Annotated in this window: 48 protein-coding genes (2 of these 48 cut by a window edge); 14 read left to right on the top strand and 34 right to left on the bottom strand. The window is 62.3% G+C overall.

The genetic code is table 11. The features are described from left to right. The 5 genes from ugpA to LJD17_RS03525 form a co-directional block, all read left to right on the top strand. Window positions 1-363 carry the 3' end of a sn-glycerol-3-phosphate ABC transporter permease UgpA gene (gene ugpA / locus LJD17_RS03505; RefSeq protein ID WP_227382743.1) on the top strand. It extends 519 nt beyond the left edge of the window, so only the last 363 of its 882 coding nucleotides appear in the window; its start codon lies off the left edge, out of view; the stop codon is at window positions 361-363. Further along, window positions 363-1,208: a sn-glycerol-3-phosphate ABC transporter permease UgpE gene (ugpE, locus tag LJD17_RS03510; protein WP_227382744.1), complete on the top strand. Its 846-nt coding sequence runs from the start codon at window positions 363-365 to the stop codon at window positions 1,206-1,208. Before ugpA ends, ugpE begins: the two co-directional genes overlap by 1 nt. A gap of 102 nt (window positions 1,209-1,310) precedes the next feature. After that, the gene (locus LJD17_RS03515) at window positions 1,311-2,387 is read left to right on the top strand and encodes a sn-glycerol-3-phosphate import ATP-binding protein UgpC (protein ID WP_227382745.1); all 1,077 of its coding nucleotides are present in this window, start codon (window positions 1,311-1,313) and stop codon (window positions 2,385-2,387) included. A gap of 140 nt (window positions 2,388-2,527) precedes the next feature. Next, window positions 2,528-4,159: an HAL/PAL/TAL family ammonia-lyase gene (locus LJD17_RS03520; protein ID WP_227382746.1), complete on the top strand. Its 1,632-nt coding sequence runs from the start codon at window positions 2,528-2,530 to the stop codon at window positions 4,157-4,159. A 457-nt stretch (window positions 4,160-4,616) separates the two neighbouring features. After that, window positions 4,617-5,138, top strand: a complete 522-nt coding sequence (locus LJD17_RS03525; RefSeq protein WP_227382747.1) for a GNAT family N-acetyltransferase — start codon at window positions 4,617-4,619, stop codon at window positions 5,136-5,138. Here the strand turns inward: LJD17_RS03525 and LJD17_RS03530 are convergent. From LJD17_RS03530 to LJD17_RS03565, 8 genes are all read right to left on the bottom strand, one after another. Next, window positions 5,135-5,572, bottom strand: a complete 438-nt coding sequence (locus LJD17_RS03530) for a GNAT family N-acetyltransferase (RefSeq protein ID WP_227382748.1) — start codon at window positions 5,570-5,572, stop codon at window positions 5,135-5,137. The genes LJD17_RS03525 and LJD17_RS03530 overlap by 4 nt on opposite strands. Further along, entirely contained in the window at window positions 5,569-6,807 is a 1,239-nt protein-coding gene (locus LJD17_RS03535) for an allantoate amidohydrolase (protein ID WP_227382749.1), read from the bottom strand. The genes LJD17_RS03530 and LJD17_RS03535 overlap by 4 nt, the downstream gene beginning before the upstream one ends. 63 nt (window positions 6,808-6,870) lie before the next feature. Continuing rightward, window positions 6,871-7,914 carry an NAD(P)/FAD-dependent oxidoreductase gene (locus tag LJD17_RS03540; RefSeq protein ID WP_227382750.1) on the bottom strand — a complete coding sequence of 348 codons (1,044 nt, stop codon included), beginning with the start codon at window positions 7,912-7,914 and terminating at the stop codon, window positions 6,871-6,873. Window positions 7,915-7,997: 83 nt separating this feature from the next. Further along, the gene (locus LJD17_RS03545; RefSeq protein ID WP_227382751.1) at window positions 7,998-8,312 is read right to left on the bottom strand and encodes a 2Fe-2S iron-sulfur cluster-binding protein; all 315 of its coding nucleotides are present in this window, start codon (window positions 8,310-8,312) and stop codon (window positions 7,998-8,000) included. 147 nt (window positions 8,313-8,459) lie between these two features. Next, a complete protein-coding gene (locus tag LJD17_RS03550) occupies window positions 8,460-9,170 on the bottom strand; it encodes an ABC transporter ATP-binding protein (RefSeq protein WP_227382752.1) in 711 nt (236 codons plus the stop codon). Beyond that, window positions 9,167-9,940, bottom strand: coding sequence for an ABC transporter ATP-binding protein (locus LJD17_RS03555; protein WP_227382753.1), 774 nt, complete (start codon window positions 9,938-9,940; stop codon window positions 9,167-9,169). The genes LJD17_RS03550 and LJD17_RS03555 overlap by 4 nt, the downstream gene beginning before the upstream one ends. Continuing rightward, window positions 9,937-11,784 carry an ABC transporter permease gene (locus LJD17_RS03560; RefSeq protein WP_227382754.1) on the bottom strand — a complete coding sequence of 616 codons (1,848 nt, stop codon included), beginning with the start codon at window positions 11,782-11,784 and terminating at the stop codon, window positions 9,937-9,939. The genes LJD17_RS03555 and LJD17_RS03560 overlap by 4 nt, the downstream gene beginning before the upstream one ends. A gap of 55 nt (window positions 11,785-11,839) precedes the next feature. Beyond that, entirely contained in the window at window positions 11,840-13,045 is a 1,206-nt protein-coding gene (locus LJD17_RS03565) for an ABC transporter substrate-binding protein (RefSeq protein WP_227382755.1), read from the bottom strand. Between the two features lie 166 nt (window positions 13,046-13,211). On the opposite strand from LJD17_RS03565, the gene LJD17_RS03570 reads away from it, so the two are divergent. The 4 genes from LJD17_RS03570 (at window position 13,212) to LJD17_RS03585 (ending at window position 16,633) form a co-directional block, all read left to right on the top strand. Further along, complete coding sequence (locus LJD17_RS03570) at window positions 13,212-14,396, top strand: amidase (protein WP_227382756.1); 1,185 nt, start codon at window positions 13,212-13,214, stop codon at window positions 14,394-14,396. An 82-nt stretch (window positions 14,397-14,478) separates the two neighbouring features. Next, complete coding sequence (locus tag LJD17_RS03575) at window positions 14,479-15,357, top strand: SMP-30/gluconolactonase/LRE family protein (RefSeq protein ID WP_227382757.1); 879 nt, start codon at window positions 14,479-14,481, stop codon at window positions 15,355-15,357. 3 nt (window positions 15,358-15,360) lie between these two features. Beyond that, complete coding sequence (locus tag LJD17_RS03580; protein ID WP_227382758.1) at window positions 15,361-16,377, top strand: aldose epimerase family protein; 1,017 nt, start codon at window positions 15,361-15,363, stop codon at window positions 16,375-16,377. Between the two features lie 73 nt (window positions 16,378-16,450). Continuing rightward, window positions 16,451-16,633, top strand: coding sequence for a hypothetical protein (locus tag LJD17_RS03585; protein WP_227382759.1), 183 nt, complete (start codon window positions 16,451-16,453; stop codon window positions 16,631-16,633). A 3-nt stretch (window positions 16,634-16,636) separates the two neighbouring features. Here LJD17_RS03585 and LJD17_RS03590 read toward each other — a convergent pair whose 3' ends face one another. Both LJD17_RS03590 and LJD17_RS03595 read right to left on the bottom strand, forming a co-directional pair. Next, window positions 16,637-18,718, bottom strand: coding sequence for a M3 family metallopeptidase (locus LJD17_RS03590; RefSeq protein ID WP_227382760.1), 2,082 nt, complete (start codon window positions 18,716-18,718; stop codon window positions 16,637-16,639). Window positions 18,719-18,764: 46 nt separating this feature from the next. Continuing rightward, window positions 18,765-19,469, bottom strand: coding sequence for a dienelactone hydrolase family protein (locus LJD17_RS03595; RefSeq protein WP_227382761.1), 705 nt, complete (start codon window positions 19,467-19,469; stop codon window positions 18,765-18,767). 306 nt (window positions 19,470-19,775) lie between these two features. On the opposite strand from LJD17_RS03595, the gene LJD17_RS03600 reads away from it, so the two are divergent. Next, entirely contained in the window at window positions 19,776-21,815 is a 2,040-nt protein-coding gene (locus LJD17_RS03600) for an AI-2E family transporter (protein ID WP_227382762.1), read from the top strand. Window positions 21,816-21,822: 7 nt separating this feature from the next. Here LJD17_RS03600 and LJD17_RS03605 read toward each other — a convergent pair whose 3' ends face one another. The 16 genes from LJD17_RS03605 to LJD17_RS03680 form a co-directional block, all read right to left on the bottom strand. Further along, a complete protein-coding gene (locus LJD17_RS03605; RefSeq protein ID WP_227382763.1) occupies window positions 21,823-22,803 on the bottom strand; it encodes a peptide ABC transporter ATP-binding protein in 981 nt (326 codons plus the stop codon). Next, the gene (locus LJD17_RS03610; RefSeq protein ID WP_227382764.1) at window positions 22,800-23,816 is read right to left on the bottom strand and encodes an ABC transporter ATP-binding protein; all 1,017 of its coding nucleotides are present in this window, start codon (window positions 23,814-23,816) and stop codon (window positions 22,800-22,802) included. The genes LJD17_RS03605 and LJD17_RS03610 overlap by 4 nt, the downstream gene beginning before the upstream one ends. Window positions 23,817-23,818: 2 nt before the next feature. Continuing rightward, window positions 23,819-24,730 carry an ABC transporter permease subunit gene (locus LJD17_RS03615; RefSeq protein ID WP_227382765.1) on the bottom strand — a complete coding sequence of 304 codons (912 nt, stop codon included), beginning with the start codon at window positions 24,728-24,730 and terminating at the stop codon, window positions 23,819-23,821. Then, window positions 24,727-25,737: an ABC transporter permease subunit gene (locus LJD17_RS03620; RefSeq protein WP_227382766.1), complete on the bottom strand. Its 1,011-nt coding sequence runs from the start codon at window positions 25,735-25,737 to the stop codon at window positions 24,727-24,729. Before LJD17_RS03620 ends, LJD17_RS03615 begins: the two co-directional genes overlap by 4 nt. Before the next feature lie 63 nt (window positions 25,738-25,800). After that, the gene (locus LJD17_RS03625; RefSeq protein WP_227382767.1) at window positions 25,801-27,402 is read right to left on the bottom strand and encodes an ABC transporter substrate-binding protein; all 1,602 of its coding nucleotides are present in this window, start codon (window positions 27,400-27,402) and stop codon (window positions 25,801-25,803) included. 287 nt (window positions 27,403-27,689) lie between these two features. Next, window positions 27,690-29,603, bottom strand: coding sequence for a response regulator (locus LJD17_RS03630; protein WP_227382768.1), 1,914 nt, complete (start codon window positions 29,601-29,603; stop codon window positions 27,690-27,692). Next, window positions 29,600-31,339 (bottom strand): response regulator, encoded by a 1,740-nt coding sequence (locus tag LJD17_RS03635; protein ID WP_227382769.1) that lies wholly within the window; start codon window positions 31,337-31,339, stop codon window positions 29,600-29,602. The genes LJD17_RS03630 and LJD17_RS03635 overlap by 4 nt, the downstream gene beginning before the upstream one ends. Beyond that, a complete protein-coding gene (gene cheB, locus LJD17_RS03640) occupies window positions 31,336-32,412 on the bottom strand; it encodes a chemotaxis-specific protein-glutamate methyltransferase CheB (protein WP_227382770.1) in 1,077 nt (358 codons plus the stop codon). Before cheB ends, LJD17_RS03635 begins: the two co-directional genes overlap by 4 nt. Next, window positions 32,409-34,640, bottom strand: coding sequence for a hybrid sensor histidine kinase/response regulator (locus LJD17_RS03645; RefSeq protein ID WP_227382771.1), 2,232 nt, complete (start codon window positions 34,638-34,640; stop codon window positions 32,409-32,411). The genes cheB and LJD17_RS03645 overlap by 4 nt, the downstream gene beginning before the upstream one ends. Before the next feature lie 26 nt (window positions 34,641-34,666). Beyond that, the gene (locus LJD17_RS03650; RefSeq protein WP_227382772.1) at window positions 34,667-36,343 is read right to left on the bottom strand and encodes a methyl-accepting chemotaxis protein; all 1,677 of its coding nucleotides are present in this window, start codon (window positions 36,341-36,343) and stop codon (window positions 34,667-34,669) included. Between the two features lies 1 nt (window position 36,344). Then, window positions 36,345-36,938, bottom strand: coding sequence for a chemotaxis protein CheW (locus tag LJD17_RS03655; protein WP_227382773.1), 594 nt, complete (start codon window positions 36,936-36,938; stop codon window positions 36,345-36,347). 1 nt (window position 36,939) lies between these two features. After that, window positions 36,940-38,421 carry a CheR family methyltransferase gene (locus tag LJD17_RS03660; RefSeq protein ID WP_227382774.1) on the bottom strand — a complete coding sequence of 494 codons (1,482 nt, stop codon included), beginning with the start codon at window positions 38,419-38,421 and terminating at the stop codon, window positions 36,940-36,942. Then, window positions 38,421-38,939 (bottom strand): chemotaxis protein CheW, encoded by a 519-nt coding sequence (locus LJD17_RS03665; protein WP_227382775.1) that lies wholly within the window; start codon window positions 38,937-38,939, stop codon window positions 38,421-38,423. The genes LJD17_RS03660 and LJD17_RS03665 overlap by 1 nt, the downstream gene beginning before the upstream one ends. A gap of 125 nt (window positions 38,940-39,064) precedes the next feature. After that, window positions 39,065-41,215, bottom strand: a complete 2,151-nt coding sequence (locus LJD17_RS03670) for a hypothetical protein (RefSeq protein WP_227382776.1) — start codon at window positions 41,213-41,215, stop codon at window positions 39,065-39,067. Next, window positions 41,206-42,291, bottom strand: coding sequence for a glycosyl hydrolase family 8 (locus LJD17_RS03675; RefSeq protein ID WP_227382777.1), 1,086 nt, complete (start codon window positions 42,289-42,291; stop codon window positions 41,206-41,208). Before LJD17_RS03675 ends, LJD17_RS03670 begins: the two co-directional genes overlap by 10 nt. 6 nt (window positions 42,292-42,297) lie before the next feature. Continuing rightward, entirely contained in the window at window positions 42,298-44,502 is a 2,205-nt protein-coding gene (locus LJD17_RS03680) for a cellulose biosynthesis cyclic di-GMP-binding regulatory protein BcsB (protein WP_227382778.1), read from the bottom strand. Between LJD17_RS03680 and LJD17_RS03685 the strand changes: the two genes are divergently transcribed. Beyond that, the gene (locus LJD17_RS03685) at window positions 44,501-44,674 is read left to right on the top strand and encodes a hypothetical protein (RefSeq protein WP_227382779.1); all 174 of its coding nucleotides are present in this window, start codon (window positions 44,501-44,503) and stop codon (window positions 44,672-44,674) included. The genes LJD17_RS03680 and LJD17_RS03685 overlap by 2 nt on opposite strands. 259 nt (window positions 44,675-44,933) lie before the next feature. On the opposite strand, the gene bcsA is transcribed toward LJD17_RS03685, so the two are convergent. From bcsA to LJD17_RS03720, 5 genes are all read right to left on the bottom strand, one after another. After that, complete coding sequence (gene bcsA / locus LJD17_RS03690; protein WP_227382780.1) at window positions 44,934-47,141, bottom strand: UDP-forming cellulose synthase catalytic subunit; 2,208 nt, start codon at window positions 47,139-47,141, stop codon at window positions 44,934-44,936. 113 nt (window positions 47,142-47,254) lie between these two features. Next, window positions 47,255-48,091, bottom strand: coding sequence for a cellulose biosynthesis protein BcsN (gene bcsN, locus LJD17_RS03700; RefSeq protein ID WP_264478231.1), 837 nt, complete (start codon window positions 48,089-48,091; stop codon window positions 47,255-47,257). Window positions 48,092-48,488: 397 nt separating this feature from the next. Next, window positions 48,489-49,241, bottom strand: coding sequence for a creatininase family protein (locus tag LJD17_RS03705; RefSeq protein WP_227382781.1), 753 nt, complete (start codon window positions 49,239-49,241; stop codon window positions 48,489-48,491). Continuing rightward, window positions 49,238-50,113 carry a Rid family hydrolase gene (locus tag LJD17_RS24210; RefSeq protein ID WP_319799669.1) on the bottom strand — a complete coding sequence of 292 codons (876 nt, stop codon included), beginning with the start codon at window positions 50,111-50,113 and terminating at the stop codon, window positions 49,238-49,240. The genes LJD17_RS03705 and LJD17_RS24210 overlap by 4 nt, the downstream gene beginning before the upstream one ends. Window positions 50,114-50,123: 10 nt before the next feature. Then, on the bottom strand, window positions 50,124-51,269 hold the full coding sequence (locus LJD17_RS03720) for a mandelate racemase/muconate lactonizing enzyme family protein (RefSeq protein ID WP_227382782.1): 1,146 nt from the start codon (window positions 51,267-51,269) through the stop codon (window positions 50,124-50,126). A gap of 140 nt (window positions 51,270-51,409) precedes the next feature. On the opposite strand from LJD17_RS03720, the gene LJD17_RS03725 reads away from it, so the two are divergent. Next, entirely contained in the window at window positions 51,410-52,198 is a 789-nt protein-coding gene (locus LJD17_RS03725) for an SDR family oxidoreductase (RefSeq protein WP_227382783.1), read from the top strand. Here the strand turns inward: LJD17_RS03725 and LJD17_RS03730 are convergent. Genes LJD17_RS03730 through LJD17_RS03740 form a run of 3 tightly spaced genes read right to left on the bottom strand, consistent with a single transcriptional unit; the run spans window position 52,195 to window position 55,102 of the window. Next, window positions 52,195-53,079, bottom strand: coding sequence for a MurR/RpiR family transcriptional regulator (locus LJD17_RS03730; RefSeq protein WP_227382784.1), 885 nt, complete (start codon window positions 53,077-53,079; stop codon window positions 52,195-52,197). The genes LJD17_RS03725 and LJD17_RS03730 overlap by 4 nt on opposite strands. 25 nt (window positions 53,080-53,104) lie before the next feature. After that, window positions 53,105-54,097: a hypothetical protein gene (locus LJD17_RS03735; protein WP_227382785.1), complete on the bottom strand. Its 993-nt coding sequence runs from the start codon at window positions 54,095-54,097 to the stop codon at window positions 53,105-53,107. A 33-nt stretch (window positions 54,098-54,130) separates the two neighbouring features. Further along, window positions 54,131-55,102, bottom strand: a complete 972-nt coding sequence (locus tag LJD17_RS03740) for an extracellular solute-binding protein (RefSeq protein WP_227382786.1) — start codon at window positions 55,100-55,102, stop codon at window positions 54,131-54,133. A 109-nt stretch (window positions 55,103-55,211) separates the two neighbouring features. On the opposite strand from LJD17_RS03740, the gene LJD17_RS03745 reads away from it, so the two are divergent. Both LJD17_RS03745 and LJD17_RS03750 read left to right on the top strand, forming a co-directional pair. After that, window positions 55,212-56,294: an ABC transporter ATP-binding protein gene (locus tag LJD17_RS03745; RefSeq protein WP_227382787.1), complete on the top strand. Its 1,083-nt coding sequence runs from the start codon at window positions 55,212-55,214 to the stop codon at window positions 56,292-56,294. Continuing rightward, on the top strand, window positions 56,291-57,671 hold the 5' portion of the coding sequence (locus LJD17_RS03750) for an ABC transporter permease (protein WP_227382788.1). 272 nt of this gene lie beyond the right edge of the window; 1,381 of the gene's 1,653 nt are visible here — the first part of the coding sequence; its start codon is at window positions 56,291-56,293; its stop codon lies beyond the right edge, outside the window. The genes LJD17_RS03745 and LJD17_RS03750 overlap by 4 nt, the downstream gene beginning before the upstream one ends.

The following is a 57,671-nucleotide window of genomic DNA, read 5'->3' on the forward strand; positions in this document are numbered from 1 at the left end:
CTGTTCTTCCTTGCCGGACTGCAGGCGATCCCGAAAAGCGTCATCGAAGCGGCGGCCATTGACGGCTCCGGCCCGCTGCGTCGTTTCTGGACGATCATTTTCCCCCTCCTCTCGCCGACGACCTTCTTCTTGATCGTGGTGAACATCGTCTATGTGTTCTTCGACACCTTCGGCATCATCGACGCGGTGACCGGGGGCGGACCGGCAGGACAGACCACGACACTGGTTTACAAGGTTTATGCGGATGGACGCCTCGGCGGCGACCTCGGCGGCTCCGCAGCGCAGTCGGTGATCCTGATGATCATCGTGATCGCGCTGACCGCCATTCAATTCCGTTATGTTGAGCGCAAGGTGCAGTACTGATGGTCGAAAATCGGCGCTACAGGAATATTGCCGCGTATCTGGTGCTGACCATCGGCATCGTTATCGTCGCCTTCCCGGTCTATCTGGCGATTCTGGCCTCGACCTTCGACGTGGCAACCATCATCAACGGCAACATGCCGCTTGTTCCCGGCCCGCACGCGGCCGAGAACTACTACCAGACCTTGTTCTTCGGGGGAGCGACCTCCCGGGAGCCGGTCGGCATCATGATGTTCAACTCGATGATCATGGCGATGGGCATCGCGGTCGGAAAGATCGTGATCTCGATTCTATCCGCTTTCGCGGTCGTGTATTTCCGGTTTCCGCTTCGGATGACGGCCTTCTGGATCATCTTCATCACCCTGATGCTGCCGGTCGAGGTTCGCATTTATCCAACCTACAAGATCGTGGCGGATCTCGGACTTCTGGATACCTATACGGGACTTATCCTTCCGTTGATCGCCTCCGCGACCGGCACGCTCCTGTTCCGTCAGTTTTTCATGACGATTCCGGACGAGCTGCTGGAAGCATCCAAGATCGACGGAGCGGGTGCTTTCAGGTTCTTCAAGGATACGCTGATCCCATTGTCCATCACGACGATTGCCGCTCTGTTCGTCATCCAGTTCATCTATGGCTGGAATCAATACCTGTGGCCTCTGCTCATCACGACCAAATCGTCGATGCAGACGATCGTGATCGGCATCAAGAAGCTGACCTATTCGCAGGATGCGCTGGCTGAATGGAACATTGCCATGACGACAGCCGTGCTTGCCATGCTGCCGCCCGTTCTGGTGGTCGTGTTCATGCAGCGGCTGTTCGTGAAGGGCCTGGTCGAGACAGAGAAGTAATGGTGCGCCCCTTGGGCAGTCTCCCTCCTCGGGAGATCGGATTAGACGGAAATGACATCTCGTGCCCGATGAGCCGCACGAGCGACGTGAAGGATTGAGACGATGGCAGGCGTAACGCTCGATACGGTACGGAAGATTTATGCAGGGAACGTCGAAGCGGTGAAGGGCGTATCCCTGGGCATCAAGGACGGATCGTTCTGCGTGCTGGTGGGGCCGTCCGGTTGCGGCAAGTCGACACTTCTGCGGATGATCGCGGGTCTCGAGACGATTTCTGGCGGCGCCGTCAAGATCGGTGACCGTGTGGTGAACGAGGTCGAGCCGTCAGATCGCGATATCGCGATGGTGTTCCAGAACTATGCGCTTTATCCGCATATGAGCGTCTACGACAACATGGCCTACGGCCTGAAGAACCGGGGAACGCCGAAGCCCGAGATCGAAAAGCGCGTCAAGGAAGCCGCGCGGATCCTGGCAATCGAGAACTTCCTGGAGCGTAAACCCCGTCAACTTTCCGGTGGCCAGCGCCAGCGCGTCGCCATGGGACGCGCGATCGTCCGCAAGCCGCAGGTCTTCCTTTTCGACGAGCCTCTCTCGAATCTGGATGCGAAGCTGCGCGTGCAGATGCGTGTCGAAATCAAGCGGTTGCAGCGGGCCCTTGGCGTCACGTCGATCTATGTGACCCACGACCAGGTCGAGGCCATGACGCTCTCCGACCAGCTTGTGGTGATGAGCGGCGGGCAGATCGAGCAGGTCGGCACGCCCTCCGAGGTGTACCGCCGTCCCGAGACCCGCTTCGTCGCGACCTTCATCGGCTCGCCGCCCATGAACATCCTTCCCGGCAAGGTCGAGGGTCCCGGACGGGTTTCCGTCGGCGGCCAGATCATTGCCGTCACGGACATGCGCGATGGTCTCGCCCCGGGGACGGCCATTGAAGTCGGGCTGCGCCCCGAGGACGTGCAGGCGGGCACAGCCGGCGCCAGCGCGCTGACCATGGACGTCGACTTTGTCGAGGAACTCGGCGCGACCCAGCTCTTCCATGGAAAAGTGGCAGGTGCCGATTTCGTCGTGCAGGCTTCGACCGGCCAGATCGCCGCCGACGCGAAAAGCCTCACCCTCACCGTGGAGCCGGGCAACGTGCATCTCTTCGACCCGCAGACGACCAAGCGTCTGGGCCGCGTCTAACAGGGCCGGGGTTTAAGGCCAAGGTCACATAAGGGCCGCGGGATCTCTGCCGCGGCAATCCCTCCTCCGGCCCGTCCCTTGCTTTCGGTTGCGCCGGGGAAACAGCACCGTTATGCCTCGTTGAAAGGCGAGGATGAGGCATGACGGTCAAGGTCGACGGAGCGAAGCTCAAGATCCGGGATGTGGTGCGTGTGGCGCGTCCCAACGATAAGGGGCGCTTTGAAAAGGCGACCCTTCACCCGCAGGCACGGGAGCGGATCGCAGCCACGCGGGACTATATCGACCGCCACTGGATGCATGACGACGCCCCTCTCATGTATGCATTCAATACGGGTGTCGGCCTGTTCAAGGACCAACGGGTCCTGATCGCCGACATGGCGGCCTATCAGCGCAAAACCGTCTATGCCCATGCGACGGGAGTCGGAGAGCCGTTCGCGGAAGACGTGACGCGGGCCATGATGCTGCTGCGGGCGAACGCCTTCGCGTCCAACTATTCCGGTCCTCGCGTCGAGCTTGTGGAACGTCTGCTCGATTTCCTGAACGCGAACCTGCATCCCGTCATTCCTCAAAAGGGATCGGTCGGCGCATCGGGCGATCTGGCCCCGCTTGCCCACATGGCTGGCGCCGTTTGCGGCTTTGCCGAGGCCGAGATGATCTATCGGGGAAGGCGGATGCCCGCGAGAGAGGCGATCGCGAAGGCCGGCTTCGATCCCGATTTCGACCTTGGGGCAAAGGACGCCTCCGCTCTCATCAACGGCTCGACCACGTCGCTCGCGCTCGGGGCTCTCGCGGCTCACGACGCGCGGCGTCTCCTGAAGCATGCGGACATCGCCATGTGCCTCTCACTCGAGGCCATGCGCGGTGAGCTGGCGGCTTTCGACCCACGGGTCCACAAAGCGCGGCCTCATCCCGGCCAAGCGCGGGTTGCCCGCAATCTGCTGCGGATTCTCGATGGAACGAAGCGGTGCTCCCAAGTGGCGCGGGACATTGTTTTTCCAGATGAAGCGCGCCAGCCCGGCGCCGCGGCCCCACCCCGCGTACAGGATGTCTATTCCCTGCGCTGCACCCCCCAGGTTCACGGTCCCGCGGTCGAGGCGATGGAGTACGTCGAACGCATCATCGGGACAGAGATGAACTCCGCCACGGACAATCCGCTCATCTTCGATGACGGACAGGGTGGTTACGTTTCGATCTCCGGCGGTCACTTCCACGGCCAATACGTGGCGCAGGCCATGGATCTGCTGGCCATCGCCATGGCGGACCTCGGCGCAATCTCCGAGCGCCGCCTCGCACGTTTGATCGATCCCACGATGTCTTACGGCCTTCCCCGCAATCTGTTGGCGGGCAAACGGGGCCTGAATACGGGGTTCGCGACAGTGCAGTGTTCGATGTCGGCGCTGGTCATGGAAAATCGCGGCTTGGCCACGCCCGGTTCTGTCGACTCCATTCCGGGCAAGTCGAATGCCGAAGATCACGTTTCGAATTCCACATGGTGTGGGCGAAAGGCGCGCACCATCGTCGAGAACGTGGAACAGATCGTCGCCGGCGAGTTGTTGATGGCCGCTCAGGCGCTCACGCTCGTGGAGCCGCTGGCAAAGGAATATCCCATCGGCAAGGGCTCCGCTGCGGCGTTGGAGGCTATTCGCGCCGTGATCCCACCCGCACTCGACGGCGACCGGTGGTATGCGGCTGAGATGAACCAGGCGCTTGCGCTCGTTCGCTCCGGCAACGTGGTGGATACGGTCGAAGCCGCCATTGGGACTTTGGAATAGAGCACAATAAAAAGGGCCCGGTCATCCGGGCCCTTTCTCCATGAAACGCTTCGATATGAAACGCTTCGATTATCGGCAGCGCCGCACGGTGCGGTACACAACACTTCCGTTCGGGCGGTAAACGCGTTCCTGAACCATGCGGCACGGTCCAACTCCGGGACGGCCGATGCCCGGGCCGCATTCCCGCACGGTACGATACACAACACGCCCGTTCGGTCGAACCGACCGCACGCGACGCGTGACGCAAGCGACGTCCTCCACAAGAGAGGGAGCCTGCACCTGAGCTCCATTGAAGCGGGCCTGTGCTTCGGGTGCAGCAAAGAAACCCAATCCAAGAGCAGCGGCGAAAGCCGGGAGGATAATGGCTCGCATAATCCGATCCTTCGATATGTTATGGTGACGAACGAACAACAACGACGTCGCGCAGTTAAGGTTCCAGGAAAGGATCCGTCAGAGAATGCAACCTCGTGTCGTCATTGCGCCCGTTTCCGCATCGGATGGTGTGGAGCTCGTGGCTGCGAACCTCGCCAGCATTGCGGTGCACGAACCGTGGGTCTATCCGTGTCGTGATGCAGCGTCATTCCACGCCTATCTCGCACGCAGCGATGGCGACAGGTCCGTCGGCTTCATCGCGCGAGAGCTGCAAGGCCGCCGGATCATCGGAGTTGTGAACATCAACGAGATTGTCCGCGGTCTCTTTCAGAGCGCCTATCTCGGCTATTACGGCATGGCCGGCTGGCAAGGGCAGGGCCTGATGCGAGAAGCGGTTGAACTCGTTGTGTTATATGCGTTCGATCAGCTCGCGCTGCACAGGCTCGAGGCGAATATCCAGCCTGGCAATGCACCGTCCCTCGCTCTCGCGAAACGGCTGGGCTTTCGGCACGAGGGTTATTCACCACGATATCTCAAAATCGGCGGCGAATGGCGCGATCATGAACGCTGGGCTATTCTCTCAGAAGACTGGAGACGTCGCGTCTAATCGTTCGGCTTCAGTGATTTCTGAAAGAAGATCCGGCTGTTCCCGGCGGGAAAGTCCTTCAGTTCGCCGAACCTCTCGTATCCCAGCCGTTCGTAGAGAGCAGCAGCCTGAGGATTGAGTGTGTCAAGCCATGAGGAATGACATCCACGTTTGAGGCCTTCCGTTTCCGCAAGAGCGATCAGACGGCTGCCGATGCCATTGTGGCGAAGGTCTTCCGGCACGAAGATCAGTTCGATCGAAAGCCATCCCCGTCCGGTGCGCCCCCAAAGACCGCCAAGGATGAGCCCTTGTTCCGACCCCCGGATGACGATGGCGAGATCCTCGGTCGGAAGACCTGGGGCCAGGATCGTGCGATTGAAGTCACGCAGCTGCTCCTGAATCAAATCGTGAATGGCCACATCCGGCGATGCGATCAGTTCAAGATCGCAGGTCAAGAAACGAGCGTCCTGACCGCATCCAGCAGAACGCGCGCGGCCATATCGCCGTCTTCGAGTGTGATCGACTCCGCCGGATTGTGGCTGATGCCGCCTTTGCAGCGAACAAACAGCATCGCCACCGGGCAGAGTGCCGCCATGGCGACGGCATCGTGACCGGCGCCGGAAGCCAGATGGAGAGGAGCGACGCCAAGGCTCCTGACGGAATTTTCCAGCACGCCCAAGAGAGTTTTGTCCATTGCGGTCGCTGGAGAATCCATGAAGGGTTCAACCGTCAACGTCACACCGCGCCTCTGGGCGATTCCCGTGAATTCATCGAGCAGATCGGTGACCATGCCGTGCCGTACCGTGTCGTCGGGAGCACGGGCGTCGAGGGTAAAATCCACACGTGCCGGAATGACGTTGACCGCCCCGGGCTGCACCTTCGTGACGCCCACGGTTGCAACCGTATCGGACCGGATGGCCCCCGCGCGCTCCACCGCTGCGATCATTTCGGCTGCGGCGGCGAGGGCGTCGCGCCGCATGGCCATGGGAACGGTTCCTGCATGGCCCGCTTCGCCGATGACAGTGGCCCGAGCTCGGGTGACGCCGTTGATGGCGGAAACGAGACCGACGGGAAGCTCTGCGGCTTCGAGCTGGGGACCCTGTTCAATATGAACTTCGATATAGCCGCGATAGGCTGCAGGATCGCGTTTGATCCCTGCGATGCCTCCAGGATTTCCTCCGAACCGTACCAGCTCGTCTCTCAAGATCGCGCCATGCTCGTCGGCGCTTTCAAGCCACTCGGTCTTGTAGTTGCCCGAGAACGCATAGGAGGTGGAGAGATTGGTCGGAAAACGCGCGTTCTCCTCATCCCCGAAAGCCACGACCTCGATCGGGCAGGTGGGAACGATGCCGGCCTCCCTCAAGGCTTCGACGACAACAAGACCCAGGACAACGCCGAGGGTCCCGTCATATCGGCCGGCATCGATGACGGAGTCGATATGCGAGCCGATCAGCAATGCCGGTGCTTGGGGGGCTTTTCCTGCGAGGCGGCCAACCACTGACCCGAGCGGGTCGATATGGCTGTCGAGCCCGACCTCCTGCATCATCCGCAATGTGGCTTCCGCTGCCGCGCGATGAGCCTTTGACAGGTAGAGGCGCGTCAGCCGTTGCGGATCGTCGCTGTATCGGGCGAGTTCATCCAGCATCGCCATCGTACGGCGGCCGAGGGTCAGATCGGAGCGGTTCGTCATGAGGCCGAAGAGTTTCAGGAACCGGAGAACTACGCAAGCGAAAGCTTCTCCGGCCTCGTCACATCAGGCGGCGACGCCCAGCTTCTTCTGCAGGCTCGTGGATGATGTCGTGTATTGGAAGAGCAGCTTCTTTTCCGGGTATACGTAGCGATGCACCTTCTGAGCCGCGAGCGCACCCTCGTGAAAGCCCGACAGGATGAGCTTCAGCTTGCCCGGATAGGTGTTGATGTCACCGATCGCGAAGATCCCCGGAACGTTCGTCTCGAACTTTTCCGTGTCCACGGGAATGAGATTCTCGTGAAGGTTCAAACCCCAATCGGCGATGGGGCCAAGCTTCATGGTCAGCCCGAAGAAGGGCAGCACGACATCGCAAGCCACGTCGAAGGTGGAGCCGTCGTCCTTCTTGATGGTGACGCCCTCGAGCACGGGCGCTTTGCCTTTCAGGGCCGTCACCTGGCCGAGATGAAGGTCCATATCGCCAGCCGCGACGAGCGTGCGCATCTTCTCCACCGTATGGGGCGCGGCCCGGAAGGCGTCGCGGCGATGCAGCAGCGTGAGTCGTTTCGCAAGCGGCTGGAGATTCACCGTCCAGTCCAGAGCCGAGTCACCGCCTCCGACGATCAGAATGCGCTTGTCGCGGAACATCTCCATGTGGCGCACGGCATAGAACACGCCGGTGCCTTCATAGGCCTCGATATGGTCGATCGGCGGCTTCTTGGGCTGGAACGAACCGCCGCCGGCGGCGATCAGAATGGCTTTGCAGATGAAGGTCGTGTCGTTTTCGGAGGTCTTCACACGGAAGAGAGGGGCTTCGGGCGTTCCCAGCGCCTCGATGCTCTCCACCATCTCGTTCAGGTGGAAAGTGGGATGGAACGGCTCGATCTGGGCCATCAGATTGTCGACGAGGCCCTGACCCGTGACCATGGGAAAGCCGGGAATGTCGTAGATGGGTTTTTCGGGATAGAGCTCGGCGCATTGGCCGCCGACTTTCGGCAGAATATCGATCAGGTGACATTTGATATCGAGGAGGCCCAGTTCAAATACGGCGAACAGGCCAACAGGCCCCGCACCGATGATGACGACGTCCGTTTCGATATTGTCAGTCATGAACAGGCTCCTTCGAGAGACCTTCGAAAAGCACGGTCTCCCGCTTTTGGCAATGCGGCAGGCTTGACCGGAGTGAACCGGGATCAGCTCCCCGTGGGAGCCAGGGTCACTTCCAAGCCATCGAGGTCAGGGGTCCAGAGGATTTGGCAGGACAGGCGCGAATTGGGCTGGGTAACCACCGTATCGAGCTGATCCTCTTCCTCCTCGGTCGGTGGATAGAGTTTCGGAATCCATTCCTCCGCGACGAAGACGTGGCAGGTCGCGCACTCGCAGGCGCCGCCGCAGAGACCCTCGATCGGCAGGCCCCAATCCCGGATGATTTCCATCACCCGCCAGCCTTCTAAGGCCTCAAGGGTATGGCGCTGGCCGGAGCGATCGGTCACGTGGATGACGCCCATGAAGGGGAATTTCCTTGGATAATTCGACAGGCATATCAGGCACAGGCTGTGCCGGACGGGCTGGATATCGGCCCTTTGGGCCCGTCAGTCAACGCTTGGCGGCGGGACTTCCTCGAAACTGTCGCAGGGCCGGGAGGGTAACGGTCTTCAAACGCCCAGGGTCTGACGTCTCAAGGCCTCGTCGTTCATGAAATCGGCCATAGGACCCTGGTAGCGCATCTCGCCCCGCTCGATCACGCAAGCCTTGTCGGCTACGGCCGCGGCAAAGGCCCAATTCTGCTCGGACAGGAGGATCGCCACGCCCTCGCTCTTCATGGCGCGCACAGCTTCGGCCATCGCCTGAACGAGGACCGGCGCGATGCCTTCGGAGGGTTCATCCAAGAGAATGGCGTCGGGGTTGCCCATCAGCGTCCGGGCGATGGACAGCATCTGCTGTTCGCCCCCCGACATTTCATTGCCCCGCCGCCTTTTCATCGTCGCGAGGTTGGGAAAAAGCCGGAAGAGGCGTTCGGGCGTCCAGGGTGAGCGTCCCGGGCGGGCTCCTTGCCGCCCGACCTCAAGATTTTCCTCGACGGTCAGGTCGGTGAAAATCCGCCGGTCCTCCGGCACATACCCTAATCCCAGGCGCGCGATTCTGTAGGTCGAAAGGCCGGAGATCGGGTGCCCCTTGAAGACCAGGCGGTCGGCCTGGGCCGGGATCAGGCTCACGATGGCCTTGAGGGTGGTCGTCTTCCCGGCGCCGTTGCGGCCGATCAAGGCGGTGACCTCTCCAGGCTCCAGCTGAAAGGAGAGGCCGAACAGCACCTGCGCCCGCCCGTATGACGCTTTCAACCCGGAAACATCGAGCAGGGGGTTCATGGAGAGCTCGTCAGGAGGGGGCGCAAGCCATGCGTATCCCCAAGGTAGGCTTCCCGAACCTTCGGGTTCCGGCGGATTTCCTCCGGAGGGCCCGAGGCGATGATCTGGCCTCCCAGCAGCACCAGCACACGGTCCGCATGGCCGAACACCACATCCATGTCGTGCTCCGTGAACAGCACGCCCAGCCGACGGGACCGGGTCATCGTGTCGGTCAGCTCCATCAGGGCGGAGCGCTCGGCGGGCGCCATGCCGGCTGTCGGCTCATCCATCAGGATCAGCTTGGGGTCTCCGGCCAGCGCAATGGCGAGTTCCACCCGTTTGACGTCCCCGTAGGCAAGTTCCGCGCAGGATCGGTTGGCGGTCCCCTCCATGCCGACCTGAGCCAGCAGCTGCAAGGCATCCTCCCGGTAGCGTTCCCGCGCCGGCGTCCAGAGCCGTAAGGCTTCCCGATGACGGCTGATGAGGGCCATCTGGATATTTTCCAGAACCGTCATCGACAGGAAAGCCTGGGCGACCTGAAAGGTGCGGCCGATCCCTTTCCTGAAGCGATCCTGGGGCGTCGCATCGGTGATTGCGACGCCGTCGAGAAGAACGCTTCCCGCATCGGCGCGGAGCTGTCCGCCGATCATGTTGAACACGGTCGATTTGCCGGCCCCGTTCGGGCCGATCAACGCGACCATCTCGCCCCGCTCCACCGTCAGGCTGACATCGCGCGCGGCGACGACGCCGCCGAAGGCTTTTCTCAGCCCTTTTGCCTCGAGCAGGGTCATGCCCGCTCCTCCCGTCCATGGAAGACGGTGCCGACGAGGCCACGTGGAAAGATCAGCACCATGGTGATAATGCTCAAGCCCAGAAGCAAGCGCCAGAAAGGCGTCAGGGGCATGATCCAATCCCGAAGGGCGTGCAGCACCGCCGCTCCCGCCAGCGGGCCGGTGAGGGCCTGTATGCCGCCCAGAAGCAGCATCGTAAGCGCATCGACGGAGGTCGGGATTCCCAGCAGGCTCGGATCCACCGAGCCGCGAGAAAAGGCATACAGGGCGCCGGCCAGTCCGGCCCCCGCGCCGGCAGCGACAAAGGCCAGCCAGCGATGGCGGCGGACTGCAAGGCCGATGGACTCGGCCCGGGGCTCCGAGTCGCGGGCGGCCCGCAGGGCATAGCCGAAAGGCGCATCGATGAGACGCGTGAGCCCGAACAGGGCGATCGCCGTTACGGCAAGGGTGAGAAGATAATAAATGGCCCGGGGGCCGGCCCATGCGGGGGGCCAGACACCGATAATGCCGTTGTCGCCTCCGGTGACATCAACCCATTGGAAGGCCACCGCATACAGGATCTGCGCCGCCGCGAGGGTCATCATGGCGAGGTAGATCCCGGAGAGCCGCACGAGAAAGGCCCCGATGAGTGCCCCGCCGGCTCCGGCGAGCAGGAGGCCGGACGGAACGGCTACAAACATGGATGCCTCAAGCCATTTGACGGCGAGCGCTGCCCCATAGGCTCCCAACCCGAAGAAGGCCGCATGGCCGAAGCTCACGAGGCCTCCCACTCCGATGAGGAGCTGAAGGCTGAAGGCAAACAGGGCAAGGATCAGGATTTCCGTCGCCACCTTGAGGAGGTAGGGATCCGCGATCAGCGGAAGCGCGGCCAGAACCACGAGAACGGCGATCATCAAAAGAGGGCCGGAGCGGACCGGAGCGCGGCTTGCGATCCCCACCACATGAGATCCGCCTGTCGCTTCCGGCCGTCCGAAGAACCCGTTGGGCCTGATGGCCAGCACCAGGGCCATGAGCAGGAAGACGACCACAAGCGTGCTCTTGGGGAAAATGAGAATCCCGAAAGCCTGCAATTGTCCGATGATGAGCGCGGCGAGAAACGCGCCCGGCACGCTTCCCATGCCGCCTACGACGGTCACCACGAAGCATTCCGCGATGACCGAAAGGTCCATTCCGGTATTCGCTGCGACGCGCGGAATCTGCAGGGCGCCGCCAAGTCCTGCGAGAAAGGCGCCGCAGAACAGCGTCCCGGTGAAGAGGAGCGCCTGGTTGACGCCGAGGGCCGCCACCATGTCCCGGTCCTGAGTCGCTGCCCTGACCAGGATTCCGAAGCGCGTCCTGCGCAAAAGGAGCCAGACGGCTCCGAGGACGATCGGGCCCGCGATGATCAGTGCAAGCTCGTAGGATGGAAACCGACGGCCGAGAATTTCAATCGGCTGGCGCAATCCGGGCGCGCGCGGGCCGAGGATGTCCTGCGGGCCGAAGATCTGCACCACGAGATCCTGAAAAACCAGAACGACGCCGAACGTGGCCAGCAGCTGGAAGAGTTCCGGTGCGCGATAGATGCGACGAAGAAGCAGGATTTCGAGCAGAATGCCGATCAGTCCCACCACCAGGGCCGATAGGACGATGCCGGCCCAGAAAGTCGCCGGCCCATAGGACATTTCGAGGAGGCGCGGCACAAGGGTCGCAGCCGTGTAGGCGCCCACCATGTAGAGCGAGCCATGGGCGAAATTAACGATCCGCGTCACGCCGAACACGAGGGTCAGGCCACAGGCGGTGATGAAGAGAGATGAGGCGCTGGCAAGCCCGTTCAGCGCCTGAATCAGAATAAAGGACAGGTCCATCAAGGATCAGCCTGCCCTGAACGGAAGCGCAAACGCGCGCGCAGCCATGGACCGGTCAGTCCTTTCTGGTCGCCTTCACCTCGGCTTCGGAGGGCATGAACGACGCCCCATCGTTGTATTTCCACTCCGTCATACCGCCCGTGGCTCCCTTGAGCACCAGCTTGCCGACCCAAGCGCCCATGGTGGATTGGTTGTCGAGGCCTCGCATGGTCACGGGACCGATCACCGTGTCGAACTTGGCGTCCTCCAGGGCTTTGACCAGAGCCTCCGTCTCCACGGAACCCGCACGCTCGATCGTGTCGCGAATCATATTCACGACCACGTAGCCCAAGAGCGAGCCGAGGCGAGGCGTATCGTTGTATTTTGCCCGGTACGTGTCCACGAAAGCCTTGTGCTTCGGATCCTTGATCTCGTCCCAGGGATACCCGGTGACGGTCCAGCCCTCCGGAATCTCGTCCTTGAGGGGAAGCAGCCATTCCGGTTCACCCGTCAGCAGCGACAGGACCGTCTTGCCCTCGAAAAGACCGCGGGAATTGCCCTCGCGCACGAACTGCGTCAGGTCCGGCCCGAAGGTCACATTGAAGATGCCGTCGGGCTTTGCCTGCTCGATCGCCGACACGGTGGCCCCGGCCTCGATCTTTCCCAGGGCCGGATATTGCTCGGCGACGATCTCGGCGCCCGGCACGCGCTCCTTGATCAGCCGCTTGAACACCTCGGCGGCCGATTGGCCGTATTCGTAGTTCGGAGCCACGATGGCCCACCGCTTCGCCCCCGAGGCCTTGGCCTGGTCCACGAGCATCCCGACCTGCATGAAGTTGCTGGGACGGACGCGGAAGGTGTAGCGGTTGCCCTGCGCCATGGTGATGGCGTCGGTCAGCGGTTCCGCGGCGATGTAGAGGATCTTCTTCTGGTTGGCGTAATCCGCCATGGCGACGCCGACATTCGAAAGGAACGAGCCGAACAGGAACGACACTCCCTCTCGGGTCACCAGCTCTTCCGCGACCCGCGTCGCGTCGCCCGTGGTCGCGCCGTCGTCGCGGGAGATGATCTCGATCTTGCGGCCGAGCACGCCTCCCATGGCGTTGATTTCATCGACCGCCAGCTGCCAGCCTTGGCGATACGGGACGGTGAAGGCGGCCCATTTGCTATAGGAGTTCAGCTCACCGATCCGGATGGGGGCCTGCTGCGCCTGAACGGTCGGAGCTGCGAGCGCGAGCCCCAGTCCGAGAGCGAGCCAGCGGGTCATCGATGTCTTCGCCATCTGTCGTCACCTGCAATGTAGGACCAGCGTGGGTGTAGGGCTATTCTGGTCCGGAAGAAAGCCTCAATCACGTTTCTGGAAAGAATTCCTTCCTTGCCAGGTCCAGGAGGCCAGTGCCAATCTCTGGTTCCCCTTTCCGTGCCCTTGGGCTTTTTCGAACCATATCATGCTTCTCAGTCACGATCCCGCACGCGCCTTTATGCCTTATCCGTCCGTCGAGGTTCCTCATGCGGAGACAGGGCCGCTTTCCGGCCTGAGCTTCGCGGTGAAGGATCTGTTCGACGTTGCCGGATACCCGACCGGCGCAGGCTCCCCGCAGATGCTGGCCATGTCAGGGCTGAAGACCCGTACGGCGCCGGTTGTACGAGCGCTCCTCAATGCCGGCGCCCGATTTGTCGGCAAGACGATCACGGATGAGCTTGCCTTTTCCATGAGCGGCAAGAATGCCCATTTCGGGACGCCGGTGAACGGCCGTGCGCCCGACCGAATTCCAGGTGGGTCGTCATCCGGTTCCGCATCGGCCGTTTCGAGCGGTTTATGCGATTTCGCTCTTGGCACCGATACCGGCGGATCCGTGCGGGCGCCTGCGAGTCATTGCGGGCTTTTCGGGATTCGTCCGACTCATGGTCGCGTGAGCCTGGAAGGCTGCCATGATCTCGCCCCCTCGTTCGACACCTGCGGCTACTTCGCCCGAGATGGGGAGACCTTCCTCCGTGTCGGGGAGGTCCTGCTGGGAGCCGACAGCCAAGCTCTTGCGGTCCGCCCTCGGCTCATGCTGGCAGGAGATGCCTTCGGGCTTCTGGACGGCTCCGTGCGTGAGGCGCTGGCACCGGCCGTCAGGAAGGTCGAGGCGTTGCTGGGACCGGCAGAAGCGATCGATGTGGCGAACGAGGGTTTCACGGCCTTGTATTGGGCGATGCGCTATATTCAGTCTCGGGAAGCCTGGATTGTCGATGGCCCCATGATCGAGCGCCTGAAGCCGCCGCTGGGCCCGGGGGTCGCCGACCGATTCGCTTTTGCGCAGGACGTCACCGACCGGCAGGTGGCTGAGGCGCAGGTCATCCGCAAGGCCTTCCGGGAGCGCTTCAAGGCGTTGCTCGGCCCGGACAGGATTCTTGTTCTGCCGACCATGCCGGATGTGGCTCCTCTGTTGACGGAGACCGACGAGGCCTTGAACGATTATCGAAACAAGGCGCTGAATCTGCAGTGTCTTTCGGTTCTGTCCGGATTGCCGCAGGTCTCGCTTCCGCTCGCCACGAAAGATGGAGCACCGCTCGGCCTATCCCTGATCGGCCCCGCAGGTTCGGATCTCAGCCTCGTGGCCCTGGCGTCCGGGATTGTCGAAGGTTGATGCGCAGGGCTTGAACCGGCAGCCCTTCGGCCGAGTTACGGGCAGAGACGAGGTTCTGTGAAAAGGTGAAAAAGGGGCATCCATGAGCCATCCGATTGTCTACTCGAAGATCCCCCACGTGGCCGTCCCGAGCGCCTGCACCTTGGGGGAGGGTGCTCTCTGGGATCACCGAACCGGTACGCTTCTTTGGGTCGACATCAAGAATCCGGGCGTCTGGCGCTACAACCCCGACACGGGCGAGCATCAGCGGATCCAGGCGCCGGAGCCGGTCGGCTTCGTGGTTCTGACCAGCGATCCTGAAACGGTCGTCGCCGGGTTCAAGTCGGGACTGGCGCGGTTCGATCTGAAGACCGGGCAGTCGACACCGATTGTCTCCCCCGAGCCCGAGCAGCCGGGGAACCGCATCAACGATGGGCATGTCGGGCCGGACGGGGCGATCTACTTCGGAACCATGCACGACGCGGAGACGGCACCGACGGGCGCCTTCTGGCGCTGGGATGGAAAAGAGCTCACACGTTTCCATGAGGGCATCATCGTCACCAACGGTCCGGCCTCCAGCCCTGACGGACGGACGCTCTACGCCACGGACACGACGCGGGGCATCATCTACGCGTTCGACTTCAATCAGGGGCGGCTCGGTGAGCCGCGTGTCTTTGTTCGGTTCGAGCAGGGCTGGGGTCATCCCGACGGCATGACGGTCGACCATCGCGGACATGTCTGGGTGTGCCATTGGGGCGGATCGCGCATCACGCGTTTTACCCCCGAAGGCCGGGCTGAAATGATCATCCCGGTGCCCACGGCTCAGGTCACCAATTGCGTCTTCGGCGGGCCGGATCTGACGACCCTTTACATCACGACCGCGAGCGTCGGCCACGATCCTCATACGGACCCGATGGCCGGCCATCTTTATGTGGTTGAGACCGGAACCCACGGGTTTCAGGCCAACATCTTCGAAGGATAGGTCATGACGATCAGCCGTTTCGGAGCCGTTGACGGCGAGGAGGTCTCGGAAATCGTCCTGACGGGACCGGACGGTCTCGAGATGCGGGTGCTGACGTGGGGCGCCGTCATTCGGGATCTGGTGGTTCCAACGCGGCAGCGGCCGCAACACGTCGTTCTGGGTCTCAACACCCTCGAGGATTACCGGGCCCATTCTCCGTATTTCGGGGCTATTGTGGGGCGCTACGCGAATCGCATCGGGCAAGCGCAGTTCACCCTCGACGGAACCACATACAAGGTCGACGCCAACGAGGGGCGCAATCAGCTCCACGGAGGATCGAGCGGCTTTGGCACGCGCCTGTGGACTCTCATCGATCGGCAGCCATCCAGCGTTACGCTCGCTCTGGTGTCGGAGGACGGCGACATGGGTTATCCCGGCCGTCTCGTTGCCGTTTGTACCTATGCTTTGCTGGCTGGCGCGACGGTGCGGATCACACTTGAAGCAACGTGCGATCAGCCGACGCCGGTGAACCTGACGACGCACGGTTACTTCAATCTCGACGGCAGTCCCGACATCTGCTCGCATCATCTCATGATCGCGGCGGACTACATCACGCCCACGTTTCCCGATCTGATTCCCACGGGAGAGATCCGAAGCGTGATCGGGTCGCCTTACGATTTCCGCACGCAGCGTCCGATCGGTGCCGCTCAGCTGCTCCAGGAGCGGACCTCCTACGATACCAATTATGTGCTGCGAGGACCAAACGGCGAGCTGCGCCATGCGGCGACCCTGCAGTCCCTCAATACGGGCTTATCGATGGAGCTTTGGACCACGGAGCCGGGAGTTCAGTTTTACGACGGGCATCTGCTTGACATGCCGGTCGAGGGACTGAACGGAGTTCATTACGGTCCCCATGCCGGGCTCTGCCTTGAGCCGCAACGGTTTCCGGATGGCCCTAATAAGGCCCATTTTCCCCCCTGTATTCTGACCCCTGGTTTGGTTTCCCGGCAGGTCAGCGAGCTGCGATTCGCCTCCATCTGAGGGAACTTTGCCGTTTGAAGGCTCGTTGTTTCCGTAAGGTACCCTTCCGGGTACAGGTGAGGGGAAGGCCGACATGCCGGTGCTCGACGCGAATGCCCTGAAAACAGATCCGCAGGGAGTGGAATTCCTGCAGGGCGTCTTGCGCCAATCGAACCCGGCACGCGCTTCTTTCGAAAAGACTTTTCTCGGCCATCGCAAGCCGGCCTGGGAAGCGAAGCCGCGCGAAGCGCGGCCTCACTGTCTCACCGCCCTTTGAGCCTCACGCCTCGCTTGTGGTGGGAGCCGCCAGGCCCCGCTTGACCAGCAACGCTTCCGGAGTCGGAAGGCGCCCACGGAATGCCCGGTAAGCCTCCGCCGGATCGCGCAGGTTTCCTGCGGAATAAATGTAGCGCTTCAGGCGTTCGGCCGTCGCGGAATCAAAGGCATCCCCGGTCTCCTCGAACGCGTTGAAGGCGTCCGCGTCCAGGACTTCCGACCAGAGGTAGCTGTAATATCCGGACGAGTAGCCGTCGCCTGAGAAGACATGCGTGAAATGAGGCGTGCGATGACGCATGATGATCTCGCGCGGCATGTCGATCTTCTCGAGTGAGGCTTTCTCGAAAGCCTTTGCGTCGAGATTGCTTGCGTCGGTGAGTCGATGCAGGTCGATATCCACGAACGCAGATGCCAGGTATTCGACGGTCGCGAAGCCCTGGTTGAAGTTCCGTGCGCCCATGAGACGCGCAAGCAGGTCTTCCGGAATGGGTTCTCCGGTTTTGTAGTGTGTCGCGTAACGGCGCAGGATCGCGGGCTGCGACAGCCAGTGCTCATAAAGCTGTGAGGGCAATTCGACGAAATCGGTGGAAACGCTCGTTCCGGCCAGCAGCGGATAGGTCACGTCGGAGAGAAGGCCGTGCAGCGCATGGCCGAACTCATGGAACAGCGTTCTTGCATCATCGAAACTCAGAAGAGTCGGCTCTCCTCGGCCTCCCTTCGAGAAATTCATGACGTTGACGATGATGGGACGGATCCCGGCCGTGAGCTTCTCCTGAGACCGGAAAGCGCTCATCCACGCGCCGCTGCGCTTCGAAGAGCGGGCGAAGTAGTCACCGATGAAGAGACCTACGAGCTCGCCGGCCGTATCCGTTACTTTCCAGGCGCGGATGTCAGGATGATAGCGCGGAAAGTCGCTCAATTCTTCGAAGCCGAGACCGAAAAGGCGATGTGCCGTATCGAACGCAGCCTCGATGATACGGTCGAGCTGGAAATATGGCTTGATCGCAGCCTCGTCGAGGTCATGTTTCGCGATACGCACCTGCTCCGCATAGTAGCGCCAGTCCCAGGGCTCGATCGCGATGTTGTCACCCCGCGCCTGCGCCTGCGATTGGAGGTCGTCGCGCTCCTGCATGGCGCGGCGGCGAGCCGGAGTCCAAACTTCCTGAAGGAGCGACAGCACGGCATCGGGTGTCTTTGCCATGGTGTCGGCGAGCTTGAAATCGGCAAAGGTCTTGTAGCCGAGAAGCTTGGCGCGTTCGGCACGCAGGCTCACCATTTCGGCAATGATGGCGGTGTTGTCCGTTGCGTTTCCGCCTTCACCTCGCTGCGCCCAGGCTTTGAAGGCCTGCTCCCGCAGGTCGCGGCGGCTCGAGAATTGCAGGAACGGTTCGATGCTGGAGCGCGACAGGGTGATGACGTACTTGCCCGAGAGCCCGGAATCCTCGGCAGCCTGGGCTGCGGCTTCTCTCAGGAAGGATGGCAGCCCGGCGAGATCTTCCTCGGTTTCGAGAACGAGCCGGTAGGATTTCTCGTCGGCCAGGACGTTTTGGGAAAACTGCGTGCCGAGCGCCGCCAGGCGCTCCGTGATCTCGGACAGGCGCTTCTTGTCTTCGGACCCGAGACGTGCTCCCGCCCGGACGAAGATGGTGTGGTAGCGCTCGAGCACGCGCAGCTGCTCAGGAGAAAGATCAAGGCGCTCCCGGTCTTGATAAAGCGCATCCACGCGCCGGAAGAGAGCCTCGTTCATGAAGATGCTGTTGCGGTGCTTTGCTAGGAGCGGCGCCATCTCACGTTCGACGGCCTGAATGGCATCGTTCGTATGCGAGCCCGCAAGATTGAAGAAAACGCCGCCGACCCGTTTGAGCGTCGCGCCGCTGCGTTCGATCGCCTCGATCGTGTTTGCGAAGGTCGGGGAATCGGCACTTTCCGCCAGAGCGGCGATTTCGGCCTTCTGCTCGGCAAGCGCCGCGTCGAAAGCAGGGCGGTAATGCTCCGGCGTGACACTCTCGAATGGTGGCAGGCCGAACGGCGTGTTCCACGGCTGAAGGAGAGGGTTTTCGCGGGAAGCGGCTTCCGGTGAGGTCATGATGATCGTTGTTCCTGCAATCTTTCAGAATTCACTTGTACCGATGTCATTCCCCTGTCGAAAGGGGCATTGCCTCCGACTTCGCCGGGACGGGATCGAGATAGCGCCGGAGGAACGACAAGGCATGCTGGGTGGCATCCTGCTGGGTTTTTCCATGAAAACCGTGCCCCTCGCCAGGATAGACCTTGAGTTCATGGGGAACGTCCTTCTGCCGAAGCAGGGTCTCGATCGCATAGGCGTTCGCCACGGGCACGATAGGATCCATGGCGCCGTGCAGGATCAGAGTGGGCGGCAGCCGGGCATCATAGCCGATAGCCCCTTGCGGCAGAGGTCCGAAAAAGCTGATGAGGGCCTTGATGCGCGAATCGGCGCTTGCGACCGCAAGTCCGAGAGCTGCCCCTAGGGAAATTCCCACAAGACCAATCTTGCCCGGGTCGACTTCGCTGCGGCCGGAAACCCAGGCCAAAGCATCCCGCACCGTCTCGGTCCATGGCATAAAATTCTGGAAAAGGGTGGCGAAGGAAGCCCGCCGTTCGCCGGTTCGGTCGAGGTAGTGGACCAAATGAACCTGATATCCCGACGCGGCGATGGCGCTCGCGCCATCGCGGTATTGCCGGTTATGGCCCAGGCCATCGGCGCCATGAAGCATGACGATCCCCGGACGCGGTGCCTTTCGGGTCGGGGTGAAGACCTCGACCGTGATCTCCTTTCCGCCGCTTGAAAAGCTCTGGCGCGATTCGTTGACCGTCATTGAGGCGACTTCTCCATTTTGGGCCAAGGCAGGCGAGGCTGCCAGAGAGGCTGCCCCCATCATGAGCGCACGTCTGGTGACTGCCGCCCTTGATGGAAGCGATAAAAAACTGTCCTGAGGCATCGGATTCGGTGATGAGGTTTGGGGACCTGATCCTTGAAAGGTGGTGTGGGATAAAGACGAAGCCAGATGGCAAAAGGTCCCAAGACCGTAAGAAGGGTTCTAAAACGGCCAAGGATCGTTCCGGGCCGTCGGGCGTTATAGAACCAGCCCGAACGACCTTCGCGGCCCGGAGATCTGTGCCCTATGTCCGCCGCCCCGTCGCCCCCGCCTCCCCAGGCTGAGATTCCGCCTCCGAGCGTGCCGGGCGTATCCGGCCTGATGACCCTGATCGTCGGCCTCGTGGTTTTGGCGGCGCTTTATATCGGGCAGGACGTTTTCCTGCCGATCGTCATGGCCATTCTGCTCGCGTTTGTGCTTGCGCCTTTTGTCGACATCATGCGCCGGTGGCACTTGGGCCGCGTGCCGTCCGTTATCATTGCCGTGGTGGTTGCCCTTGGCATCATCCTATCCTTAGGAGGGATGATCGGCTTTCAGCTTGCCGGCCTGGCGAGCGATCTTCCCCGCTATCAGTACACCATCAAGGAAAAAGTCGGTTCGCTTCGGGAGGGCTCCCTGGGACGCCTGCCCGCGCTCCTGAAGAACATGGGGCGGGAATTCGACAAGGCCGTTCAGGAAAAGCCGGAGGACAAGCCTGCTTCCGCTTCGTCCGTTCCGTCTCCAGCCCCGGCAGAGGCCGAAAATACGGGGCCTTTGCCGGTAGAGGTGCATCAGCCGGAACCGACCCCCGTCGAGCTTGCCAGGAACTTCCTGCTCCCGATGCTCCAGCCGCTGGCCACGACGGGCATAGTATTCGTGGTGCTGATCTTCATTCTGCTCCAGCGAGAGGACTTGCGGGACCGCATGATCCGCCTTTTCGGCTCCAGCGATCTCCACCGCACCACCATCGCCATGGATGACGCGGCGCGGCGGCTCAGCCGCTATTTCCTGATTCAGCTGGGGCTCAACACGTCCTTCGGGGTCTTCGTTTCCATCGGATTGTGGGCCATCGGCGTGCCAAGTCCCCTGCTTTGGGGCGTCTTCGCCGCCCTGATGCGGTTCGTTCCCTATATCGGCTCGTTCATCGCCGCCGCGTTTCCCATCATGCTGGCCGCCGCCGTCGACCCCGGCTGGAGCATGGCCCTGATGACGGCCGCGCTCTTCCTGCTCGGTGAGCCGCTGATGGGGCATGTGATCGAGCCCGTCGTCTATGGCCAGAGCACGGGGCTGTCACCCTTCGCGGTGGTTCTCTCCGCCATCTTCTGGACTTGGATCTGGGGACCGGTCGGGCTTCTGATCGCAACCCCTCTGACGCTTTGTCTCGTTGTGCTGGGACGACACGTGGAACGGCTTGAGTTTCTGGATGTCATCCTGGGTGACAGGCCCGCCCTGACCCCGGCCGAAAATCTCTATCAGCGCATGCTGGCGGGCGATCCTGACGAGGCGCTCGAATCCGCCGAGGTTCTGCTGCGGGAGCGTTCTCTGACGTCCTACTACGACGAGGTCGCCCTCAAGGGACTGCAACTTGCCGCCAACGATGCCAGTCGCGGGGTTCTGACGACGCATCAGCTCGAACAGGTCAAGGACGTGATCGGTTCGCTGGTAGAGGATCTCGACGGGCACGACGATGCAGAGCCGCCGCGCAAGGAGACCGCCGACGAGCCGGTCGCCTCTCCTGCAAGCGAAAAACCCGCCAACAAGGAACCGGCGGTCGCACCGGTTCCGTCGATGGCCACGGCGATTCCCGAGGAGTGGCGCGCGGAGGGTGCGGTCCTGTGCATCGCCGGACGTGGGCCCCTCGATGAGGCGGCGGCCTCAATGCTGGCGCAGCTTCTCAACAAGCACAGCCTGGGCACGCGCAACGTTGCTTATGATGCGGTTTCCCGGTCGGGCATCATCACGCTCGACACGAGCAATGTGCGGATGATCTGCCTGTCTTATCTGGAGATTGGCGGTACCCCGGCGCATCTGCGCTATCTTTTGCGGCGCCTGCGTAACCGGATGCCCGATATTCCGATCCTCGTGGGATTGTGGCCTACGGACGATGCCGTGCTGAACAACCAGACTCGTCAAGCATCGCTGGGTGCCGATTACTATGTCTCGTCGCTGCGCGAGGCAGTCATCCTGTGCGTCAAGAACGCGACGGGCGAGGAAAAAGGGCTTCAGGGGCAGGGCGCTGCCGCCGTCACATCGCCGATGGCTCAGGGAGCGGCGGACACGAAGCGCCTGCCGCTCCCTGCGGAGTGAGGGCTTCTCAGGAAGCCGCCTTGAGGAAGTTCTCGGCGTAGTGACAGGCCACCAGGCGACCATCGAGAGGTCTGAGAGCTGGACGCTCGACCTTGCAGCGATCCGTCACATACGGACACCGTGTGGAGAACACGCAGCCCTTCGGCGGATTGAGCGGGGACGGCAACTCTCCTTTGAGAACGATGCGTTTCCGCTTCTGGCCCGATATGCCCGGCGTGGAGGACAGGAGCGCCTGCGTGTAGGGGTGCAAAGGACGATCGTAGATACGGTCCTTCGGCCCCTGCTCGACCGCATGGCCGAGATACATCACCAGCACATCGTCGGCGATATGGCGAACGACTCCCAGATCATGCGAAATGAACAGGTAAGCGAGCCCCATCTCCTGCTGCAGATCGGCGAGAAGGTTGAGCACTTGCGCCTGAATCGACACGTCGAGAGCCGAAACGGGTTCGTCGGCCACCACGAGTTTCGGCGAGAGCATCAGGGCGCGCGCAATGGCGATGCGCTGACGCTGTCCGCCGGAAAACATATGCGGATAGCGGCTGTAGTGCTCGGGGCGCAGACCGACCTTCGCCATCATCGCCCGCGCCCGTTCCGTTCTCTCGGCCGCCGACAGGTTGGTGTTGATGGCCAGGGGCTCTTCCAGGATCGTTCCGACCTTCTTGCGCGGATTGAGCGATCCATAGGGATTCTGGAACACGAGCTGCACGGTGCGGCGCAGATCCTTCGTACGTCCCGCCGGCGGATGGATCGCGTCCATGCCGTCGAGGTTCAGCGTCCCTTCGGTCGGCTTCTCGATGAGGGTGACCATGCGCGCCAGTGTGGACTTGCCGCATCCGGACTCGCCCACAACAGCCAGCGTTTTTCCCGGCTCGATGGAAAACGAAACGCCACCGACGGCTTGCAGATGGCCCGGTTCCTTGAAGAGGCCGCGCTTGACCTCGTAGACGCGTTTCAGATCATGGGCTTCGACAACAGGAGCGCTCACGACGCAGCCTCCGCATCAAGGGGATGATCGGCATTGATACGAGCGGTGCGGCTCGAGTCTCCGAGCGGATAGTGACAGCGGATCTGACCGCCCGCCCAGGGGCGAAGCTCCGGCCGCACACTGCGCGAATGTTCGGTCGCGTAAGCGCAGCGTGGGCTGAACAGGCAGCCCTTCGGGCGATCATAAAGTCCAGGCACGACGCCAGGGATCGTGGACAGGCGGCTACCCTTGCTGTTCTCCGGCAGGGCGGCAAGGAGCGCCGACGTATAGGGGTGCTGCGGAGAGGCGAACAGGTCCTCGGCGGCTCGTTCTTCCATGATCTGGCCGGCATACATCACCATGATGCGCTTGGCCGTCTCGGCAATCACGCCCATGTCGTGCGTGATCATCACCAGTGCCATGTTCCGCTCTTTTTGCAGATTGATGAGGAGATCCAGGATCTGCGCCTGGATGGTCACATCAAGAGCGGTGGTCGGCTCGTCGGCGATCAGAAGCTTCGGATTGCATGCAATCGCCATGGCGATCATGACACGCTGGTTCATGCCGCCCGAGAGCTGGTGCGGAAAAGCCGACAGGCGGCTTTCGGCGGAGGGAATGCCCACCTGATCGAGAAGTTCGATCGCGCGGCGGCGTGCCGCCCTGCGGTCCATACCCTCGTGCAGACGAAGGGTCTCGGTGAGCTGGAAGCCGATCGTGAAGCACGGGTTCAGACTGGTCGTCGGCTCCTGGAAGATCATGGCGACGTCCTTGCCCGTGAGCTTGCGGCGCTCGCGGTCGGAAATCGTCAGGAGATCCCGCCCATTGAACGAGAGCTTGTCCGCCCTCACGCGGCCCGGAAATGGCACAAGGCCCATGAGCGCCAGCATCGTGACGCTTTTTCCGGAGCCGGATTCGCCGACGACGCCGAGAACCTCGCCTTCTTCAAGCTTGAGGCTGACACCATCCACGGCGCGCATGATGCCGCCCTGGGTCGGGAACTCGACCGATAGATTTTCAATTTCAAGCAGAGCCATGATCAGCGCTTCAGTTTGGGATCAAGAGCGTCACGAAGGCCGTCACCCAGAAGGTTGAAGGCCAGCACTGTGATGAGGATCGCGAGACCCGGGAACGTCACCACCCACCAGGCGCGCAGCACGAATTCCCGCGCATCCGCCAGCATTGTTCCCCATTCCGGAGCCGGGGGCTGTGCGCCGAGTCCAAGGAACCCCAGCGCTGCGGCGTCCAGAATCGCGGTCGAGATGCCAAGCGACGCTTGCACGATCAAAGGCGCCGTGCAGTTGGGCAGCACTTCCTTGAACATGAGGCGCAGCGTACCGGCGCCGCTGACCCGAGCCGCCGTCACATAATCCTTCGATGTCTCGGTGATGACGGCCGCCCGTGCGAGGCGCACGTAATGGGGCAGGATCACGAGAGCGACGGCCAGCATCGAATTGACGAGGCCGGGGCCGAGAACCGCAACGATCACGATGGCCAGAAGCAGGCTGGGCAAGGTCAGAACGATATCCATCAATCGCATGATGAAGATTTCGGTCATGCCCCGGGTAAAGCCCGCCACAAGGCCCAGGACGGTTCCCAACACGATCGAGATCGAGACGATGACGACACCGATCAGCAATGACAGGCGCGACCCGTAGATCAGGCGCGAGAGAATGTCCCGGCCGATCGGATCCGTCCCGAGAGGGAAGGCAAGGCTCCCGCCCTCCTGCCAGAACGGGGGCTTCAGGGCGATGGACGTGTCGGTCACATAGGGTGAGTGGGGAGCCAGCACGTCGGCGAGGAGAGCAACCGTCACGACGAGGATGATGACGATCAGGCCTGCCACCGCACCCTTGTTGGCGCTGAAATAGCCCCAGAACTCCCGCAAGGGGTGGGGTGGTGTTGCCGTCGCCACGGCGACGGCGGGAGCTTCCATGGTTTCTGCGGTCATCGGTTATGCCTGATGCGCGGATTGATAAGGCCATATGCGAGATCGACGAGCAGGTTGACGCTCATCACGACGATTCCGAGAAGGAGCGCTCCCCCTTGCAGAACCGGATAGTCGCGCCGGAAAATGGCGTCGATCAGCCACTTGCCGACTCCGGGCCACGAAAAGATCGTCTCGGTCAGGATCGCGCCCGTGAACAGCACGCCGACCTGCAGGCCGATGACGGTGACGACCGGAATAAGCGCATTCCTCAAGGCATGCAGGACGATGATCCGGTAACGGGACAAACCCTTCGCCTTCGCCGTCCGGATGTAATCCTCGCCCAACACTTCCAGCATGGCGGAGCGGGTCATGCGGGCAATCACCGCAAGCGGCACCGTTCCGAGCACGATGGTCGGCAGAATGAGATGTTCCACCGCCGATGCGAACGCTCCCTCTTCGCCCGACAGAAGGCTGTCGATGAGGAGAAAGCCCGTGACCGGCTCGATATAGTAGAGGACGTCGATCCGGCCGGAGACCGGTGTCAGGTCAAGCTGAACCGAAAAAACCAGGATCAGGATGAGGCCCCACCAGAAGATCGGCATGGAATAGCCGGCCAGTGAGATGCCCATCACCCCGTGGTCGAAAATCGAGTTTCGTCTGATCGCGGCGATCATGCCGGCCGGGAGGCCAAGGACGAGCGCGAAGAGAATCGCGCAGATCGCCAGCTCCATGGTGGCCGGGAAAAGAGCCTTGAACTCGGACCAGACCGGCGCCTGGGTCACGAGAGACTTGCCGAGATCGCCTTGCAGGACGCGGGAGATATAGACCCCGTATTGAACGAAGATCGGCTTGTCGAAGCCGAACTCCTTGCGCAACTGCTCGTGACGGGCGGCATCAATGCCGCGCTCACCAGCCATGGTCTCGATCGGATCGCCCGGAACGAGACGGATAAGGAAGAAGGCGAGCAGCGTGATGCCGATGAAGGTCGGAATGATCAGGCTGACGCGGGTGAGGATGAATCGAAGCATCGTTTGAATGTAAAAAGGCGGAGCGGCGTTTCAGCCGCTCCGCCAGAGGTGGAATGGGGAAGCTTACTTGCCCTTGATGTCGACGCCGTAGAAGGTGTGACGACCGAAGGGAGAGAGCTTGAAGTCGACGACTTCCTTGCGAACGGGCTTCAGCTGGACCGCATGTGCGATCGTGAACCAGGGAGCCTGCTCCTTGAAGATCACCTGCGCCTGCTCATAGAGCTTCGTGCGCTCGGCGACATCCGTCGTGACCTTCGCCTTCGTCACCAGATCGTCGAAGGGCTGGTAGCAGAACTTCGCGACGTTGGAGCCGTTGCCCTTAGCCGAGGCGCAGCCGAGCAGCGTGTGCAGGAAGTTGTCCGGATCGCCGTTGTCGCCCGTCCAGCCCAGCATGCCCATCTGGTGCTCGCCCGCCTGCATGCGCTTGCGGTATTCACCCCACTCGAAGCTCTTGATTTCAGCCTTCACGCCCACCTTGGCGAGATCGGCCTGCATCAGCTCGGCAATGCGCTTCGCATTCGGGTTGTAGGGGCGCTGAACCGGCATGGCCCAGAGGTCGGTCTCGAAACCGTTCGGATGACCGGCTTCGGCCAGGAGCTTCTTCGCCGCTTCCGGATCATAAGGCTCGTCCTTGATCGTGTCGTTGTACGACCACATGGACGGCGGGATCGGGTTCTTGGCCGGAATGCCGCTGCCGAGGAACACTGCCTCGACGATGGCCTTCTTGTTGATGGCCATATTCATGGCCTTGCGGACCTTCAGATCATCGAAGGGCTTCTTGGTGGTGTTATAGGCCATGTAGCCGATGTTCAGACCGGCTTGCGACAGGATCGAGACATTGGGATCCTTTTCCATCGCCTGCAGGTCAGCCGGGTTCGGGTACGGCATGACATGGCACTCGCCCTTCTGGAGCTTCGCCCAGCGCACGGAAGCGTCCGGGGTGATCGAGAAGACGAGATCGTCGAGGGCCGCCTTGCCGGCGAAGTACTCCGGGAAGGCCTTGTAGCGGATGATGGCATCCTTCTGGTACTGGACCAGATAGAACGGACCGGTGCCGATCGGCTCCTGGTCGATCTTCTCAGGGGTGCCGGCCTTCAGCATGGCGTCGGCATATTCCTTGGACTGAACAGCCGCGAATTCCATCGCGAGATCGGCCAGGAAGGGGGCCTCGGGCTGGTTCAAGGTCACCTTGACGGTGTAGTCGTCCACCTTCTCGACGGACTTGAGCAGCTTGGGCATGCCCATATCGTCGAAATAGGAGTGGTTCGGGCTCGTGACCTTGAAGTAAGGATTGTCCTGCTTCCACTGACGCTCGAACATGAACACGATGTCGTCGGCGTTCATGTCACGGGTCGGCTTGAAGTTCTTGTTGTTGGTGTGCCACTTCACGCCCTTGCGGAGGTGGAACGTATAGGTAAGGCCGTCTGGCGAAATGTCCCACTTCTCGGCGAGGCCGGGCATAACCTTCGTGCCGCCGCGCTCAAACTCAACGATGCGGCTGTAGATCTGGGTGCTGGCATCAAACGAAGTACCGGTGGTGTTGACGCCGGGATAGAAATTCTCCGGGCTGCCTTCGGAGCAGTACACGAGCGTTTTGGCCGACAGCGGCGCGGCCGCCAGGAAAGCCGGCACGCAGACAGCTGCAAGAAGAGCTGATTTCTTCATTATGAAAGTCCTCTGAGACGGCTCTGGATTATGGCCGTTCCGCGACAGAGTTAAGGTGTGAACAACGTTCAATGTCAATCTGTCCCTCCCCGGATTCAGAGCTTTTGGAAAAAATATACCATTTCAGCGCCGAAAGCGCACGAAAAGGTCGTAAAATCCGTCAAATTTGCGCGACTTTGTTGGATAACGGGCCCAAATGAGGCGTAAGAGCCAACCAGCGGCCAGCGGCAACAAACCCCCACGCATCGCCCGGACGGGTGAAAACGACCTCCCGGCAGACCCGCCGATCAGGCGTCCGGAGAGGGGTTCTGGTTCTCGATGGCGTCCCGGACCCGTGCGGCAAGCTCCCCTCGATTGAAGGGCTTGTGCAGCATCGGATATCCTTCCGGGACTCGTTCGGGATCCGCATAGCCGGTCACGAGGAGAACGCCCAGGGAGGGGTTATGCTCGCGGGCCTGGAGCGCCAGGTCCAGACCGGTCATGCCCGGCATGGCGAAATCGGCGATCAGGAGATCGATCTGGTCGTCCGCGCGCAGGATATCGAGACCGGCCGCCCCATCGGACGCCTCGACCACCCGGTGGCCCATATCGCTCAGGTAAGCGGCCGTCACGGCTCTCACGTCCGGGTCGTCATCGACGAGCAGGATCCTGACCCGCTGACCGGGAGAGGTCACGACAGCCTCCTCCTGGCCCGCATCGGACACAAACGCCGCCGTGCGGGACAGATAGAGCTCGACCACCGTTCCGGCCCCGACGGTACTGTCGATCGTGACGGTGCCCCCCGATTGCCGGGCAAGCCCATAGGCCATCGGAAGCCCGAGCCCTGTTCCCTTTCCGACTTCTTTCGTGGTGAAGAAAGGCTCCAGGACCCGGTTCAGGATATCGGGAGGAATGCCGCTGCCCGTATCGGCGACGGAAACCACGACATATTCGCCAGGATCAAGGTCTGGCACTTGGTTCGCTACGACAACCTGATTTCTGGTCGACAGCGTCAGGACGCCATTCTCCGACATGGCGTCGCGGGCATTGATGCAAAGATTCAGGACCGCAAGCTCGAGCTGGTCCGGGTCGACCATCGCCAGCCATAGGTTTTCCGCAAGATCCTTCTCGATCCGGATCACGCCGCCGAGAGTCCGCAGCAGAAGATCGTTCATGTCGGCAATGACACGGTTGACGTCGACAGTCTGCAGCCGGAGGTCACGCTGACGGCTGAAGCTCAGGAGCCGCTGGGTGAGGGACGCCCCCCGTTCGGCCGCATAAATCGCATTCTTCAGGAGCCGGTTCAGGCGTGGATCGTCAGGAGCCCTCCGCGAGGCCAAATCCAGGCTGCCGAGAACGGCCATGAGCAGGTTGTTGAAGTCGTGGGCGACACCGCCGGCCAGGGTCCCGAGCGCCTGCATCTTATCCGCCTGGCGCAGACGCGTCTCCATCATCTTACGCTCCGTTATGTCGCGTTCGATGGTCGCTATGGAGGTCACGTGGCCGGAGTGGTCGGGAATGGGAATTTGCGTGACGAAGAACCATTGGGAGTTCCCATCGCCAGCATGCCGTTCTTCAATAACCTCAACAGGACCCTTAACTGCGATTGCGCGACGTTCCGCTTCGAGGACGGCAGCGGCCTGCTCGGGCGGAACGAGATCTCTTTCCTTGCGGCCGAGGCATTCCTCCACGCTCAGCTGCAGGCTCGCGGCCTTGATGCTGTTGAGACGGATGAAGCGGCCCTCCAGATCCTTGAAGGAGATCTGATCGCCGATGCTCTCCATGAGCCCCCGAAGCAACGCTCGCTCCGTATTCAGCTCCCTGGTCAGGCGATGGCGCTCCGTGGCCGAGGCGACCATTCCCGAGAGCGCCGCCGGGTCCCAGGGCTTGGGCGCGTACGCCATGATGCGGCCTCTGTTCACCGCACCGATCACGGCTTTGAGATCCGCATAGCCCGTCAGCAGAATGGCTTCCGCATCGCTGTGGATCCGGGCCTTCGCCAGGAACTCGTCTCCTTGCATTTCCGGCATGCGCTGATCGGAGATGATCACGGAAATGTCAGGCTCGCCCCGAAGGATGTCCAATGCCTTTGTGGGAGAGGATGAGGTCAGGACCCGGTAATCACTCTCGAACAGGTCCTCGATCGCAACGAGAATGTCCGGCTCGTCATCAACGACCAGAATCGTGCCAAGCTTCGAAGACGTCTCGTGCGGCGCGATCATTGAACACTCTGCCTTGGGATCGTGATGATGAAACGGGCCCCGCCGAGTGGGCCTTCGTCAACCGCAATCGTTCCCTTGTGAGCCTCGACAACGCTATAGGCGATTGCAAGGCCGAGTCCAGTGCCCGCCCCAACCGGCTTGGTCGTGAAAAACGGTTCGAAAATGCGCTCCCGCATGTCCGGCGGTATTCCCGGCCCATTGTCGCTGATCTGGATGGTATAGGTTGTCTCGTCGCTGGATGTTTCAATATCGATCGCGCCGGTTCCGGCGATCGCGTCAGCCGCATTGCCGATAATGTTCATGACAACCTGGTTGAGCAAGGCGGGCGAGCAGTAGAGGTCAGGCACTCCGTGATAATGGCGCCTGACATCGATCCGCGTTCCGAGCTTATGGCCCAGCAGGGCGAGCACGGTTTCGATGGACTCCTTCACATTGACAGTCTGGAAACCGCCCTCGTCGAGGCGGGAAAACCGCCGAAGGTTCAAGACCAGCTCTTGGATTCGTCCGAGCCCGAGCTTCATGGCGTCCACGCGCTCGAGAGTTTTGGCAAGGGAGCGTTCCAAGCCAAGCTCGGGGGGAACCTTCGCGGCAATGTCGTTGAGAAGCCGCTGAACCGTTCCCTGATGCGCCATGATGAACGCCAGAGGATTGTTGATCTCGTGGGCAATGCCGGCGACCAGTTCGCCAAGCGACGCCATTTTGGCCGCCTGGACGAGTTTGGCCTGCGTTTCTCTCAGGCGATGGTTCGCCTGTTCGAGTTCGAAATTCGCCTTCGCGAGAGCGCCCGCAAGGGATGCCCTGGCTTCTGCCGATGCGGCCTCGGCCCGTACGCGCTCCAGGGCGAGCTCACGCTCGCGCAGCTCTGTTTCAATGCGCCAATTCTCATCCTGCAGAAGTTTGCGGCGCACCAGAGCGCGAATACGGACCCGCATGACATCTGGTTCCGCTGCGGCAGGCACCACATCATCGGCGCCGACGGCGAAAGCCCGCGCCAGCAGGTCGCCGCCGTCCTCGTTGCCCAGGCCGACGATGGAAAAGCTCGGAAGCTCCATCCCTGGAAGCGGGGCAAGGCCGCGGTAGGCATTCAGCTGGCGGCAAAGCTCGATTCCATCAAAGCGCGGGCTGAGAATGTTGACCAGGACGCAGTCCCACGAGGCACCGAGGGTGCCGACGAACCCGATGGCTTCGGCCGGCTCCGCCGCCAGTGTGACCTCATACCCTTCACGGCTGAGAAGATCCTGAAGATAAGTGCGCTGGGTCAGGCTGTCGTCCACGACGATGAGACGCGCACGCCGGAAGGCGCTGAAGCTCGGCCCTTCCCGACCGTCCTGGACATCGGGTGTCGACCGGCGCCGCAGAAGTGCCTTGATCCGCAGAATGATTAGATCCTGCTCGGCCGACTTGGAGATGTAGACGTCAGCGCCGCTTTCCAGGCCCTGCCGCTCAACGGCCCGCTCCCGGGCTTCAGTCAGCATGATGACCGGGATGGCCCGTGTCCGGACGTTCAGCCGCATCTGGCGAGACAGCTCGTCCCCGTTCATTCCCGGCAGGTGGTAATCGGCGATCACAAGATCGGGAAGGCCCGTGTTCAGGCTGTCGAGCGCGGCTTCCGCCGTGGCTTGCCAGTCGACCGAGAAGCCGTTCGTTTCCAGCATGTGCCGAAGCTGAAGCGCCTGAGTCTCCGAATCTTCAACCAGGAGAATGCGGGCCGCAGGAGCCGCAGGGCTGACGCTCATTCCGCTTCTCCCTTGGCAAGGCGCAGGAGACGCGGTGCGATCAGATCGAGAGGCAGGCTGACGCGCGCCCCGCCCATGCGGACCGCCGCCGCGGGCATTCCATAGACGACCGCAGTGCTCTCGTCTTCCGCAACCGTATAGCCTCCGGCTTTGCGGAGTGCCGTCAGGCCTTTCGCTCCGTCCTCCCCCATGCCCGTCAGGAGAATGCCCAATCCTTTCGCTCCGGCAGTCTCGGCCATGGATTCGAACATCAGCGTCGCAGAAGGTCTTTGACCGGCGATGGGAGGCGCGGCACTCAAGCGCAAGGTGCCGGCCGGGGAAAGGAGCAGGTGACGATCCCCCGGAGCGACATACACCTTGCCGGCAACAGGGATTTCCTGATCCCGTGCCAAACGGGCTTCAAGGGCGATCAGTCCATCCAGCCAGGATGCAAAACCCTCCATGAAGGGTGCGCCCATATGCTGGACAAGAAGAATGGGGAGAGGAAAATCCCCCGGGAGAGCCGCGAGAATCTTGGCGAGGGCCGGCGGCCCACCCGTGGATGCCGCGATTCCAAGAATCGTCGGCCGAATGCCTGAATTCCGGGCCTCCTCCTGCCAGGCCGGGCGGGCCGATGTCGTGGGCTGCCAGGCGAAGGAGCGCCGCCGCACGACAGGGACCTGGCTCATGATATACAGCTGTGTGCAAATCGTCTCGGCGATGCCGTCATACCCGGCGCTCGTGACGCCGACCGGCTTTTCAACCACCGACAACGCGCCGGCCCGCAGGGCATTCATCGATATCTTGAGAGCCGCATCCTCCACGCTTCCGGCAATGACCACGATCGGCGTCGGACGTTCCGACATGATCCGGCGGGTCGCCTCCAGGCCATCCATGCCCGGCAGGCGGATGTCCATGGAGATCACGTCCGGTTGAACACGACCGATCTCCTGCAAGGCCTCTTCCGCGGAACCGACCGCTGCTGCGAGAATCAGGCGGGGGTCGCGCGCGATGATGTGAGCGAGAAGCTGGCGGATCACGAGCGAGTCCTCGACCACCATCACGCGGACGCGCGATTGCGCAGAGGACGTCATAAGAGCTGCCCTATGGTTGCCAGAAGTTCGCGCTGGTCGAACTTCTGCTTGGTGATATAGGCGCTCGCGCCGAGATCGAGACCGCGACGGATATCGGCGGGGTCTGCCCGCGACGTCATCAGAATGACGGGAAGCGCCGAAAGCCGCGGATCGTTCTTGATCGCCTGAAGGAGGCTGAAACCATCCATGCGGGGCATTTCCACGTCGGCGACCACGAGGTCGACGATGGCATCGCCAGACCTTAGCACATGAAGGGCGTCGATCCCGTCGACGCTGAGGAGAACGTGGTAACCCTGCGCTTCGAGAATGCTCTTCTCCAGCGTCCGCGTGGTAATCGAATCATCGACGACCAGAACCGTTGCGCCGCGCTCCGCCGGTAAATCTCCTTCCGCCAATCCGAGGCCACCGGCGGCCAGCCGGCTTTCGTTGCGGATCCAATAATCGACCAGCAGCTCGGGGCTGAGAACCAGAGCGGGCATCTCGTCTTCGAGAAGCGCCGTTCCCGACACCATGTCACCGAGGCCGATCGCTTGCACTTCACTCACCAGCATCGTGCGAACGTCGTGAAAGGCATTCACCGCAAGCGCGCAATAGCGGGCACCATGCCGGAGGAGTACGGCCTTCGCATGTCCGTCTTCGATAGGAATGGGCGCATTCGGTGATCCTGTCAGTGCGGCAAGAGCGACAACAGGAACAATAACGTCCTGCCCCCTGAGATCGATCCGTACGGTCGGACGTCCCTCGACGCTTTCCAGGGATTGTGTCTTCAGCCGAAGCAGGCGCTCCACGCCATGGGCGGGCAATCCGAACGTGCGGCCTTCTGCCTCGACCAGCAAGAGAGGTTGGCGCGCAGCCGTGAAAGGAACGGACAGGAGAATTTCCGTCCCCCAAGGATACCGAGGGCGCAGCAGAACGGAGCCGTGCAGCTTGCGAACGGCTTCGGCCACGACCGAAAGGCCCATGCCGCGTCCGGAAAGGCGGTCGACCGCGCCGGCCGTTGAGAACCCGGGAGAAAAGACCAGCGACAGCAGCTGGTCCATCATGGGAGCCGGGTCGTTCTCCGTGCGCGGCTGGAGCAGTCCCCGGTCGATGGCGACCTGCTCGATCTTTTGAAGATCCGGCCCGCGGCCGTCGTCGCGGACGCTGATGGCAAGGCGGCCGCCATGGGAGGCAAGCTCCAGGGTGATCTCCGTCCGCTTCGATTTCCCTTTTCGGACCCGCACGGCCTCGTCCTCGGCCCCATGGCTGATGGCGTTGCGCAACAGGTGCATGATCGGGTCTTTAAGCGCCTGCAGCACCTGGCGGTCGGCCTGAATCTCGAGGCCGACGGTCCGGACGGTGACCTCACGGCCTTCCTCTCGGGCGATCTCGCGGACCCAGTGACCGAATGTCCCGAAAACCGTCTCCGCGGAAACGAGCGAAACCCGCTCGATGTTCTCGCGCACCCGGCGCGCGGCCTGATCCGTCGTCCAGGTCGACAGCTTGTGATCGCGCGACAAAGCCGACAATTTGCGAAAAAGGCTTTTCAGATCCTGATCGAAATCTCTCAGTCGCGGCGAAACGGTCCGTGCCGCGCCCCCAGGCTTGGAAGCTCCCGAACCTCCTGAGACGATCTGGCTGTGCATGACATCCCAGCTGCGTCTCAGGCCGCGCACGTCGAGCTCGATCTGGCGGAGCGCCTCCGCCATCGTCTCGTCGGCTTGTAGCTCCGACAGCAGTTGATGCATGGAAGCCGCGAGCTCTTCGACCTGTTCGGCCGCCACGCGAAGATAGGCGCCGGTTCCAGAATCCGAGACTGGGTCGATTTTCTCCGTGACGGCCGTTTTCGGCTCCTCTCCGGAGGCAGGAAGGCTTTCTGGCGCCGCCGCTGGAGGGGAGGGCGCTTTTGTCCGTGATGAGGCGCCGGCCGACGGATTGGCAGCCTCCGCCACAAGATCCTCAATGGTATCGAGATTGACCCGGACAGCGCCGATCGTGTCTCTGTCGAGAGTCTGGTGCTCCTCCAAAATCCTGGAAAACAAGGCTTCGAGCTGGTGCGCAACCTCCTCGACCGCCGGGAGATCGACTGCCCGCGCCGCTCCTTTCAAGGAATGTGCGCGGCGGAAGACATCGGCCATCTCGATGGCCGCCCCACGCTCGACGCCATCGAGAGCGTTCCGGATCGCGTGCAGATGCTCCCGGTGTTCGACGTCAAACGCGGCAAGCAGTTGTTTGCGGATATCCGTCACGGGCTGTGCTTCCAGAACCGTTTTAACTACACGCGATATCGGTCGGCCAACGTGAGAAGCTGTTGCGACAGATCGGACAGGTTGGCGGCCGCCGTGTCGAGCTGGCGCGTGCCGGCTGCCGTTTGCTGGCTGGCCTGCCGGATGTTCTGGAGAGCCCCCATCACCTGCTCGATGCCGAGCTGCTGCTGATTGGTGGAAGCCACGATCTGCTGGAAGGTCTGCACGCTTTCCTGCACGCGGCTGGAGATCTCGGTGATGGTCTGCTGCGTCATGTCCGTACGCTCCTTGCCGGCACCGACCCGCTTCACGGCTTCTTCCGTCAGCATCACGGAGGCATTGATGCCCCGCTGAATGTCGCCGAGAATGGAGCGGACCTGCCCCGTTGCGTCCTTCGCCTGATCCGCCAGAACTTTCATCTCGGATGCCACGACCGCAAAGCTGCGGCCGTTTTCTCCGGCGGCGGCGGCCTCGATGGCTGCGTTCAGGGCCAGCAGGTGGGTTCTCTCGGAAATGTCGTTCACCGACGAAATGATCTCTCCGACCGCCTGGGTCTTCTCGCTCAAAGCGACGATGTTTTCGGCCACCGCCTCCGCCTGCTCGCGGATGGCATCCATGGCCAGCGCCGTATCGTCGACAGCCTGAAGGCCGGCAATGCTGGTTTGAGCGGTCGCCTGAGCGGAGGCGATGACCTCCTGGGCCCGTTTGCCGATCTGAGCCCCCGCATGGGTGATCTCGTCCACGGTCGCAGCCGTTTCCTGGACGGCCGCCAGTTGCTCCTCGACGCTGGCGGCCTGTTCCTGAGTGGAAGCACGGATTTCCGCCGCCGCCGCATTGAGGTTTTCCGTCGCCTCCCTGCTCTGCTTGGCCAGCTGCCTGAGGCCTTCGACCATTCCGTTCAGGGTCTCGCCGAGGCGGCCGATTTCATCCTTGCCTGTCGTGGCCGTCTGCCCTCCGAGATCCCCCCGTCCAACCCGCTCCACGAACTGCATGAACGCGTTCAACGGATTGGCGATGGAGGCGCGAAGACCGTAGGTGATCAGGAGGCTCAAAAGCGCGACGCCTCCCAAAGCCAGGATGATCGACAATCTGCTTTGATCATATACGTCGGCCACCCGGCGCTGCCCTATGGCGATCGCCTCGCCCAGAATGCCGCGGACGTCGTCAAGGGTTCGGCCCCAGTCGCTCCGGGATGTATTGAGATTGGCCTGGGACGCCATGACGGCGGCAAGATCGTTGTTCTGAATGGCTGCGAACTGCCGCTCCGACTCGGTTCTCAGCTGGCGCAGCTTCACGCCCGCGCTCGTCAGCAATTCGCTGATACGGCGCCAGGCCTCCGCTCTTTGAGCGGAGACGGACTGCGCTTGAAAACTGTTCACGCTTGCCAAGGCTTGAGACAGGGATGTCTCTGTCGTGCTGGCGCGCTGAGTCCACTCGGCGATGACACTCTCATAAGTGCTTTGCTGCTGGCCTAGCGAACGCAGGTAGAAGCGCGACAAGGCTTCCTCCCGCAAAGCGCGCATCTCATTCTGCTGATTGGCGACCGCCTCGATCTGCCGCATGAGCAGAAGATCACGCCCGACGATCGTCTCCGTGGAGTTGCGAACGTCATCAAGCTGGCTGATCGTGTAGGCCCCCAGGCCGACCATCAGCGCGACAATGAGGGCGAAACCGAGGAGGATGCGATTCGCAATCGAGATCGTCACGTTAAGCTCCAGAAGCGGAAGAGGACAGGAAGGGGCGCAGGAGGCGATCCAGATCGAGAAGAGATAGGATTCTTTCCTGATCGGCAATATCGGTCGAGGATTCCGCGTAGCCCGTCACGGCTTCCTTGCGGAACCCGCCGTTCTCCTCGTGAACGATGCGCGTCACGGTTTCCACGCCCTCGGCACGGTCGACCCGAAGGGCTATCCTCGGAGAGGATCGGCGCAGAAGCACCAAGTGCCGGCCCCCGTCCTCCGAGGGGGCCGCCAAGCCTAAAGCTCTCCCGAGATCGACCACGCTGACGAGCTGGCCACTTCGTCCGAAGAGGCCCACCAGGGCCGGCGGACCCTCCGGCAGCGGAAGGCATTCCTGAAACGGGAGCACCTCGGCGACGGCGTCGATTGGGATCCCATAATGTTCCCGACCGATCGTGCAGATCAGGACCCTCTCGACATCCGCAGAGGGGGATGGCCCCGATCCGGACCGGGCCGCCAGCGCCTGCGTTCGTTCGTCCAGGATCCGCCGGGCTCTCTCCTCTGCGGAAAGTGCACCGGAGCGGCTGATCTGCCTCAGCTTTCGTCGGGCTGTCTTGGCCACGTCAGTTCTCCCCAATGGATGGGGGCGCTGCCCTGAGGTGGAGGCGGACAAGCCCCTGCAGCTCATGGGCGGTTAGCCCGTCAGCCTCGTCGAGCACGGCCTCGTCGGGCATCCCGGCCGCGATGCGGGCAGCATTGGCCAGGGAGCGCCGGCCTGTTCCGTATCGCCCGTCTGCCAGGAGCAGAAGTCCGAGGTGGTAATGTGCCATGGCAAAGCTCTTATCGAGATAGATGCTTCGACGGAAGGCCTTCTCGGCCCCTGCGGGATTTTTCACCGCCTGGGCAATCAAGCCTTCATAATAATGCAGGACCGGATTCAAGGGCTGGGACAGGAGCGCCCTTCGGCACAGCTCTTCGGCTGTCCGGAAACGGCCCGCATCGGCCAAGGCCCTGACCTCGGCCAGAAGGGAATCCGGCCGCTGGGGCAGCGAACCGGGCTGCGGCTCGGGAGGGGGCGAGAGAGGAGGCGAGAGGGGCCGAGCCGGTCGCGAAGACCGTTGGGCTTCCGGGGGACCTCCCGGGGATCTTGCCACGCGATGTGCCGGCATCTGGAGAACCGGTGGCGCCCGCGCAGGCAAATTCCCGGCCAGAATATTGGTCTGCGCAGTCACGTCGCCTTCCAGGCTCCGCCGGTAAGCGACCGTGCCGGGCAGATTGATCAATTTCAGGAAGTCCGCGAAAGCCGGGTTGGGTTCCGCATGCCCGAGCAGCATCCAGCCCTCGTCGCGCATCGTCTGGCTGAGTGCCTGAACGATGCGAACGACCATGGTCGGATGAAAGTAGATCAGCACGTTCCGGCATAGGACCAGATCGAAGTCGGTGAATTGCAGTGGAGACGTTCCGTCGATCAGGCTCAGAAGATTATGCCGTTCGAAGCGGACCTGCGTGCGGTACTCCTTTTTCAAGCGCCACTGATCCTTGGCTTCGGCGGGCTCGAAGAGGGCACTCGTCTCCTCTGCCGAGAGAGTCCGGAGAGCCCAGCGGCCGAACACCGCGCGGCGTGCGGTATCCAGAAATGCGTCGTTGATGTCGGAGCCGATGATGCTGATGCGCCAGTTCGCGAGCTCATCTCCGAGCAGCTGCTTCAAAAGGATCGCGATGGAATAGGGTTCGGCTCCCGTGGCGCACCCGGCGCTCCAGATACGCAGGCGCCGCTCTCCTGCTCTTCGGGCGATGATGTCGGGCAGGATCCTTTCCCGCAGGGCTGCAAACTGCTCCGCATAGCGGAAGAAGAATGTCTCGCCGATCGTGATGTCCGATTCGAGGCGGGCCCACTCCGTCGGTCCGAGAACAGGATCGTTCAGGCGCTCCAGATATTGGTTCGTGTCGCGGCATCCGGTTATCCGGAGGCGTTTGCGCACACGTTCCCAGAGCAGATCGTCCTTGTCCTGGTAATAGAAATGCCCCGTGCGCTCGACGATCTGGCTTTTCAACTGAGAAAAGCCGGCATCCAGCTGAAAGGAAGGAGCAACCTTTCCGGCCATCAGGCCTCGACCGACCAGGCACCGAGGCGGTTTTCCGCCTCACGGTTCAACTCGGCGAGCGCTTGCTGTTCCTCGGCCATGAGAATGCGGGAAGAGGAAAGAAGGTGGACGAGCTTGCCGTCGAGGTCGATTTCCGCCTCCACGCAGCCGTTGAGGGATCCGTCTTCCTGAACCGGGGACTGCCGTGACGGGACGATGTCCTGAACGTCCTGAACGCGATCGACGAGCAGGGCGGTCGGTCGATCGGCGGTCAGGCCTTCGATCAGAATGAGGTGCCGGTAGAGGCGGCCCTCAAGGGAAGCCTCATGCTCGTCCGTTTCTTGAGACAGGTTGAAAAGGACATCCAACCGGAGGACCGGAACCGCAGCTCCGCCCAGGTTGAAGAACCCGGCCACCGGCCGAGGCAGGCTCGGCGGCCGCCACAAATGCGGAAGCGGCAGAAGTCCCCGGACGGCATCACGCCGCAGCGCGCATTCCACGCCGCAGACGTTGAAAAGAATGATCTGGAGGCCCGGCATGGCTGTGACCTGGAACTTCAATGGCTTGGAAATTCAATGGCGGGAACGGTGGGTCTAGGCCCGTATATGGGCCAGACCCTGCCCGCTGCAAAGCCCTTGCGGGCGCGATATCAATACTGGCGAAATCAATACTGGCGAACTTGGCCTGTTATTTCCATGATGGCGTTGAGGCCGACGCTCGCTTCATCGGAATAGCCGGTTCTCTGGACGGCGCGGAAAACCTTCTCCGCGTCGTTCATGCGCCCGAGCTTGAAGTAGGACCAGCCCCGCAGCAGCATGAGGTCGTTCTGCTCGGGAACGATCCGGCCCCGTTCGCTGAGTGCCAGAAGGGTATCGACCCAGCGCCCGTCGCGGTACGCCGCTAAGGCCCGCTGCGCCAGAATGGCAGCGCTCAGCTCGGTCCTGCGCGTGGCGTTCTGCGGAGCCTGAGCGGCGGCAACGGCGGCCTCGCTCGTGAGGTCCTTCCGAAGGTAGGCGAGCGACTTGCCGTAGGCCGCATCTTCCCGGATGGCGGCGCTGCCGAGCCTCATGGCCTGGTCGAATGCCGCCGCCGCCTCCAGTGGACGGTTCAACTCCATGAGACACCATCCGAGGGTGACCGCCGCATTGGGGGCAAGGCCGCTGGGATCCTGCGTCATCGTGCAGGTGCTGCGGCGGGACGGCCCCTTTCGGACGACCCGGCGGCTTCCCTGAAGCTGACGCTCCTGAGCCAGGGCGACCCGGTCGTAGGCGGCCATTCGGGTTTCCTCAACGGAATGGGAGCGGGCGGGAGCCGGAGCCGGCGGCTCCGGTGGCTCGGCCACAACGGGTGCCGGTCGCGCCGGGACGGCAGGCGCCGGAGGGGGGGCCGCAACCGGGGCGGCAACCTGCGCCGTACGGTCGCGGGAGATGTCATCGGCGAGTTCCACGATCCGCCGGGAACGCGAGCGCCATTGCGCCGCGAGGGCGCTGAGCTTCGTCCGGTCGTTGAGGCGCTGGCTCGCCAAGGCTGCGCCATAGGCCGAAGGCTCGTCATCGGCTTTCCAGCTGAGGGCTTCCTCGAACCAATCTCGCGCCGTTCGAAACTGGTCGGTATTGTAGGAATACCAGCCAAGAGCTTGTGCACCGTTCACGAAGCGGGCCTTGGCGACAGCCGGGATGATGCGGGCAATCACCTTGGGATCGAGACGGGGCGGTGGGTCCTGGCTCAGGAGCGCTGTCGCCACATCGAGATAGACCTGCATGGTCTCAGGCGTCTTGTCCCGCCACTCATACGCGAAGGCTTCCGCGTCGACGAAGCGGTTGAGATCGCGCAAGGTCAGAGCATAACCTTCGGCGGCCTTGGGACCTCCGTTCCGGTCGAGGGCCGTCTTGAACCAGTTCAGGGCCTTTTCCGGGCTCTTGTGATGGTAGTTGTAGTAGCCCAGGAGCAGGGCGTTCCCCGGCTCGGATTCGCCTTCCGCCAAACGTTCGACAACGGCGAGATCGTCAGGCGGGACAGTGATTTTACCATCGGTCGAGGCGCGTTCCACCCGTCTCCGGGCCAGTTCGTCCCGAACGGCCGCGAAATCATCCGGGTTGTCGCTGCCCTTGCGTTCGAACCGCAGCAGATCCGTCACCTGCTGTTCGTCGAGGAGCGACAGCGCCTTCTGAAGCGTGCCGAGCCGCTCGGTGGGATTGGGGCAATTCGTCAGGATGTAGGTATAGACATCGCGCGTCCGATTGCTCTGATTGGTCTTCGCGAACGCTTCGGCAACCCGCCACAGGGAATCGACGTTGGCGCATGTGAGCAGCGATGGCGTTTCGGTCGCAATCGACAGGACCGTCCGCCATTGGCTGTTGTCGGAAGCGTTCATGAGTCTCCGGCGCGCTTCGGAAACATCCAGAGCGGCAACGAGGTCCGGGGGTGGCTTCCATTGCGGGTCGGCCGCCTGACGCGCGGCGATGGCGGCACGCGCCTCGCCGAAGCGGTTCTCCGTGTAAAGCCCCCACAAACGATCCACTTCAGGATCGTTCACGGGACCGCTGCCGCCGCCCACGAGCTGTGACAGATCCGCCGGGGGCGTCCAGTCCGGATAAAGAGCCCGCAGGCGCGCGATTTCAGCATCGACCCGGCGTGTGTCGCCCTGGGATGCGAAGTACCGGAGCGCCGACTCGTCCACCTGTGGACGCGCCGGTGCCGGCCCCGGACCCGGCTGATCAGGCCTTTGAGGAGAAGGCGACCCGGATTGCTGAGCCACAGCCGCAAAGGCTAGGCCCGCCACCAGAAACACCATCATGCCGCGCGTTAAAGGCATTGCGGATATTTTTCACTGATCAACGACATCGACAGCAGGTAGAGGCTGGCCGGGTAGTAGAATTGTGGATCGAACGCCTTCAGGTCCTCCGGAACTTTCGTTCCATCGAGCGCGCAGGCAAGCACGGCGGAAAGGGCCACATAGCCTTGGTTCGTCAGACGCTCCTTGATCTCGCCCGTCACCACATTGACGACGGCAACGCCTTCCCGATCAGTGATCCAGCGTTGTTTGAGCGTCTTTAGCCAGTCCACGTCGGCCATTCCCGCTCTCAATAAGTAAAGAGGTATCCTTAACGAGTTGTAACCGAATTCGGGATCGAACCCTTCGGCGGTGCGTGGCTGCAGGCGGTTGCGAATGGACATCCAGTCGGCCGGAAGATGGGTTTTGCCCGCAACCGCCTGCTGAAGCAACACGATCCCTTCGCGCCACACGGCGCTCCAATCGTATTCGGGAGCCAGGGTCCTCAGGACCGGAAAGGCCTCGAAGACCCAATAGGAGAGATTGACGATCGGTCCGTCCTGGCGGTCCGCCTGAGTAAATCCTTTCGCGGCAGGCAGAAGAAACGGAAAGTTCGCATTCTTCACAATGGTGGCTTTTCCGATCGCCTTCGCGAGCTTCTGCGCGGCCTGGGTATAGCGCTGGTCCTGCCACGCGCTTCCGGCCTTCGCCAAAGCGTAGGCGATCAGGATGTCTCCGTCCGTCGCATTGTTGCGATCCGTCACGTGGGGCGTCGCGGCAGGATCCCATTTCCAGACCGCCAGGCCGTCGTCGCGGATCAGGAGTTCCGTGTAGGTAAACGTCCAGATCTTTTCGAATGTGGCCCGATCGCCTGCCGCAAAGGCAAGGAGCAGGCCATAGCCCTGCCCCTCGCTGTGGCTGATATTGCCGTTGGCGTTATCGACAACGCGTCCGCTGTCCTCGACGAAACGGGTCCGATAGGCTTCCCAATTCGCGGATGGGACAAAGCCCGTGATCTTAAGCTGCTCGACGGTTTGACTTCTCGCGGATGGTGCCGAACCGGTCATCGCCAGAAGCAGCGCCATCGTATGGAACAAAGATCCGAATGCCTTTTTCATGCCCTCTCACCGGCTGCGACCCAGTCGATTGAGCAACAAATAGGTCGCCAAACCGAGAAGTGAGCAGCACACTACAAGAAGAAGTGCATATTGCAGGATGTTGACCGACATCCAGTTCGCTGCGACGAGCCGCAGATTGATGAACGACAGCGGTTGGGTCTGCACGAAGGCGAAGCTGTCGATCGGCTCGACTTCGAGCTTGTCCTCGACCGGATCGAGCGATGCCGCGCGTCCCGAAACCTGCGACCAGACCGCAGGACTGGTCAGCCGAATCATCTCTTCCGCAAGAGCTTCCTCGGTCCGCGCCGTAATCAGCGTGCGGGTGCCTGAGCCATCCGCCTGGCTCTGGGCGAGGAGGAGGCTCGCCCGCTGCGACGGCTCGTAAGGACGGCCTTTTTTCTCCTCAAGGGTGAGCTTCGCGAGGGAAAGGTTGAAGGTATTTTCCATCCAATCCTTGAAGGATTCCAGGCTCTGTTGCAGGAAGCCGCGCCTTTGCAGCGTTTCGGACCAGCGACGGCGGATTTCATCGGTCGACGCCAGCTCTCCGGTATCGGCCGGGGCCGTTGCGGCCTTCGTGCTTGGTCGGGCGGATGCGTCGGCGCGGGGAGCGGTCTGATAGGACCAGTTCGGCATCGGGCTCGATTGCCAGGAGGTGCGCAGGTTGTCCGAGACATTGACGCGTCCCAGCAGTCCCTGGGGCAACTGGTCGACCGCACCCACGTGGAGCACGGAAACGTCGCCCGCGCTAGCGGCGTTTACGAAGTATGCTCTGACGGGAGCGTTCGCGTCCCGCGCCATCCGCGCCAGAAGCGTCCCGGCTGCCGAATAGTTGAGGGCATCCTGTCTGGCGAGAACAACCGCGACCGGAGCATCGCCATAGGGAAAGCCGCCCGTACTCAAGGTCGAGAGATCCGGCGTTCTGCCGATGCGGCCATAGGTCGGAACGTAAAGCGACGTCGTATCGAAAAGCGCAAACCGGCTGGTGTCGGAGAGGGTTTCGCCCGGCACGCAACGATCGTCGGCGGCGGTCAGCAGAATCGTCTCAAAGGCGATCTGATTGATTCCCGGCTTGAAGTTGCGCATCGGAACGCGCATCGGATAGCGCCGGAAGATATTACCCCTTGAGGTAATCGTCATCGTGACGCTGATCCGGCCGTTGACATAGACGTCTATGTGGCTGCCGGGCTGCACGGCAGCCGTATGCGCGGCGTCGAGGTAAAGGGTCGCCTCGCCATAATCGGTCGCATAGAAATCCGAGGGCAGATTGACGGTGAAGCGGGCCCGCAGGCGCCGCCCGGAGAATTCCTGGGTTGGGATACCAAGTTCCGAGAAGCGCACTTGCCGTCCCCCGAGCAGGGTCGGCGCCTCCGGCCAATGCCACGACGCCGTATCCACCGTCCCCCGCTCGGCAACGCCGTTGATGCCCTGGCCGCCCACGATGGTGATGGCGTTGTCGAGGTCGTTCCAGGTCGGGCCCGAAACAAGCAGATACGGTGCGGCGGATCCCGGATCCTGCATCATCAGCATCACGGGTTGGATCGAGGCGGCATCCGGCACGGTCGGGGTGAACCCGCGCAGCTCGCTTGCGACTCCCATCACGACCTTGAGAGTCCCGACAGGAGCCGGCCCCGGATCATTCTCGAGAACCTGAATCACCGGATGAGCATACCGGCCGCGAAGGGCGACGTTCTGAACGAGGCGCAAGAGGCGGTCACGGATCTCGGGACGGTAAATGCGCGGCGCGACGATCCGGATCGTCGTGACGCCGAAATTGTCGACGCCGATCGCAGGCAGGTCTTCGAGGCTCCGGATCGTCCGCGGAGCGCCTCCCGTGAACATCAGGCTGGTCGACGCCGCGCTGACTTCCGTCCAGAGCTCATAGGTCGCCTTGACGGTGCAATCCGTGCGGTGTCGCTGGACCGCATCCATGCGGATGATGTTCTGTCCCGTCCGCAGAAGACCCTGCCGGATCGGCACGACGACCTGCTTTACGCCTTGCGAGGAAACGATGGGGATTTCCGTAACGGCTTCCCCGTTGATGACGACCTTGAGGTTGGACGCCTCCGGCATGACGACCACGGCGTTCTGATAACCCACCGACAGGTTCGTGCCGCTCGCCGCCTCATCCTGGGTTAGGAAGAAGGCCCAGCTCCGCGAGTCCGTTTCTCCTTCGAACCGGATGGTTTCGAAGGGGAGAAGGGGGCGGGACATGCCCCGCACCGGCGCCGTCTGTCCTGCCCCTTGGGCTGCGGCACGGGCCGGAGCATTCGATGGCGCTGGCGGCGAGGGGGGAACCGCCGTCCCGGATGTCGGCGCCGCAGAGCGTCCCGGCGATGGGGCCGCAGGCGTCATTCCGAACGGCACGGGCAATGCTGGATTTTGAACCGACGGAGCGGGGCGTGCGGCGGGAGGAGCCGCCTGTTGCCCCCTCATGTCGAATGCGGGAGCCCCCGGGGCGGGTGCCGGGACGGAGGGTTGCGTTGCTCCTCCAGGAGCAGGGGCCCTTGGGGCGCCCGGCGAAGCCTGTCCGGATTGTTCCGGCGACATGCTGAACGGCGCCGGCTGGGCAAGCGCCGGGCCCGCCGCGAGGGCGCTGAGCGCGAGTAGAAGAGGAGCGAGGGAAAGTGTACGCAACGCGGCCTCTATTTCGCTGTAGGAGCCGTGTCGCCGGCCCTCGCGACAGCCGGCGCGGCGGCTGAACCAAACTTGTGAAGGCCGAGCAGATAGGCCAGCCCACGTCCCGTCTGATAGATCGCGACGCCGAAAAACCAGATCGTGCCCCGCAGGATGCCGATGTCCTGATGACGGCGTTTCTGGAATTCGCTCCACTGATCCGCGTTCGCAAAGACCAGATCCGCAATCAGCCGATAATGCTCGGGCGTTTCGGTGAGAAAACGGCAGCCGATCAGAATGCCCTTTTCATCCATGCTCATCTTCCGCACTTCCATGGGCAGCTGATTGATGGGAAGCTTGGAATAGGGTGTGAATTCGAGGGTTCCGAGAGCGCCTTTCTTCAAGCCGGGCAAAGCCGATTGCGACAGGCGAAGATTCGCGCCGCCGACCGAGACGTCCAGGATCATCGCGTCGACCACTTTGTCGCCCATGATGAACCGGCTTGTCCGCTGAGCGCGCACCCGGTGGCTCTGTCGCCGCGTTCCTCGCTCGGACACCACGCCGAGGGCGCAGCCGGCGATGATCAGATTCAGGAGATTCCAGGCTCCGGTCACGAGCGTCACATCGGCCTTGTATGGCTCTGCCCAGACCCGGACCGCCGTGGCGATGACGCCGAGCAGGAGAAGGCCGAAGATGATGTAGAACGGTGCGCCAAGCTCCGAGACCCGGCTCAGGCTCACGGATTCATTCTTGGACGTGACCTTGAAGGTCGGCTTGCTCGGATTGGCGATCACGGACAGAATGGCGGGCAGCAGATAGACCGTCTGGATGAACTCGTACAGATCCGAAATCCATGGCCAGCGATAACGGCCATAGAGATAGTTCTGCATCATGAAATTCACCATCATGTAGGTCGATGTGTAGGCGAGGAACTCGCCTCCGGACGCGGTGAAGATCTCAAGGGAAAAGAACAGATAGCACAGAGGAGAAATGAGGAAGCAGAATCGGGTGAAAGGGAAGAACCAGAAAAGCGTGCTCGACATGTAGCACAGGCGCTGAGGCACGGTGAGCCCGCGCTTCAAGGGGGGGAAGCGGTAGCGCATGATCTGCATCATGCCCTGCGCCCATCGGGAGCGCTGGCCGATGAAGCTGGCGAAGGTATCGGGCTGCAAGCCGGCGATCAGGGGCTTGTCCACGTAGATGCTCTTCCAGCCCCGGGAATGAAGCTCGAGAGCCGTTTCGCAGTCTTCCGTGATGCTGATGCCGCTGAAGCCGTTGGTCTCCTGCAGCGCTTCCCGGCGCAGCAGGGCAGCCGAACCGCAGAAGAACGCGGCGTTCCAGCGGTCGAGACCTCTTTGAATGATGCCGTAGAACATCTCGTTCTCGGACGGCATCGTCTCGAATGTCCCGAGGTTGCGTTCGAGGGGGTCCGGGTTGATGAAGAAATGCGGCGTCTGCACGAGAAAGAGATTTTTCTCCGTGCTGAAATACCCGACTGTTTCCTCAAGGAAGGTCCGGGCCGGCGCATGGTCCGCATCGAAAACCGCGACGAGGTCGCCGGTCGAGTGCTCGAGGCCGTTGTTGAGATTGCCTGCCTTCGCGTGAAGGTTCTTCGCACGGGTCAGATACCGGACGTCCAGGGCCGCGCAGAGGGCCTGCAATTCCGCCCGGCGCGCACGCGCCTCCTCGGCCTGGAGCTTGTCGGTGGATTGGCACTTCTGGTCCGTCCCCCCGTCATCCAGGAGCCAGACCGTCATCTTGTCCGCGGGATAGTTCATGGCCTTGGCGGCGGCCAGGGTCGACGCCAGAAGATGGGTGGTCTCGTTGTAGGAGGGAACGAAAACGTCGACGGACGGAAGGTTCTCGTCTTCTAGGCGTGGCGGTCGCCGGGACGATGCGGGACTCGACACCACGAAGAGGCTGAGAAACAGCATCATGACGCTGTACATCTCGGCCAGATAGAGCAGGAAGGCCGGAATGGAGTTCATCAGCTCCGTAATCGGCGGCAGGGTACTGGTGGTTCGCCAGAAGACATAGCGGAGGACGATGGCGGTTCCCAGCGCCAGCGCAACCATGCGCCAGATGCCCTGCAACCGAAAGAATTTCAGCACGATCATGCAGGAAACAACGACCAGTCCTGCGATGAGATGCGCCTGGAGACTGATGGGTAAGGCAACCAGCAAGAGGATCAAAGTAGCCGCTACAGCCCAGAAGGCTACGATAAGACCCTTCTTCATGGATCATCAATCTCGTCTGAATGTCTTTACGTCACAAGGTACGCATAATCTAAGGATGGACAGGGGTCTATCGTAATTTCAACCATCCGCGTGCGGCGAACGGCCGTGTTCGACTAGGGCGGAGGCGGAACGACCGGATAGCCTTCGAGGGGCTGTCTCGGCACAGTGGGGACTGGGGCGGGAGCGGGGCGCTCGATCGTGCTTACCGGGGCCCGGCGCGGCGCCGGCCGGGCCACGGGCGCAGGGCGCTGTGCCGGAGCCGCGCTCGGCGCGCCGGTTCCCATGCCGACCGGGAACAGGGGAGCGTCCAGGCCGCCGAGCTGAGGAGAGACCGGCGGCGGATCGCCATAGGGGTTCCATTCGCCCGACGTGAAATAGGCCGAGATCGTGAAAGCGTACATGGTCCGGAGCAGCTGTTCCTCGGTGGCGTCCGCATCGCACAGGCGTAGCCGGATCGAGACGACACCGCCCGGGATCAGAATGGCAGGCTTGTTCGGCTCGATTTCCTGCCAGGCGTAGAGACAGGTGTCGCCGGTTCCGGAGCGGGCTGTGGCGAAACCGAAGGGACCGTATTTGTTTTGGACGTAGTAGAGCGAGGTCCGCATATCGAGGCCGGGCAGGCGGTCGTCCATCTCGCCCTGGATCCTGTCCGGGGTGATCCGCCGGACCTTGAGCACGTCGTCGAGCTCCGACGGAACCTCCAGGTCGTTCACCAGACTGACGTAGAATGCATTCTGCCCGGCGGTGGTGGAGGCCGTGGAGAGCGCGATTTCCTGGGAAATGCCGTTCTTGTAGGTGCGTTGAAGGACGGCGACGACGGCAGGTCCCCCCGGAGGCGGCAGGATCAACGCCTTGGTGGCCGGAACTTCCGTCATCAAGGTGGCGAAGCGCAAGTCCGACTGGGTCGAGCAGCCCGCGAGGAGCGCGGCGGCCGTCAGGGCCAGCCCCATGAAGGCGGGGAATTTTCCAGGAAGAGAACCGGATTGTCTGGAAGGACGGCGCAATCTTGAAACGGCCAAGGCTGAAAGGGATGGGAAAGGCATAATGCGGATGGATGCTGGCGTCGGACGGTCAGCGACGGCGATGGCAACAGGGGAAAGTCTTCATGGTGGTCTCTCCTCGTGTTGACTCTGCGCCGGGATGAAATGCCTAACCACACATGACCAAACATGGTTAAGGAAATGTGAAGTCCCTGCCGAGACTTGGTGATTTTCCGCTGTCCTGGCGCGATGTGCCGCCGGATGGACGCCTCGGCGGATTCTTACAAAAAAAGCGGGCGGAACCCGGCAGCCTGCGGCAGCTGGGCCCGCCCGCTTTGCTTCGGGATCGGAAAAAAGCGCCCTTATCTTATTTCAGCGAGCGGACGATCTCACATAAGGCGTCGACGACGATCCGGCTGATGGCCGCCCCCTTCTCGGCGGAGGCGAGGCTCGGGTCGCCGACGACGCCCGAGCCGCCCGAAATGTCGGCCATGGACCGGAACAGCGAGCCGCGTCCGCCGCGAAGCAGATCGGCATTGGCCCAATCGTAGGTCATCACATGGCTGTGACCGGGGATTCGATCCCTGCGGACGCTCGCCCCGTCGATGTGGAGCATCAGGGAGGTCTCGAACTCACAGGCATGGCCGACGCCGCCGAAGGGGCTTTCCTGCACCTTGGTCAGCGCATCGGTCGCGATCCGCCACCATGTGAGCAGGCCGACCTGACATGTGCGGTGACGGGCTCCGAAACTCTCGACGATCACCTGACCGATCGCCTGATTGCCGCCATGGCTGTTGAACAGGAGAATGTTGGTGAAGCCGTGCGCGGCGACGGCGCTGAGAATATCCGTCACGTAGGCGAGCAGCGTCGCGTGCTGAACGGTCAGCGTTCCGGGAAAGTCCATGTGATGCTCGGAGGTACACACCACGACCGGCGGGAGGATCAGCACTTCGTCTCGAAGCGTCCTGTCCATTTCCTCCAGAAAATGGCCGCCGATCCGGGCATCGGTATCAAGGGGCAGGTGCGGCCCGTGCTGCTCGATGGCCGCGATATTCATGACCACGGGGATCCTGCGATCGAGTGCGCCGATTTCGCCCGTCGTGAGCTTTTCCCACCTCATGGCTTCACCGCCCAAAGCTCGATTTCCACGACGAAGTCCCGCAGGAGCTTCGTTTCCACGGCCGTTCTGGCCGGAAGAGGCTGTGGCATCATCTCGGCATAGACTTCGTTGAACGCGGGCCAGTCGTTCAGGTCCGTCATATAGACGTTCACCTTGAACACGTCCGCCAAACTGCATCCGGCATTGCGCAACTGCATGGCGCAGTTCTCGATCGTCACGCGGGCCTGCGTGCGGATGTCCGAGCCGATGGTCTTCCCGTCCGCTCCGACCCCGGCCTGTCCGGAGATCACCACAATCCGGCCCGGAGCGACCTCGACCACCGGAGAATACGGACCATGGCCCGGCGCCTGCGTGGCTGGCGGAACACGCTTGACCTCCTGTGGCGTCCGGTTCGTGCCCATGGGATTGGGCAGATAGCCAAGGAAGCCGGCGATCCGCCAGCGCCCTTCGATATGTCTGCAGAAATACTGGGTCTGCCAGCGCAAGCTAACGGTCTCGCCATCATCGAGCCGGATGGAGCCGTCGAACTTCTTTCGCGCCAGCGCGAAGTCGCCCATGATCTCGATGTCCCTCAAGGTGGTGAGAGCAAAGAGCGACCGGCGCAAATCCTCGTCTGATACGCGGCCTTTGAGTTCCTTCGCTCCATTGAGCCACGATTCCCGGTAACGGGCGATATCCGCATAGGTGACGCGCCAACTGTCCGGATTATCGGAAAACCGCGCATCGATGCCGAAAAACACGTCCGGCGCGAAATCACGGAAATGAGCGTCCCAGTCCCCGGCCACGAACGCATCGATGTCCCGGTGCACGAGCATCTCCCAGATCGCATGACGGGAAGCATCGGCCGACGGAAAAGGATTGATATCGGTCATCGTCAGGTCCCTAGCGGATGGTGCGTTCCGACACCTTGAAGCGGTGAATGGCCTCGTTGTCGAGTTCGATGCCCAGGCCGGGGCCTTCGGGCAGGCGGATATGGGGCGGGGTGATGGCGAGGGGCGTCTTGAGAAGATCGTGGGAGCGGATCATGCGTCCGAAAATGTCGCTTGGCCAGATGCAGCTCGCGGCCGCGGCGCTCTGATGGACATACATCGCTTCCAGGATCCCGAGATCCACTTCCGAACCGTGCCAGCAGGGCAGGCCGGCCATGGCGGCGAGATCCGCAAGGGCTTTGAACTTGGCGAGGCCGCCATTGAAGTTGAACCCGTCGATGGCGCCATGGGCGATGGCGTTCACCGCCTCATGGGGCCGCTGACCTTGAAACACATAGGGCAGCGAGACGTGCAGGGCGATCGGGATGGAGCTGAACTGCCGCAGATTCGCATAATCCTGGATCATCCAGCGTTGAATCGGATCTTCGAGCAGGAGAACATTGCCGACCTTTTCGAGCTCGCGGATGATCGGGCGCGCATTGCCGGAATTCTCCCACCGCTGGTTGGGATCGAAGATCACCTTCATGCCGGGCGCATGTTTCTCGATCTGCGTGCACCAGGCGACCACGTCATCCTCGAGATCGCATTTGAACTTGATGCAGTCGAAACCCTGATCCTGGTATTGGCGCACCCAGGGGCCGATTTCCGCAACGGTCCGGTGGCTCGACCATGCACTGATCTTGACGTGTTCGCGGATCGCTCCTCCGAGGAGTCGATGGAGCGGGACGCCGAGGGACTTGGCATAGGCATCCCAGATCGCGCATTCGAACCCGTCATATTCACGGCAAAGGGCGATCGGAAGATTCTGCAGGGGCAGCTCGGCGACGCTCCGGCCGAGGAGCATGTTGGAAACGCCTTCGATGATCGACCAGTTGTGATCCCGGTAGAACTCGGAAATGCCGACCGTTCCGTCCCGCAAGGTCATGCGCAGGATGAGCTTGGGCAGCTCGTCGAACTGGACTGACCAGGCCTGCTTGCCGCCGACGGGCAGCATGTGGAGCGGCTTGTTGAGGCTGTCGGAATTGATCACCCCCGGATGTGCGGGAACGATGACCTCTTCGTAATCGAAGCGAACAATGGTTTTGGCGTTGATATCCATGCGACACCGATCAAAGGACAGAGCGGAGCTTATGAGCAGAAAAGTAGTTAAACAACGAAATTTGCGGGGATGTGGAAAATTCTTCGTCATAAATATTTATGACGCTACATTTCCGATGTGATTCCAAATGGGGTAGAGCCATGAGCCAAGTCGTTGTCGTCACGGGAGGCGCAGGGGATATCGGGCAGGCGATTTCCACCCGCTTTCTTCGCGATGGGCACCGGGTCGCTCTTCTGGACAGGGACGAGGCGGCCCTGGAGAGGGCGAAGAAAGCGCTCGGCGCACCTGATGGGCTGATGTCCGTCGGCGCCGACGTGACCGACATGGCGTCCGTCCGCAAGGCCGTGGCGGTGACGGAAGAGCGCCTCGGTCCGGTGGACGTACTGGTCAACAATGCGGGCGGCGTCGTCAGCCCGACGCTCGCAAGAACCGACGAAGCCGCCTGGCTTTCCGATCTCGAACTCAACCTCAACGGCGCATGGCGGTGCGTGCGGGCCGTCCAGGACGGGATGATCGCCCGTCGGCGAGGGATCATTCTCAACATCTCATCCGTGAACGGATCGGGCATCTACGGTTATCCCGCCTATAGCGCCGCGAAGGCAGGACTGATGCAGCTGACCCGCTTCCTGGCGGTCGAATTCGGACGCCACGGCATTCGCGCCAACGCCATCGCTCCCGGGACGGTCAAGACGCAGGCCTGGAAGGCGCGCGTCGCTGAAAACCCGGAAATTTTCGAGCGCCTGAAGCGCTGGTATCCTTTGGGCGACGTCTGCGTTCCCGAGGATATCGCGGGCGTTGCGGCCTTCCTGATCGGCCCGGATGCGAGAATGATCACGGGCGTCGTGCTTCCGGTGGATGGAGGGCTCTCCTCGGGCTCGATCACCATGGCGCAGGAATTCTGCGGCGATGCGTTCACATCCGGCGATTAATCGCCGATTGGCTGCGCCTCGGTGTGACCGTGCAGGGCCAGCAGGGTCGTCCTGATCCGATGCAGCCGCCGTGCGGAGGCCGGCTGCTTCATGGCGCCCACGATGGCCGACAGGCAGTCGATCACGAGGAGCTGGCCGTAACGGGTCCTGTTCGGGAAATTGAAGTGAACCTCGTCGCCGGGGATGACCAACGGTAACAACAGGGTCGCCCGCTGGGCGAGCGGGCTGTCCGGCAAGGTCACGGCAATCACGGCGGCACCGCGCCCGGCGGCAATTCCGGCGGCTTCCACCAGCGAATTCGGCTTGCCGGTCACGGAAAAGATCAGGAATGCATCGCTCTTCTCCGCGATGGCGGCAAGCATCTGCTGCTTGTAGGGATCGGCGGAGGCCGTGACCGGCAGGCCGAAGCGGAACAGCCGGTTCTCCATCTCCTGCGCCATGACGGCCGAACTCCCCCCGACGCCCAGGCAGACGATCCGGCCCGCCTGAGCGATGATGGCGGCCGCTTCGCTCAGGAGGTTCTCGTCGAGTCCCGCGAAGGCCGTCGCCAGGGCATCCATGCCCGATTGGAAGACACGCTGTGCCGTTGTTCCGGGATCTCCAGCCTGCACCTTGCGTTCGGCTTCGATATACATGCGCCCGACGGCGAAATCCTGTGCCAGCCGCATCTTGAAGGCGCTGAAGCCATCGCAGCCGACCCGGCGGGCGAACCGCATCACCGTCGGCTCGCTGACCTGCGCCTGCGCGGCGAAGGATTTGATGCTGGTGCGGGTGGTGCCCTCGATATCCTGCAGGACGAGCGTCGCGACCCGCCGCTCCGCTTTTTTTAAGGAGGGGGCGATCTGCTCGATGGCCTCGATCAGGTTGGTGGGGCGGTTCATCCTATCACCAGAGGGTTTCAGGATCTCATAATCTGACGCCGAGATAGGTTCTGTCGTCGGCCCAGTTCGACGCGGTCGATCCCTTGGGAGAGGGATAGAGAACGACTTTGGCGGGATCCTCCCGCTCCGCCTCGGCGAAGGCCTCTTCCCAGGACGCCACGCCAAACGTGTCGCCCGGCTTGAAGTATCCGTCCGAGTAGATCTCCACCGTTTGAATGTCATCAAGGGCGAAGCGTTCGATGCGGATCAGGCTTTCGGGGACTGGAAATCCGTCGAGACAGGGATAGCCCAGAATGGTGGATGTGCTGTTTTGATAGCCGCCCTGCGCATTCACGATGCCGCCGGTGACGAGATGCGTGATCAGCTCCAGGGGGACATGGGGCAGGGCAGCCTGATTGGCACGGATCGCAAGACCTTCGATCCGGCTCATGTCGTCAGCCGTCAGAAGGCCCTCGAAGGCATCGGCCGGCTGGCGCGTGCCGTGCCATGTGATGCGCCGGGACATCTGTTCCTGCACGAGACGGTCCTGCGTCCGCTCGCCGATCACCGGCCAGGCCTCCCGGCGCAGGGTGGAGGTGATCAGGTCGAGGTCCTTCTCCATCCGCAGGATGTGTGTTCCGTTCAGCCGAACGCCGCTGTCGCCGACCAGGATCACGTCGAGGCTGGAGCCATGAACGAGAACAAGCGCCAGGGCCGCGGAAAGGCGCACGTTCAGGTCCGTCTGCGCCTTTTCGAACATGTTGTGGGCCTGGTAGGCCTTGGTGATGGCGTCCGTCAGGGCCCTGACGATGGCCAGGCCGTCCGACGGGGCGTCGGGCGCGCTCAGCAGATGCTCGAGCGCGCCCTTGACGATGGTTGCTGCGTATTGACCGGACAGCATGCCGGAATACCGGGTGCCGAGGCGGTCCGTGACGCCGTCGATCACCGCATAGGCACGGCCCGGCAGAATCACGAGGCGATCCTCGTTCGTATGAGGCTTGGACGGATCCTTCGCCTCGGAGAAAGCCTCGATCAGCATTGCGTTTCTGTCAGGTCGTTGGATCGGTCGGTCTCAGCGGTTCTGAAGAGCCGCCTTCCACTTGGCGATCCATTCGCTGCGGCTCTGGGCTACCTTCTTGATGTCGTAGTCGACCAGCTTGATCTGGCTGATCGGCTTCAGGCCGGCGCCCGTGACGTCCTTGCGTACGGAGCGGCGGCCGATTTCCGACACGAGCTGCTCCTGGACGGGCTTGGACAGGAGCCAATCGATGAAGACCTTGCCGTTATCCGCATGCGGGGCCCCCTTCACGAGAGCAACACCGTCCGCGACGGTCGAGGAGCCGTCCTCCGGATAAACGATCGCCACGTTGCCGCCGCCCTTGACGTAGTCGAGGGCGTTGTCCTCGAGGGTCAGGCCGACCAGGGCCTCTCCGTCATTGACGTAACGCGGAACGGCGCCGGAGGAATCCGACAGGTTCATGTTGGCGAGGGTCTTGTTGTACACATCCCAGCCCTTGTCGCCATAAGCCAGCAGGACGGTCGCGAGCTGCTGGAACGAGGAGCCGGACGAATCGGCCCGGGCGGACGAAACCTTGCCCTTCCACTTGGGATCGCCAAGCTCGGCCCAGGTCTTGGGATATTCGTTCGGCTTCAGCTCCTTGTTGTTGACCGCCATCACGAGCAGAATGCCCGTATAGGGGATCCATTCCGGGCTGACCTTGTAGGTCTGGAGGATGGCCGCGTCGTCCTTGGGCGTATAGGTCTGTAGCAGGTCCTTGTTGTCTTCGAGCTGCTCGCCGCCGATGCTCCAGATCACGTCGGCTTTCGCCGCCGATGATTCCGCCTTGACGCGTTTGATGATGTCGCCCGATCCTGCCTTTACGACATCGACCTTGATTCCCGTTTCCTTTTCGAACTTGGGAACCAGGGCATCGACGATGGACGCCTTGTGCGCCGTATAGACCACCACCGACTTATCTTGCGCCATCGCCGTGACGCTCAGCGACGCCAGCAGGATACCAGCCGTCAAGCCCACCTTCAGCATTCCGTCCTCCCCGGATTAAGTAGCAAAGCTACGCCATGTTGCTGAAACCTGGAAGTTTTGTAAAGTCGGCGGACAGCGAAGCGTAGTTATACAAAAATAGGAGTGGGGCGTGGCGGAACTGAGGATCCAGGGGTTGGCAAAAAGCTATCGGGACGTTCGCGTCCTCGAAAGCATCGATCTGACGATCGCCTCAGGGGAGTTCTTCACCCTTCTCGGCCCGAGCGGGTGCGGAAAGACCACGCTCCTGCGGACCATCGCAGGCTTTCAGCAGCAGGACCGGGGCGAGATCATCGTCAAGGGGGAGCGAATCGACCCCAAGCCCGCTCATAAGCGCGATATCGGCATGGTCTTCCAGGATTATGCGGTTTTTCCGCATCTGACGGTCGCGGAGAACGTCGCGTTCGGCCTCAAGGCCCGGTCCCTGCCGAAATCGGAGATCGAGGCCCGGGTGGCCGAGAGCCTGAAGATGGTGCGTCTCGACGGCTATCAATCGCGGCTGCCGGCGGAAATGTCCGGCGGTCAGCAGCAGCGCATCGGGCTTGCCCGCGCCATGGCCATCCGCCCGACCCTGCTGCTCATGGACGAGCCCTTGTCCAATCTCGATGCGAAACTGCGGATCGAGCTGCGCGAGGATATCCGCGATATCCAGCGGCGCCTCGGGATCACGACCATCTACGTGACCCACGATCAGGAGGAGGCTCTGGCCGTTTCCGACCGCATCTGCGTCATGAACAAGGGCCATGTGGAGCAGATCGGGACGCCCTTCGAGATCTACCGGCATCCCGTCCGGCGGTTTGCCGCGAGCTTTGTCGGCACCATGAACTTCGTGCCGGCCACCCTCGATGGCGGAAAGCTCGTCGTCGGCAGCCAGTCGCTTCCGTTCCCCGCCCTGCCAAAATCGGGACCCCCCGAACTCGCCATCAGGCCCGAGAACGTGATCCTGACCCGGCAGGAGGCCCAGGGCGAGGCCATTTCCCTGCGCGGAGAGGTCCGCAAGGTGACGTTCCTCGGCCGCGAGGCCCATTACACCCTTCGGACCGAGGTCGGCGAGATCATCGCCCAGGTCATGGATCCGAGCGCCGATTTCATCGCCATGGAAGGGCAGGGAATCGATATCCTGCTGCCCCTCGCAAAGTGCGCCCTGTTCGATGCCGACGGCGATCTCGTGAGCATGGGAAAGCAAGCCCGATGACCAAGCGCACCCGCTTCGATCTTTGGACCTTCGTCCTCATGGGCGCCTGGGCGATCCTGCTCATTCTGCTGGTATGGCCTCTCTCGTCGATCCTGAAGGCCAGCCTGATCGACAACGCCACCGGCGCCTTCTCGCTTGCTCACTATGTGGATATCTTCACGATCAAGGCCTACCAGCGGGCCATCGGCAACACCTTCATCGCAGGGTTCGGGGGAATGGCCGGCGCACTCGTCCTGGGTGTGACGCTTGCCTTCGTGACGACCCGTTTTCACATCTACGGACGCGCGATCATCCAGACCCTGGCCGTGGTGGCTCTCGTCTCGCCACCCTTCATCGGCGCTTACGCATGGATCGTGCTGTTCGGCGCCAGCGGCGTCATCCGGAAAGGTCTCGCGTCCATCGGCATCGCCATCCCGCCGATCTACGGAGTGGCGGGGGTGATCCTGGTGTTCAGCCTCAAGTTCTTCCCGCACGTCTTCCTCATTACCTCCGGGGCTCTGGCCGCCATCAACCGGTCCGTGGAAGAGGCTGCGGAAAGCCTTGGCGTGCCGCCCTGGAAGCGGCTCTTCACGGTGACATTTCCGCTGATCCTGCCCGCGATCTCGGCCAGCGCGCTCCTGACGTTCGTCCTGTCCATCGCGGATTTCGGCACGCCCCGGATCATCGGGCGCGACTTCAACGTGCTGGCGACGGAGGCCTTCAACCTGTTCTCCGGAGAGGTCGGCGGCAATCCCGGCATGGCGTCCGCGCTCAGCATCGTTCTGATCGTTTTGTCCATGATCGTCGTGTTCGGGCAGCGCTGGATCCTGCGCAAGAACGTCTATTACAGCAACCTGATCAAGAAGCCGGAACGCCAGCGGGTGAGCGGCCTCAAATCGGTCGGGCTGCATGTGCTGGCCTATACGATCGTGCTCCTCGGGGCACTGCCGGCATTCATCGTGGTGCTGTTCTCCTTCCGCCGCACCAGCGGTCCGGTGTTCCAACCGGGCCTGAGCCTTCAAAGCTACCAGAAGGTCATCGCGACGGTCTCCGATCCGATCTGGAACACCCTGCTCTTTTCCTCCATCGCGGTGGTGGCCATCGTGATCAGCGGAACGCTGATCGGTTACCTGATCTCGCGCCGTCCGAGCGTCGCCACCGGCTCGCTCGATGCGCTTCTGATGATCCCCTACATCGTTCCGGGAATCGTGATGGGCATTGCCTTCATCACCCGCTTCAACGACCCTCCTCTCGCCCTCACCGGGACGGGCCTCATCATCATCCTGGCGGTTTACGTGCGACGTCTGCCGTATTCGGCCCGCTCGGTGGCCGCGGCCTTGAAGCAGGTCGGTCCGAACCTCGAGGACGCCGCCGTCAGTCTCGGCTATTCGCCGGGAC

The sequence above is a fragment of the Microvirga rosea genome (assembly GCF_020595095.1).
In the GTDB taxonomy this organism is placed as follows: Bacteria; Pseudomonadota; Alphaproteobacteria; order Rhizobiales; family Beijerinckiaceae; genus Microvirga; species Microvirga rosea.

Excerpts from the sequence above, each read along its gene's own strand:
- LJD17_RS03675 (WP_227382777.1), bottom strand. The coding sequence starts at position 42,291 with ATGAAAAAGGCATTCGGATCTTTGTTCCATACGATGGCGCTGCTTCTG.
- LJD17_RS03595 (WP_227382761.1), bottom strand. The coding sequence starts at position 19,469 with ATGACGGTCAACGAATCGCGCCAGAGCTTTTCAAGCGGCGGAAAGGAG.
- LJD17_RS03720 (WP_227382782.1), bottom strand. The coding sequence starts at position 51,269 with ATGGATATCAACGCCAAAACCATTGTTCGCTTCGATTACGAAGAGGTC.
- LJD17_RS03590 (WP_227382760.1), bottom strand. The coding sequence starts at position 18,718 with ATGACCTCACCGGAAGCCGCTTCCCGCGAAAACCCTCTCCTTCAGCCG.
- LJD17_RS03665 (WP_227382775.1), bottom strand. The coding sequence starts at position 38,939 with ATGCCGGGCCTCCAGATCATTCTTTTCAACGTCTGCGGCGTGGAATGC.
- LJD17_RS03585 (WP_227382759.1), top strand. The coding sequence starts at position 16,451 with ATGCCGGTGCTCGACGCGAATGCCCTGAAAACAGATCCGCAGGGAGTG.
- LJD17_RS03615 (WP_227382765.1), bottom strand. The coding sequence starts at position 24,730 with ATGACCGCAGAAACCATGGAAGCTCCCGCCGTCGCCGTGGCGACGGCA.
- LJD17_RS03680 (WP_227382778.1), bottom strand. The coding sequence starts at position 44,502 with ATGTCCCGCCCCCTTCTCCCCTTCGAAACCATCCGGTTCGAAGGAGAA.
- LJD17_RS03625 (WP_227382767.1), bottom strand. The coding sequence starts at position 27,402 with ATGAAGAAATCAGCTCTTCTTGCAGCTGTCTGCGTGCCGGCTTTCCTG.
- LJD17_RS03620 (WP_227382766.1), bottom strand. The coding sequence starts at position 25,737 with ATGCTTCGATTCATCCTCACCCGCGTCAGCCTGATCATTCCGACCTTC.
- LJD17_RS03540 (WP_227382750.1), bottom strand. The coding sequence starts at position 7,914 with ATGACTGACAATATCGAAACGGACGTCGTCATCATCGGTGCGGGGCCT.
- bcsA (WP_227382780.1), bottom strand. The coding sequence starts at position 47,141 with ATGAAGAAGGGTCTTATCGTAGCCTTCTGGGCTGTAGCGGCTACTTTG.
- LJD17_RS03600 (WP_227382762.1), top strand. The coding sequence starts at position 19,776 with ATGTCCGCCGCCCCGTCGCCCCCGCCTCCCCAGGCTGAGATTCCGCCT.
- LJD17_RS03685 (WP_227382779.1), top strand. The coding sequence starts at position 44,501 with ATGCCCCGCACCGGCGCCGTCTGTCCTGCCCCTTGGGCTGCGGCACGG.
- LJD17_RS03740 (WP_227382786.1), bottom strand. The coding sequence starts at position 55,102 with ATGCTGAAGGTGGGCTTGACGGCTGGTATCCTGCTGGCGTCGCTGAGC.
- LJD17_RS03560 (WP_227382754.1), bottom strand. The coding sequence starts at position 11,784 with ATGGACCTGTCCTTTATTCTGATTCAGGCGCTGAACGGGCTTGCCAGC.
- LJD17_RS03630 (WP_227382768.1), bottom strand. The coding sequence starts at position 29,603 with ATGATCGCGCCGCACGAGACGTCTTCGAAGCTTGGCACGATTCTGGTC.
- LJD17_RS03660 (WP_227382774.1), bottom strand. The coding sequence starts at position 38,421 with ATGGCCGGAAAGGTTGCTCCTTCCTTTCAGCTGGATGCCGGCTTTTCT.
- LJD17_RS03735 (WP_227382785.1), bottom strand. The coding sequence starts at position 54,097 with ATGCTGATCGAGGCTTTCTCCGAGGCGAAGGATCCGTCCAAGCCTCAT.
- LJD17_RS03525 (WP_227382747.1), top strand. The coding sequence starts at position 4,617 with ATGCAACCTCGTGTCGTCATTGCGCCCGTTTCCGCATCGGATGGTGTG.
- LJD17_RS03550 (WP_227382752.1), bottom strand. The coding sequence starts at position 9,170 with ATGAACCCCCTGCTCGATGTTTCCGGGTTGAAAGCGTCATACGGGCGG.
- cheB (WP_227382770.1), bottom strand. The coding sequence starts at position 32,412 with ATGACGTCCTCTGCGCAATCGCGCGTCCGCGTGATGGTGGTCGAGGAC.
- LJD17_RS03515 (WP_227382745.1), top strand. The coding sequence starts at position 1,311 with ATGGCAGGCGTAACGCTCGATACGGTACGGAAGATTTATGCAGGGAAC.
- LJD17_RS03705 (WP_227382781.1), bottom strand. The coding sequence starts at position 49,241 with ATGAGGTGGGAAAAGCTCACGACGGGCGAAATCGGCGCACTCGATCGC.
- LJD17_RS03545 (WP_227382751.1), bottom strand. The coding sequence starts at position 8,312 with ATGGGCGTCATCCACGTGACCGATCGCTCCGGCCAGCGCCATACCCTT.
- LJD17_RS03670 (WP_227382776.1), bottom strand. The coding sequence starts at position 41,215 with ATGCCTTTAACGCGCGGCATGATGGTGTTTCTGGTGGCGGGCCTAGCC.
- bcsN (WP_264478231.1), bottom strand. The coding sequence starts at position 48,091 with ATGGGGCTGGCCCTGACGGCCGCCGCGCTCCTCGCGGGCTGCTCGACC.
- LJD17_RS03725 (WP_227382783.1), top strand. The coding sequence starts at position 51,410 with ATGAGCCAAGTCGTTGTCGTCACGGGAGGCGCAGGGGATATCGGGCAG.
- LJD17_RS03730 (WP_227382784.1), bottom strand. The coding sequence starts at position 53,079 with ATGAACCGCCCCACCAACCTGATCGAGGCCATCGAGCAGATCGCCCCC.
- ugpE (WP_227382744.1), top strand. The coding sequence starts at position 363 with ATGGTCGAAAATCGGCGCTACAGGAATATTGCCGCGTATCTGGTGCTG.
- LJD17_RS03555 (WP_227382753.1), bottom strand. The coding sequence starts at position 9,940 with ATGACCCTGCTCGAGGCAAAAGGGCTGAGAAAAGCCTTCGGCGGCGTC.
- LJD17_RS03610 (WP_227382764.1), bottom strand. The coding sequence starts at position 23,816 with ATGGCTCTGCTTGAAATTGAAAATCTATCGGTCGAGTTCCCGACCCAG.
- LJD17_RS03575 (WP_227382757.1), top strand. The coding sequence starts at position 14,479 with ATGAGCCATCCGATTGTCTACTCGAAGATCCCCCACGTGGCCGTCCCG.
- LJD17_RS03580 (WP_227382758.1), top strand. The coding sequence starts at position 15,361 with ATGACGATCAGCCGTTTCGGAGCCGTTGACGGCGAGGAGGTCTCGGAA.
- LJD17_RS24210 (WP_319799669.1), bottom strand. The coding sequence starts at position 50,113 with ATGACCGATATCAATCCTTTTCCGTCGGCCGATGCTTCCCGTCATGCG.
- LJD17_RS03570 (WP_227382756.1), top strand. The coding sequence starts at position 13,212 with ATGCTTCTCAGTCACGATCCCGCACGCGCCTTTATGCCTTATCCGTCC.
- LJD17_RS03520 (WP_227382746.1), top strand. The coding sequence starts at position 2,528 with ATGACGGTCAAGGTCGACGGAGCGAAGCTCAAGATCCGGGATGTGGTG.
- LJD17_RS03535 (WP_227382749.1), bottom strand. The coding sequence starts at position 6,807 with ATGACGAACCGCTCCGATCTGACCCTCGGCCGCCGTACGATGGCGATG.
- LJD17_RS03565 (WP_227382755.1), bottom strand. The coding sequence starts at position 13,045 with ATGGCGAAGACATCGATGACCCGCTGGCTCGCTCTCGGACTGGGGCTC.
- LJD17_RS03635 (WP_227382769.1), bottom strand. The coding sequence starts at position 31,339 with ATGAGCGTCAGCCCTGCGGCTCCTGCGGCCCGCATTCTCCTGGTTGAA.